The organism is Pseudomonas sp. VI4.1 (assembly GCF_002029345.1).
Taxonomy (GTDB): domain Bacteria; phylum Pseudomonadota; class Gammaproteobacteria; order Pseudomonadales; family Pseudomonadaceae; genus Aquipseudomonas.
Genome location: NZ_MULM01000143.1, coordinates 1 through 56,734, shown reverse-complemented (window position 1 = coordinate 56,734; position 56,734 = coordinate 1). Strand labels below are relative to the sequence as shown.

Sequence of the window (56,734 nt, the reverse complement as noted above, 5' to 3'; positions counted from 1 at the left end):
ACGTTAACGTCCAGCATCCAGCACGGTAGTAGCGGTAAATGGGGGGAGATCCCCATGCCGCCGTTCGCGCAGTTAAGCCCGCAAGATCTGCAAACCCTGGCGACGTTCATTCTGCACCAGTAAGCCCAGACCAGGCTAACTAGCATTCATGTCGAGGCTGCTGCCAAAAGCCCCGGCAACGAATCCCAGATCAAGCTGACGCCCGCGAGCGCCATCAGTACGAAGACCAGCCAACGTACCGTGCGCGACGACAACTTCGGCGGATAACGGCGCACCAACCAACTGACCAGCACCACCAACGGCAATGCTTCGGCACTCAACCACAACGTGGACAGTTGCATCTGTCCTTGCGCTGCGACCAGGCCAAGGCGCGCCGCCGCGTTGGCGGAAAACACCGTGATCAGGGTATTGCGGATGATTTCGTAACCCAAGGGCTGGCGGTACAGGTGATAAACGATCGGCGGCCCGCCGCTGGAGAACAAGCCGTTGAGCAGTCCGCACAAGCCCCCGGCCAGCCAGAACGAAGGCTGCCGGGACAGTTGCGTTTTCGCTTTGTTTTGCACCACAAGCATGAGGCTGGCCGCGACGATCAGTATGCCGAGCAGCAGGCGAAGCCAGGTCAGCTGGCTACCACTCAACGCACCGAGCCCCCACACGCCCAGGCTGACGCCAAGCAGACTGCTGAGCAACACGGGCATCAGCACCGCGCGGTCCAGCTGCGGTTTCGGCCCGCCCAGGGTACCCATGGCATTACCCAGGGTGAGGATACTGATCACCACCGCCACCTCGGACAGCGGCACCATGTGCAGGGACGCAACCAGGCCCATCAGGATCAGGCCGAAGGCAAAGCCGGTGAGGCTTTGGGCAACGGTGGCCAGGGCCACACAACACAGGAAAATCAGATGCACTTGCAGGCTCATGGCGCCTCTTTTGCGGCAGGTTAAGCCAGCCTGCCGCCACACGGTGAGCGTGTCGGCGGCAGCCTGGTGATCGGGCGGGGTCGATGCATGTCTCAATGACGCGGGCTCATCCCAGCCACTTCACCGCCACCAAAATAATCGTCGCGAGAAATACGGTTTCACTGACGAGCAGGGTCGCCGGACGCCAGCCCACTTCCAGCAGCGCCTTCAGTGAAGTCTTCATGCCCAGGGCGGCGATAGCGGTCACCAGGCACCAGCGCGACACATCGCCGGCTAACTCCTGCACCTGCGTCGACGCGATGCCACTGCTGTTAATCGCGACAAACAGCACAAAGAAGATGATGAACAAGGGCAATGGCAGTGCCGGGCGCGGACCACCATCACCGCGCTTGCGCAGCAGCAACGACAGACTGAAGACGATCGGCACCAGCATGGCCACGCGCAACAGCTTGACCACGGTCGCGGTGTCGCCGGTTTCCTCCGACATGCTGTAGCCGGCACCGACCACCTGGGCCACATCGTGAATGGTTGCGCCGAGGAATATCCCGGCCTGATGGGCGTCCAGGCCGAGCCATTGGGCGATCGGCGGATAGGCAATCATCGCGATGGTGCTCAGCGCAGTCACGCTGATCACCGTGAAGATGATGTTGCGCTCGCTGTCCTTGTCCTGCGGCAGTACTGCGCAAATGGCCAGCGCCGCCGACGCGCCGCAGATGCCCACGCTGCCGCCGCTGAGAATGCCGAAATCCCGTGACTGGCCGAGTAGCCGGGAAAGGATGATGCCGAAGCTGATGGTCAGGAACACTGCACCGATCACCACCGCCATCAGCGTCCCCCCCAGCGAGAGAATCTGCTCGACGGTGATGCGCATGCCCAGCAACGCCACGCCGCCGCGCAGGATGGTGCTGGAGGTGAAACGGATACCTGCGACCGCCCGCCCCTCCTCGGAAAGAAAGCCCAGCGCCATGCCCAGCAACAGGGCCATTAACATCACCGGCGCACCGTAGTGCTCGGACAGGAACGAGGCACTGGCGGCGACTACCATCGCGGCGATGATGCCCGGCAGCAGCAGGTTGAGTTTCTGCTGACGGCGTATCAACCAGGACGATGATGGCTGAGCCGTGTCCGGCAACTGGCTGTGGACGGGGGGGATTGTGTGGTGCTGTTTTATTGTCATGTGGTCACCTACACCCTTTGGTTATGAATCACTGGGTTTCGATGCTAGAGAAAACTCCGCCCCCTCATTAGGACCACCTCAAGGCGGTCTTAGGGGCCAGCCGACACCTGCGTGTTTGGCCTGTAGGAGCCGGCTTGCTGGCGATGGCGGAGTGTCAGGTGAAAGTGATGGTGGATGTGCGGGCCTTTTCGCCAGCAAGCCGGCTCCTACAGTGGCCAGGCGCTGGCCTGGCTCAGTCGGACAACTGCTGCAGGCGCTGCCGGGTTTCAGGACTGTAGTGCACGGCGGCCACTGGAATCCGATCGTCGATGGCGTTGCGGATCTGCTCGGCGTCGGCCTCGGTGAAGGCGCCGCACAGTTCGATCAATTGCACATGCCGGGTCAACAACTCCTGCGCCACCAGCACCGCTTCCTCGACGCTCGCAACGCCGCACAGGGTCGCGGCGAAGGTGTCGGACTCGAGGCGTCCGTTGTGGGTGAGGAATTGCATGCCTGGCGCCTTGAAGATAAAGCCATAACGTTGCACCGCCATCGTGGTTCTCCTTGGGTCTTGGGTTGCTTAGCCGGTCGCCAGCAAGCGGCTGCGCGACTGCCGACGGTAATCGATAAAAATCGAAGCCAGCGCGCAGGACGCCAGGCGCGCCTCCAACGGGTCGCACGCGAGGTGAGAATGATCGGCACCCGCGCGCCCAGCACCAGGCCGGCGGCCGTGGCGCTCATGAAATACACCATCTGTTTGAACAGAAAATTACCGGCTTCCAGGTTCGGCACCAGCAGGATATCGGCATGGCCCGCGACCTCGCCGCGAATGCCTTTGATCCGCGCCGCTTCCAGCGACACCGCGTTGTCGAAGGCCAATGGACCCTCGACGCAGGCATCGCCCAAGGCACCGATCGCCGCCAGTTTGGCCAGCTCGGCGGCATCCTGGCTGGACGGCATGCTGCGCGTCACTTCCTCGGTACCGGACAGCACCGCCATGCGCGGCTTTTCATAGCCCAAGGCGTGCATCAGCTCGATGGCGTTGCGGGCGATATGGATCTTGTCGATGATCGTAGGCTGCACGTTGATCACCGCGTCGGTGATCGACAAGGCTTTGTCGCTGCCCGGCAGTGTCATATGAAACACGTGACTGAGACGGCTGGCGCCACGCAGTCCGACTTCACGCTTGAGTACCGCACGCAGCAGGGTATCCGTGTGCAGATGCCCCTTCATGAGCGCCTGCGCGTTACCGGCACCCGCCAGGATGCAGGCGACTTCGGCGCACTGTGCATCGTCACTGACGTGCATCAGGCGCAGGTCGTGCAGGTCCCAGTCGAGTTCTTCGGCCAGGGCACGGATCTGCGCCTGATCCCCGACCAGCACCGGCTCGATAAGCCCTTCATCGCAAGCCCGCCTGGCACTGCTCAGGCTCAGTAGATTGACCGGATTGACCACCGCCGTGACCACGCGCGGCAAGGCCTTGGCCCGATCAAGCAGGAACGCCGGGCATTCCCGTGGAATAGTGCTCAACATGCTTGGATTCCTGTTTGTTCACGGTAGAAACCGCGATCCCCTGTGGCGAGGGAGTTCATCTAATGCAGGTGACCGGCGCCAACCGGTCACCTCGGCGACTCAGATGTAGTCTTTGTACTTCTCGAGGAAGCGCACCGGCTTGGACAGCGCATCGCGGCGGAACGGATCGCCCAGTTCGCGGGTACACATGATCTCGATCACCGTGGTCTTGCCGGCCTTTTGTGCCTCGCAAGCCGCTTTGAGCGCCGGGCCGACGTCTTCCAGACGGTCAACGGTGACGCCTTCGGCACCCATCGAGCGGGCAATGCCGGCGAAGCTCTGGTTTTCCAGTTCGCCTGCGACAAAGCGACGGTTGTAGAAGTCCACCTGGTTCTTCTTCTCCGCGCCCCACTGACGGTTGTGGAACACGATCGAGGTGACCGGGATGTTCTCGCGCACACAGGTCATGATTTCCATCATCGACATGCCCCAGGCGCCGTCACCGGCATAGGAGATGGCGGTGCGGTGCGGTGCGGCGACCTTGGCGCCGATGATGGTCGGCAGCGCGTAGCCGCAGTTGCCAAAGCTCATGGCGGCGAAGAACGAGCGCGGCTTCTCGAAGCGCAGGTAGCTGTTGGAGACCGAGTTGATATTGCCAATGTCCGTGGAGACCATGGCATCGGCCGGCATGGCTTTTTCCAGTTCACGCAGGACCTGGCGCGGGTGCAGGTAGTTGCCGTCCTCACCGCTCTGCTCCTTGATCATGTCCAGCGAGAATTCGTCCTTCTCGTGGATCCAGGCGCTCAACTCGGTTTCCCAATCGAATTTTTCCTTGGCGATTTCCTCGGCACGTGCGCCCTTGTTTTCCAGGCACTGCACGTCGAGGTTCTCCAGACGACCAAGCAGGTTGACCGCCGCGGCCTTGGCGTCGCCGCAGATACCGACGGTGATTTTTTTCACCAGGCCGAGCATTTTCGAGTCGCAGTCGATCTGGATCACCTTCGCCTGCTTCGGCCAGTAATCGAGGCCGTGCTGCGGCAGGGTGCCGAATGGGCCCAGGCGAGTCCCCAGGGCCAGGACCACGTCGGCGCGCGACAGCAGTTTCATGGCGGCCTTGGAGCCTTGGTAGCCAAGCGGGCCGCACCACAGCTGGTGACTGGCCGGGAAGGAGTCGTTGTGCAGGTAGCTGTTGACCACCGGCGCGCCGAGGTATTCGGCCAGCGCCTGACAGGCTTCGACGGCGTCGCCCATGACCACACCGCCACCGGAGATGATCACCGGGTTCTTCGCCGCCGCCAGTATCTTTGCAGCTTCGGCCAGGCTCTGCTCGCCACCGGCGCTGCGCTCGATACGGATCGGCGTGGGGATCTCGACGTTGATATCGCCGTAGAAGAAGTCACGCGGAATGTTCAGCTGGGTCGGACCGTTTTCTTGCATCGCCCGATCGAAGCAACGGCCGGTCAGTTCCGCCATTCGCGCAGGGTTAGGCACATGGGCCTGGTACTTGGTGATGGTTTCGAAGAACGGCAGTTGCTGGGCTTCCTGGAAGCCACCGAGGCCCTGGCTCAACGAGCCCGTTTCGGGCGTGATCACCACCACCGGGCTGTGCGCCCAATAAGCGGCGGCGATAGCAGTGACGAAGTTGGTGATGCCGGGGCCGTTCTGCGCGATGCACACGCCGTGTCGACCACTGACCCGCGAGAAGCCGTCGGCCATGTGACCGGCGCCCTGCTCGTGGACCACAGGGATAAAACGGATGCCGGCCGGAGCGAAGATATCCATCGCATCCATAAAGGCCGAACCCATGATGCCAAAGATGTCGGTGACGCCGTTGGCAACCAGTGTTTCAACCATTGCTTCGCTGGGGGTCATGCGTGGCATATCGATAATCCTCTCGTTGCTTAAGGTAAGGCGGCTGTGGCGCCAATGACTTGGGGCTAGAGTAGGAGTCGGCGGAAATGGCAGATAGGACCAGTTGAAGACCAACTGTTAAGCCAGCTGGGTCCAGATTCGCCAGCAGGCACAGACGACCCGGGCAGGTGCACGACAGGCGTCGCACACGCCAAAAACCCGCGCCATTACTGGCGCGGGGCAGCGTCTGGAAAAGGGTCGGTCAGCTTATTTGCTGGATGAGCTCGGCAAGCAGTTTGATCCCCGGGCGGATGCGCTCGGCGGGAATCGAGGAGTATCCGAGACGGAAGTAGTTGAGTGGCGGTTGCTCACCGAAGAAATGAATATCGCCGGGCTCGATCAGGATGCCGTGCTCGGCGGCTTCCTTCTGCAGGCGTCGCGCATCCAGGCTGTCGGGCCCCTTGACCCAGTAGCAGGAGCCGCCGAAGCTCGGCTCCTTGGAGGATTCCGGCAGGTACTCACGCAGGGCCGCGCCCATTTGCTGATGACGCTCCTCGTACGCCCGCATCAGGCTCATGATCAACGCGTCGTGGTACCCGCGCTCGAGGAACAGCGCCACCGAGCGCTGATTGTTCGCCGCCGGATGACGCACCATCAATCGACGCAACGCCCGCGCCTCGCGGATCAGGGCTTCGGGCCCCACCAGATAACCAACCCGCAGGCCGGGCGCCAGGGTCTTTGACAGGCTGCCGACGTAAAGCACCCGGTCATGCTTGTCCAGACTCTTGAGCGCCGGGATCGGGCTGCCCTTGAAGTTGGTCTCGCTTTCGTAGTCGTCCTCGATGATCAGAAAATCGTGCTCGTTGGCCCGCTGCAACAGTTCGTATCGGCGCTCCAGGGGCATGGTCACGGTGCTCGGGCACTGATGGCTGGGCGTGGTGTAGATAAGATCGCAGCCATTGAGCTCATCGGTCAGCATCAGGCCCTGGTTGTCCACCGCCAGCGGCTGGATTCTCGAGGGGTTGAGCGTGGCGATATTGCGGATGTCCATGTAGCCCGGCTCTTCAATGCCCATCAGGCTGTCGGGGCGCAACAACAGACGCGCCAGCATATACAGCGCGTGCTGCGCGCCCACCGTGACCAGGATCTGCTCAGGCGACGCCCAGACGCCACGACGCGGCAACAGGCGGGTCCTGATCTGCTCCATCAGCAGGGGATCGTCGTTATCGAAGCGGTCCGAGGCCCAGTCACGGATCGCCGGGATGCTGACCGCGTCGCGGCAGCATTCACGCCAGTTGGCGGTCGGAAACAAGGCCGGGTCAAACTGCCCGTAGATAAACGGGTATTTGTAATTCTGCCAATCCCGTGGCTTGCACATGTTGCGTTGCTGCGAGGGTTGCATGACGAGCCGTTGCGACCAGTCCAGCTGGGTGGTGGCGGCCTCGCCCTGGTCCGCACGCGGCGACTCGACCTTGTGACCCAAGATAGCCGGATTGACGTAGTAGCCGCTGCGCTCACGGGCTATCAAGTAGCCATCGTCGAGCAGGTGTTCGTAGGCCAGCACCACCGTGTTGCGCGCAATGTTCAGCTGTTTGGCCAGCTTGCGACTGGAGGGTAACGGGCTATCGAGCGGAATATTGCCGTTGAGAATCACTTGGGCGATCTGCTCGCGCAGTTGCTGTTGCAGGTGGGTGGATTTTTCGGCGGACAAATGGAACAACTGGAACATAGCGGCCTCGACTAAACGAACGACAAGCGCTGGCACCGCACACCACTCGGCCAGTCACTTCAAAATGCGCTTGCCGGCACAGCGCTAACGCGGCGATTGCCAGGCAGACTAGCAACAACGCCTCGGCAAGACTATCCAGCGCTCGACTTATAACGCTGCAGACACAGCAAGACCGGCCCCTCGACAAAACCAAGGGGCGGTCCGCTCAGGGCGCAAGCGTTATGGCTGAGTGGCAAGGCGGCCAAAGGCGTTGTCCAGGGCGGTGATGATCACATCCAGCTCCTTTTGTGTGGCGATCAACGCCGGGGCGAAGCACAGCGTATTGTTGAGCTGCTCGAAGCTGCGGTTGGTACGCCCGATCATCACCCCCTGGCGCATGCAGTCGGCGGCGATGGCAATCGGCACGCTCTCCGGCACCGGCTCCTTCGTCTTGCGGTCCTTGACCAGTTCCAGGCCACAGAACAGGCCCTTGCCGCGCACATCACCAATGATCGGGTACTTGTCCTGCAGCTCACGCAGGCGACCCATGAAGTACTCGCCCATATGGGTGACGTTCGCCAACAAGCCCTCGTCCTCGATAATTCGCATATTCTCCAGCGCCGCCGCCGGGCCTGCGGTGCAGCCGCCGAAGGTGCTGATGTCACGGAAGTAGCCCATCCGGTCATCGGCCTCGCCCTTGAACGCTTCGAACACTTCCTCGGTGGTCACTGTGCAGGAGATCGCCGCGTAACCGCTGGCCACACCCTTGGCCATGGTGACGATGTCCGGCTTGATGCCGTAGTGCTGATAGCCAAACCACTTGCCGGTACGGCCCAGACCGCAGACCACTTCGTCAATGTGCAGGAGGATGTCGTACTTCTTGCAGATCGCCTGAATGGTCTCCCAGTAACCTTCCGGCGGCGTGATGACGCCCCCGCCGGCGGTGATCGGCTCGAGCACCACGGCCCCCACGGTATCCGGCCCTTCGGCAAGGATGACGCGCTCCATCAGCATGGCGGCGCGCACGCCATAGTCGGCGATTTCACCGAACTGCGAGCGGTATTCGCAGCAGTGTGGAAACTCAACGAAACCCGGGGTGAAGGGACCGTACTGGTTCTTGCGCTCGAACTGGCCGGTTGAACTCAGCGCCGTAATGGTCGTGCCGTGGTAGTCCCGCTCGCGGAACAGAATCTTGTGCTTTTTCCCACCGTACTTCTTGTGCGCGATCTGCCGCACGATCTTGTAGGCCTTCTCGTTGGCCTCGGAACCGGAGTTGGAGTAGTACACCCGGCTCAGGCCAGGCATCTTCTCGATCAGTTTCTTGGCGAACCGGGCGCCAGGAATGTTGCCCGCGGAGCCGGCGAAAAAATTCATCTGCACCAACTGATCGCGCACGGCGTCGGCAATACTCTCGCGGCCATAACCGACGTTGACGGTCCAGACACCGCCAGACACCGCATCCAGGAACTCGTTGCCCTTGATGTCCCAGACCTGCATGCCCTTGCCCTTGACGATCATCAGCGGGTCGTTCTGCTCCAGCGGTTTGTGCTGGGACAGGTGATGCCAGACGTGAGCGCGGTCACTGGCCAATGCCTCGACTGCGTCGTACTCGTGAGCTGTTGTTTTCATGCTGACCTCTCGACTGGTGCATTTTTATTGTGGGTCACCGGGCAGCAGACAAGCGCCAGGCACCGACATACGAAGGAGCAGTACTCGGCATCGCAACGCAGCACTGCCCGATCCACCCCTGGGGACGAAATTAAGAACAAGCAGCGCGCGCAGTTAGAACCAGTTATTGCCCACGCGTGATGCCAGCCATCAATCACCGCACTGGACCAGCGCCGCAGCCGCGACTGGCTCTTTCAAGCGCTGCGCCAGTCCCCTCACCCTGCGAGCACGACAGCCGTCACCTGCAGGAGAACCTGAATGATTGAAGTGGAGATCAACGGGGTGCTGATGAACACCGCGATTGCCGCGCGCTCTCCCCCCCATGGACGCCAGGCAGACCGGGCCCTTCGAACGGATATATCCATTTGATCCCGGACCACCTTGTCATTTGCCAAGGCTTGAGGCAGGGTCGATAACATTGACACTTCTGCCACAGGAGTCACCTATGTCAAAGCTATATCCCAGTATCGATCCCGACGGACTGATCGAGTACTCGGTGGTCTACACCGACCGCTCGCTCAACCACATGTCGCAGGCGTTCCAGGGGGTGATGAAGAACATTTCCAGCACCCTGAAACAGGTCTACAACGCCCAGGCTGTTGCGGTGGTCCCCGGCAGCGGCACCTTCGGCATGGAAGCGGTGGCGCGGCAGTTTGCCGGCGGCCAGCAATGCCTGGTGATCCGCAATGGCTGGTTCAGTTATCGCTGGAGCCAGATCCTCGAGATGGGCAACATCCCGGCGGCGACCACGGTACTCAAAGCCCGACCGGTCGAGCCCGGCCGCCAGGCGGCCTTCGCACCTCCCCCTCTGGACGAAGTGCTGGCAACCATTCAGGCGCAGAAGCCGCAGATCGTGTTCGCCCCCCACGTTGAAACCTCATCGGGGATCATCCTTCCCGATGATTACCTGCGCGCCGTCGGCGACGCCGTGCATGCCGTGGGTGGCCTGTTCGTGCTGGACTGCATCGCCTCGGGCGCGCTGTGGGTCGACATGCAAAAGTGCGCGATCGACCTGCTGATCAGTGCGCCGCAGAAGGGCTGGAGCGCGTCCCCTTGCTGCGCCCTGGTGATGTTCAGTCCGTTGGCCCTGGAGCGCATCGAGCAGACCCAGAGCAGCAGCTTCGCCTGCGACCTGAAAAAATGGCTGCAGATCATGCAGGCCTACGAACAGGGCGGGCATGCCTACCACGCGACCATGCCCAGCGACGCGCTGGCGCGTTTCAGCGAAATAATGAAAGAGACCCAAGCCTATGGCTTCGACAAGGTTCGCGACGAACAGCAGGCGCTGGGCGACCGGGTGCGCGCCCTGTTGACCGGCAAAGGCATCAAAAGCGTGGCCGCAGCCGGCTTTGAGGCCCCTGGCGTCGTAGTCAGCTATACCGACGATGCCGAGATCAAGAGCGGCAAGAAATTTGCCGCGCACGGCCTGCAGATCGCCGCCGGCGTGCCGTTGCAATGCGACGAGCCGGCCGACTTCCAGACCTTTCGCATCGGTCTGTTCGGACTCGAAAAGCTGCACAATATCGAACGCACGGTCAGCACACTCGAACAGGCGCTGGACGAGGTATTGGGTAACTGAGCCATCCACAACCTGTGGCCAGCCCACGAATCGCTATCCCTTTAAACAGGTCGCCAGCCGCCACGACTGGCCGTATCGGGTGCCGGTAACTGGCCCCTCCCCAACACGGGCCACCTCCCTAGAATCAAGACTTCCTTTCCGGCCCCAAAGGCGATATTCATGACCGACCTGAACTTCGAACCTGCCAGCCGCCTCGTCCCTGTCCGGGAGTTGTTCGGTATCGACTCCAGCATGCGCGTCCCGGTATTCCTCACCCCGGACGAACATGTGCCGGAAGTCGACGCGGCTTATCGCTTCAACCCGGAAGTCACCCTGGCGATTCTCGCGGGCTTCACCCGCAATCGCCGGGTGATGCTGCAAGGCCTGCACGGCAGCGGCAAGTCGACCCATATCGAACAGGTCGCGGCGCGGCTCAACTGGCCTTGCACGCGCGTCAACCTGGACGGTCATATCAGCCGCCTGGACCTGATCGGCAAGGACGGCATCGTCTTGCGTGAGGGTAAGCAGGTCACCGAATTCCAGGAAGGCGTCTTGCCCTGGGCACTGCGCCGGCCCATGGCGCTGATCTTCGACGAATACGACGCTGGCCGCCCGGACGTCATGTTCGTGATTCAGCGCATCCTCGAACGCGACGGCAAGCTCAACTTGCTCGACCAGAATCTGGTGATCCATCCGCACCCCGCGTTCCGCCTGTTCGCCACCGCCAACACCGTGGGCCTGGGCAACCTGAACGGGCTGTACAACGGCACCCAGGTGCTCAATCAGGCGCAGCTGGATCGCTGGAACATCGTCGCCACCCTGAACTACCTGCCCCAGGCCGAAGAAGTCGCGATAGTTGCCGCGCGGGTGCCGCACCTGCTCGCCCGCCACGGCGAACGGTTGCCGACACAGATGGTGGCGGTGGCCGACCTGACTCGCCAGGGCTTCGCCAGCGGAGACCTGTCGACCCTGATGTCGCCGCGCTGCGTGATCTCCTGGGCGGAAAACATGGAGATTTTCAGCGACCCGGCGCTGGCCTTCCGCCTGTCGTTCCTCAACAAATGCGACGAAGCCGAACGGCCAATCGTCGCCGAATACTACCAACGCTGTTTCGACGACGAGCTGGCCGAATCGGCGTTCCCCCTGCTGGCACTTGCTTGAACCCGTAAAGGAAGACCCCCATGACCCCACCGCCTCGCCGCGAGAAACGCCAGCAACAACTCGAGGAACTCTGCGCAGCGACACTGCGGGCACTGTCCGGTGAGCCACGCGTACGCTACCGCGGCGGCCGCCTGGAAGTGCAGGAACGGCACTTCCCGGTGCGCGCCCCGCACCTGCACCCAGACCCCGAGCACGATGAGCGTCAGGCCTGGCGCGGGGTGGCGGATAGCCTGGCGCTGCGCTTGAAGCACAGCGATCAGGCACTGGTCCGCCAGGTGCTCCCGGCGCAGCCCATCGCGCGCCTGGTGTTCGAACTGCTCGAGCAACTGCGGGTCGAGTCGTTGGTGGCCGACTGTCATCCCGGCGTGCGGCGCAATCTGTTGCAGCGCTTCGAGCAGTGGAGCCAGCAGTTTCTCGACGCCGGACAAGCCGAGGGACACGTCGGCCTGCTGCTCTTCACCCTGGCGCAGATGAGCTGGATGCTGCTGTGTGGCGGCCGCGCCGGGGAACAGACGGAAATGCTCATCGAAGCGCCACGCCTGAGCCTGCTCGGTCATTTCGGCGCGGCCTTCGGGCTGATGCGCCGCTGTCGCCATGACCAGCTGGCGTTTACCGGGCATGCCCTGCTGATTGCCGCCAAGGCACAGGAATTGATCGAGCACCTGGATGCCGAACTGCTTGGAAACGACGAGCGCAAGGTTTCGGACATCGCCGAGAAGACTCACCTGGCCTTCGCCCTGTTACTGGACGTGGATCAGGATGGCGAGGGTGAGGTCAACAGCAGCGGTACTGCCCAAGGCAATCCAAGGGGCAGCAGCAACGCCTTTACGTATCAAGTATTCAGCCGCGACTACGACTGCGAGCGTAACGCCACCCGCCTGGTACGGCCCGAGTTGTTGCGCGAACTGCGTCAGCGCCTGGACCGTCGCTGCCGGCCAGGGCCTTAATCTGCCGCGCCTGGCCAAGCGCCTGGGTGCCCTGTTGGCAGCGCCTCGTCGAGATGGCTGGGCCTTCGCCCAGACCGACGGACAGATCGATGCCGGCCGCCTCAGTCGCCTGATCATCAGCCCCGAGCAACGCGAGATTTTTCGCCACGAGCTCGAGCGTCCGCACAGTGATTGCCTGGTCAGTCTGCTGATCGACAACTCCGGCTCCATGCGCAACCACATCGAGAGTGTCGCCTTGCTGGCTGACGCCTTCAGTCGTGCCCTGGAACTGGCCGGCGCGCGCAGTGAAATCCTCGGGTTCACCACCGGCCAATGGAATGGCGGGCGCCCGTTGAAGCGCTGGCGCGCCCTGGGCCAGCCAGCCGATCCGGGACGACTCAACGAGCTTAGCCATCTGGTCTACAAGGATGCCGAAACGTCCTGGCGCCGCGCCCGGCCGACCATTGCCGCGTTGCTCAAGTCCGATCTGTTTCGCGAGGGCATCGACGGCGAGGCGCTGCTCTGGGCGCGTCAGCGGCTGCTGCAGCGCGACGCACGACGGCGCATCCTGATCATCATCTCCGACGGCTGCCCGATGGACAGCGCCACCCACCAGACCAACCGGCAGGACATCCTCGACCTGCACCTCAAGCAAGTGACACGACAGATCGAGCAGGAGGGCAGCATCGAGTTGTACGCCCTCGGCGTCGGTCTGGACCTGAGCCCCTACTATCGCCGGAGCCTGGAGCTCGATTTGTCGCGCAGCCTGGACAATGCGGTATTCGACGAAATCCTGCGCCTGCTCAACGGCCGCCACTGACCCCCGATGATGCCTCCCCAGCAGGGAGGCTCGGTGCGGTCCTGCTAATCCTCAACATTGGTGTACTGCATTGCTCGCGGTTGGCGGGTGCCCGGCGACAATAAAAAAGTCGCCAATCGGCGACTTTTCTTGAAACCCTGACGAGTCAAAACGGCTAGCTGTTCGCCGGTACAACTTCCGGCAGGCCCTTGATCCGCCGCCAGATGCTGCGACTGATGAACGCCAACAGCAGAATCGCCAGGCTGGCGACGCCCAACGCCAGCGGCATGCGTTGCTCGGGGATGAAGGCCATGCCGGTCACGATGCCGAGCATGCCAAAGATGGCGACGTAGGTCAGGTAGGGATAACACCACATCCGGACCTTGAGTTTCTCCGGCGCCTCGCGTTCCAGCTTCGCCCGCAAGCGCAGCTGAGACAGGGCGATCAGCACATAGACGAAGATCGCCACGGTGCCATAAGAGTTGACCAGGAAGGCGAAGATGGTCTCCGGCGATATGTACGACATGATCACCGACAGATAGCCGAACAGCGTGCCGAAAAAGATCGCCCGGCGCGGTACGCCGCTCGGGGACAGCTTGGCCAGGCTGCGCGGTGCGTCACCGCGTTTGGTCAGTGCGAACAGCATGCGCGAGGACGCGTAGATGCCCGAATTGAGACAGGACAGCACGGCCGTCAGCACGATGGCGTTCATCACGTGCGCAGCCCAGTCAAAGCCCATGGCTGCCAGAGCGCTGGAATAAGGCGTGAGCATGGCGGGCGAGTCCCAGGGGACCAGGGTGACCACCAGCAGGATCGAGCCGACATAGAAGAACAGCACGCGGGTGATCACCGAGTTGGTGGCCCGCGCGACCGAGCGTACCGGATCGGCAGATTCGGCGGCGGCCACGGTGACGATCTCCGCGCCGAAATAGAATCCGGTCGCCGCCACCGCGCCCGTCAGCACCGGGCCGATGCCGTTGGGCATGAAGCCGCCGTGACTGAGCATCGAACTCAGCCCGTGGTGGGTTTCGGTCGGCCACATGCCTAGCAGATACAGCCCGCCCAGCAGCAGGAAAACCAGGATCGCCGCGACCTTGATCGAGGAGAACCAGAACTCGAACTCGCCGAAGGAGGCGACCGAGCACAAGTTAGTGAGGGTCAGAATGATCATCAGCGTCAGGCTGATGCCCCAGGCCGGTACGTCCGGCAACCAGAACTGAATGAGCGAAGCGCCGGCCACGGCCTCAACCGCGACGACGATCACCCAGAAATACCAGTACATCCAGCCCGTGAGGAAGCCGGCCAGTTGGCTCGACTGTGGATGATCGGCCCAGGCCATGCGTGCATATTCATAGAAGGAGCCGACGGTCGGTATGGCGCAGGCCATTTCGCCGAGCATGCGCATGATCAGAATGACCAGTACGCCGGTGACCAGAAAGGAAATCAGGGCCGCGGGCCCCGCAGACTGGATGACCACACCGCTGCCGACGAACAGGCCGGCGCCGATGACACCACCGAGGGCGATCATGGCCATGTGGCGTTGCTTGAGTCCCGATTGCAGGCCTCCGTTGGAGCTTTCCGATCGGGTTTGTTGAGGTACGGACATGCTGCTCACCCCATTCGTTATTGTTTTAGGTTGAAAGGCAGTTCAGAAGCAGTCGGTCATCGATCCTTCATGGGGAGCGAATCTGGCTGCCTTCGCAGTGTCTTCTGGGCGTGCAGAACTTTTTAGGACCAATTGCGGCGCGCTGCTGGAGCCACGTCGGGAGGTTTGGCATTGAACCTTCATTGCAAACCGTGATCGCACAATGACTACGATCTGTCTCTGCGGTTCAAGGAAGAACAGGTCCATGAAGTCAAGCCAGGGAAAAGGAACGCATAGATGATTGTCGGAATCGACCTGGGTACCACCAACAGCCTGGTGGCTGTCTGGCATAACGACGCCAGTGTGCTGGTGCCTAACGCCCTGGGTCAGGTGCTGACCCCTTCAGTGGTGGGGCTGGACGACGAAGGCCGGATTCTGGTCGGCCAGGCTGCCCGCGAGCGCTTGCACACCCATTCCACCCTGACCGCCGCATTGTTCAAGCGTCATATGGGCAGTGCGCACACCGTGCAACTGGGTACCCAGTCGCTGCGCCCGGAAGAACTGTCGGCGCTGGTGCTCAGGAGCCTGAAGGAAGACGTCGAGCGTGCCTACGGCGAACCGGTGACCGAGGCAGTGATCAGCGTGCCCGCGTATTTCAGTGATGCGCAGCGCAAGGCCACCCGTATCGCTGGCGAACTGGCCGGGCTGAAAGTCGACAAACTCATCAACGAACCGACCGCTGCCGCGCTGGCCTACGGCTTGCCTCAGCACGGCAAGGAAACCTCGTTCCTGGTCTTCGACCTGGGCGGCGGCACCTTCGACGTGTCAGTCCTGGAACTGTTCGACGGCGTCATGGAGGTACGGGCCAGCGCCGGCGACAACTATCTGGGCGGCGAGGATTTCGACCAGGTGCTGGCCGAACGCTTTATCCAGACCCAGCGCGACCAGCCAGGATTTCCGCCGACACCCTCCATTGCCCACGCGCTGCGCCGCGAAGCCGAGCGAGTCCGCCAGGCGCTGGGGCAGGAAACGACGAGCGAGTTTGTATTGCGGGTGGACGGGCAGCAATGGAAGCATGTCTTTTCCCAGGACGAGATGGCGACCTTGTTCGCGCCTTTGCTCGAACGCCTGCGCAATCCGATTGAACGGGCCCTGCGCGATGCCAGAATCCGCATCAACGAGCTCGACGAAGTGCTGCTGGTGGGCGGCACCACCCGCATGCCGCTGGTGCGCAAACTGGCCGCGGGGCTGTTTGGCCGCTTCCCCTCCTTCCACATCAACCCTGACGAAGCCGTGGCTCACGGCGCAGCGATACAAGCCGCGCTGAAGTCCCGCAGTGCCGCGCTGGAAGAGGTGGTATTGACCGACGTCTGCTCCTACACCCTGGGTATTTCAACCTCGGTCCGGGTGGGCCAACACTATGAGGACGGGCACTACCTGCCGATCATCGAGCGCAACAGTACGGTCCCCGTCAGCCGGGTAAAGACCGTGTGTACCGTCCATGAACTGCAGGAAAGCGTATTGGTGAAGATCTACCAGGGTGAGAGTCGCCTGGTGCGTGACAACATCGCCTTGGGTGAACTGGAGATTCCGGTCCCGGCGAACACCGGTGGCGTCGTCGACCTGGACGTGCGCTTCACCTACGACATCAACGGCATTCTCGAGTGTCAGGTGCGCATTCCCATGACCGGTGAACAGCATGCACTGGTCATCGAGAACAACCCGGGGGTGCTCGGCAGCGAAGAAATTGCCCAGCGCCTGCTCGCGCTGGCCGAGCTCAAGGTGCACCCCCGCGAACAGCAGATCAATACGGTGCTGGTGGCCCGCCTGGAGCGTTTGTACCAGGAAAGCCTGGGCGAGCTGCGTGAGCAGATCGCCCATTGGGCCAACCTGTTTCAACAAGCACTGGCAAGCCAGGACGAGCGCCTGATCCGCCAGGCTCGCCATGATCTGAGCGGGCGCATCAGCCTGCTCGAAACCGGTGGCGGATACTGAGCATGGCGGCTGATTTCGATTGCTGGGAGGTCCTTGACCTGCCCGCCCGGTCCGACGAGCGCAGCATCAAGCGCCAATACGCCAAACTGCTCAAGGTCAGACGTCCGGACGAGGACCCCGGCGCCTTCCAGCAGCTGCGGGAAGCCTACGAGCAAGCCTTGCACAGCCTGCGCGAGGGTTGGGACGAGGTCGATCGGGATCCCGCTGACGTACCAGCTCGGCCCGCTGCAGAGAACCGGACACACCCGAGCCTGACGCCGACGCTGTCCCTGTACGAGCAGGCCGTCGGGCTCCTGGACGGATTTGAGGACCTGGCGGTTGATCGATACTGGACCGAGGCATCGGCCAGAGGCTGCGGCGCCGAGTTCGAACGGCTGCTGTTCCAACGTTGCGTGAACGATCCTGAAGCGCATTGGCACCTTCTGACATGGGGCATTGAACAGCGCCAATGGCTGACGCCCTGGCAACGGATCCCCGCCAGTGAATTTGAGCAGCACTGTCTGGCCCGCGCCCTCACGGCAGCGCTGTACCGCACGCTTGACCAGCAGTTGGCAACCGGCGAGGAACAGCACTTCTTCGACTGCCTGGAACACCACAGCCAACAAGCCTGGCTCGGTGATTTCGCTCGTCGCCAGGCGTTGCAGGTGCACGTCCTCACGCTGTTGGTGAATACCGAGGACTGGTCACCGTCCCTGTTTCAACGGGTGTGTCGATTGTTCGCCTGGGACGTTGAAGCGGCGGTGGTGCCCATTGCCCAAGAGCAGTGGCAAGCGCTGCACCGGCGCTGCGAGCAGCAAACCTGGCTTGGCGAACTGCGCTCCTTGATGCAGCAACGTCAGCAACCTCCCAGTGCGCACGCCAACGCCGCCACGCTGTTCCTGCTGGCGACCCAACCGGCGCAGCAGGCGGAGCTGGCCGCAGGTTTCGTCGAGGCTGACTGGCAGGCCTGTGAAGAACTGGCAGCGACCTTCGCCACGCGTTTCCCCGACTTGCTGGGGATGTTCCCCAACCGTGATCCCTGGTTCTGGAAAGCACTCATCGGTCACAAGGACCCGCCCCATGGCGTGAAACGTGCGGCCTGCGTCTTGACCCTGAGCCTTGCACTGAACAACCTGCCCGGTTCCGGCCCCCTGCTGACGCTGCTCATGCTGCCACTCTATGCACTGGGTGGCCTGTTGGCGGCGCAGGTCGGCAAATGGCTGCTCAGCCATTGGACCTCCTTGACGGACAACCTGCAGGACCTCGACCAGCGCGCCAGCGCCTGGTGTGTACAACACAAACTGACCGCGGATCGTGGTTACCGGGTGATCCGCAATGGCGGCCCGTTACTGGCACTCGCCGTTGTCATCTGGCACTGGCTTGGGGCATTGGGGCTGGCGACTTATCTGCTCAACGGGGCGATCGGCCTGCTGCAGCCCGCCAGCGCAGTCCCGGCGGACCGCCAATACCGCTGGCGAAAGCCACTGCAGGCGATCTATCGGATCGCCGGGCTCAGCCGGCTGCAATGGGTGTTCTGCGTGACGATGGTGATTGTCATTGGCTACGTGCAACTGCATATGCCCGGCACCCTGCTCACTCAAGGTCGATTGCGCTGAATATCGTGCGGCCGATTCATCAACTCAGGAGACATGGAATGTTCGAAAACATCAACGTAATGAGCGAACCAAGGGTGCTGTCGACAGACGCCGAAGTCGATCAAGCGCAACATGCGCTGGGTAGTCGATTCCCCACCGGTTACCGTGAATACGTGACGCAATTTGGCGAAGGCATTCTCGGTGGCGTGTACATCCGGATCTACCCGCCACATCAGATATTGCACGGTGAAAACAGCCAGGCCAACTGGCTGGAACGCATTAACCAATACTGGTTCTGGGATGACGACAAAGCGCTGATGCCCAAGGAAAAGGCCCTGCAGTGCATCATCATTGGTGACACCTACGACGGTGACGAACTCATCATTCACCCCGGCGATCCTGAGCGTATCTATGTGTTGCCGCGCCATAGCGAAGCCGCTCTGGTTGCCGGCCACGGGCTGGTGGCAGCCATTGAATGGCTGTGCAGTTCAAACGTTCTGACGGAAGCCTTTATTGAGCGGGATTTCGAACCGTTTGATAGTCGTGTGCCTCAGTAAGGGGCAAAAGCGCAGGGTATTTTTTCGTTGGCAAGGTGTGCGCCCTGCCCCGAGGTTGTAGAAATTCTTCATCTGGTGGATCCGAATGAGCTTGCGTTACACAGAAAAAAACCCGCCTGCAGGCGTTGAAAAGATCACCCGAACAGAGCAGCAACTATCCCTCAACTCAGGTTCATGGATAAGCAGATTCTGGTCGCTCTGCGACGGAGCAATGATCGAGGACCTCGTGAAAATTTATTCGACGGATGAAATAGCCGAGCGACAACAGACATACGAAATAGCCGAGTACTTCCCAGGCTATCTGATGATCGGTGATGACTCGGGCGGCCGGCTGATACTGGTGGGCAGATCCGCAATAGAACGGTTTTATCTGCTGGGCTCGGGGTGCCCGTCCATCACCGATGGGCTGGCCTTTTCATCCATGGATGCCTTGATCAAGGACGTTGTTGGCTAATCCCCCGTTCATCGCACTCAAACCTGGCAACGACTCATGACCCTTACAGCGAGAAGCCCGATGTTGACCTTGAGTAGCGAACAGCTTCAACGAGAGATTCAGGCAGCGGCCCTCAAGGCCACCGAACAATTTCGCAAGGACTTCCCGAACGTCGAGGTCTGCGGATTCGCCTTGTATTCAGACGCCGATGCGCGAAGCCTGGCGCCGGCCTTCAATACCAAGGACCACCTGGCACGGGTGCAGGCTGAAAACCCCGAAGACCGGCTGTACTTCAAGTGGTCCCCCGCCGAATGGAGCCACGAAGCCTTCGGCGGACACTACTTCGCGGACCTGTCGAAAACACTGTGGAGCATGGCCGACGCAACTTCCCGGGACCATTTCGAACAGCATCGCCGGCAGGTTTTTGAGATATGTGTCGCGGCCATGCAAACGCTCACAGGCTCGACTTTCGAGCACGCTATCCAGGTGTTTTCAGTTGCTGGTTTTGAAAGCACACATGAGGAAATCGCCTGGATTTGTGCATTGAACACCCCTGAGCAGGCCGGCGAATTCAAGTCCTGGCTGGAGCAACACGCGGACGGGTGAGGTATCGATGTAGATCAAGGGCATTTTGAACCATAACCCCCATTCGCAATCTGACTGTTGTTACCCCATTGCCCTCAAGTTCAAGGAAGAATACTGCGATGTACGCTAACGCTTCCGGCTCAGGGCATGACTTTGGATCAAGGACCTTCCAATGAATCTGCCACCGTTCACCTACCACCCGGACCCTGTTGCCAGCGGCTCGGTACAACCCTCCACAAACACCTGCGTCAGCTGCGAACAAGCTCGCGGCTACGTCTATGTGGGGCCGGTATACGCCATCGAAGATTACGAAGCCTGCATCTGCCCCTGGTGCATTGCCGATGGCAGCGCTCACCAACGCCTCGGCGCAACTTTTATCGATGAAGACAGCATTGGCCTGGACGCTGAAGAAGAACTCGATGAAGCGCTGGTCGCCGAGCTGAGCCAGCGCACGCCCGGTTTTAATGGCTGGCAGCAGGAGCGATGGTTCACCCACTGCAATGACGCAGGCGAGTTCATCGGCAAGGCAGGCCATGCCGAGCTGCTTGCACTAGGGGCTGCAGCAATGACTGCCGTACAGGACTCGACGGGGCTGGAGGACGGGCCTCAATGGAACAGGTTCTTCAGTGCACTGGACAAGGACCACGGCCCTACCGCCTACCTCTTCAGATGCCGCCATTGCTGCGCATTGGGTGCCTATCAAGACAACCATTGAACGAACAACCAAGCGCATCGAGTCCGAATCCACCGCTATCGCAGGGCCCCTCTCATGTCACTCGTAGATACCTACCTTGCCGGTCTACGCCAAGTATTGCCGGCCGAAAACCTCGATCAACTGAAACTGGCCCATGGCGCTTCGGCGACAGACTTGCAGCAGCTCACGGAGCGTTATCCGTTGTGCCCGGCAAGCCTGCTGCAACTGCTCGGCCAGATCGACGGCACGCACTTCAGGGATTACCCCGACGGCACCGTCATGGTGCTGATGCTCGGCTCGGATGTGTTCGAGTACCCCTATTACCTCCGTTCCGTAGAGCAGATATTTGAGGACGCCCACGCTGACACCGAGAGCATTGCGCAGATATATGAGGGCTACCTGGATGAGGAACCCGACCTGATCGGCCCCGGCATCGACAGCACATTGCCCATGAACAAACGGCTGTGCTTCTCCCATTGCATGAACAATGGGGGAACCTCAAGGCTGTATATCGACTTCAACCCAGCGCCCGGTGGAACAGTAGGTCAAGTCATGCGTTTTCTGCACGACCCTGACAGCTACAAGGTCATTGCGCAAAGCTTCGATCACTACCTGCAACAGCTGATCGATGACAACTACTCGTTTATTTATGAGGATGAATAAGGTCAGCGTTGGCCAGCGCGTTGTTGCATCGTTGGCTCAATCGAACACTCAAGCACCTCTAACAACGCCAGCGTCACCGGCAGCTTGCATCTCTACCGCCCCGCACCGACGCAATCCTACGACAGCAGTAGTGTCTCTCGATCGATTAATGTTATGTTATTACATATCTAACGGAGAACCGATTTTGAAACACTACGCGCCGCTGCTGGCAGGACTCACCCTCGGACTACTCGAACAGCCGCTATCTGCGGCCGAAACCCTGGTGCTGGATGAGCTCTCGATCACCGATTCATTTGTCGAGGAGCGCGCCGACGGGCCGGTGCGTGGCTATCGCGCCACTCGCTCGGCCACGGCCACCCGCACCGACACGGACATCCGTGACACCCCGCAGAGCATCGACGTCGTTTCCGCCCAGGTGATTGAGGACCTTAATACCTCCCGCATCGACCGCGCCCTGGATTTCGCCGGTGGCGTAGCGCGACAGAACAACTTCGGCGGCCTGACCTTTCTCAACTACAGCGTACGTGGCTTCACCACGGGCGAGCTGTACAAGAACGGCTTCGCCATCAACCGTGGCAGCTACAGCTCGCCGGATACCTCCAACATCGAGCGCATTGAAGTACTCAAGGGGCCGGCTGCCAGCCTCTACGGTCGTGGCGACCCCGGTGGCCTGGTCAACATCGTCACCAAGCGCCCCCAGCCCGAAGCCTTCAGCACCCTGAGTTTCAGCGCTGGCACCTGGGATCGCTATCGGAGCAACCTGGACGTCAACACCCCGCTCGACAGCGAGGGCAACCTGTTGGCGCGGGTCAACCTGGCGGTCGAGGACAACGGCAGCTTCCGCGACCACGTCGGCAATGAACGACGCATCGTCAGCCCGTCGCTGAGCTGGCAGATTTCGCCGGACACCCGGCTGATGCTCGACACCGAGTTTTCCCGCACCGAATCGGTGTTCGACCGCGGTATTCCTGCGGTCAATGGTGAGCTGGGTTCGGTCAAGCGCTCGACCTTCGTTGGCGAGCCCAACGATGGTGAGATCCGCAACGACAACCAGACCATCGACCTGGCGCTGGAGCACTACCTGAGCGACGACTGGAAACTGCGCCTGGCCAACCACTACACCCAAGGCACGCTCCAGGGCGCGAGCTCCGAGCCCCAAGCCCTGGTCGGCACGACCATCAGCCGTTTCTACCGCGAGCGTGATTTCGAGTGGAACGACTCCATCACCCAGGCCGAGCTGCACGGACACTTCGAACTCGGCGGTTGGCAGCATCAGACGCTGACAGGGCTGGAATACGAGAACTACCGCAACAGCCAGAAGTATCCCCAGAGTGCCACGCTGCTGAGCTATGGCCTGGACATCTATAATCCGGTGTACGGCCAGCCCAAGCCGGCGCTGACCCGTGCCAACGACTTCTTCGAGCACACCGAGAGCTACGCCCTCAACCTCCAGGACCAGATCGCTTTCACCGAACGCCTGCGTGGGCTGATCGGGGTGCGCCTGGAGCGCATCGAGCAGACCTCGCTGAACCGGACCACGGGCGTGAGCAACAGCCAGGAAAAGGACGTCGCCACTGCACGCATCGGCTTGCTCTATCAACTGACGCCGCAGGTCGGCGTGTTTGCCAACGCCTCCACTTCGTTCAAGCCCAACACCGTAGGTACCCAGGGTCAGGTGTACAAGCCTGAGAAGGGCCTGGGCTATGAGAGCGGCCTGAAACTCGATCTCTTTGACAGTCGCATCGGAGCGACTATCGCCCTGTTCCACATCGACAAGGAAAACGTCATCACCACCGATGCCCTGGGTGACAGCGTTGCCGCAGGTAAAGCCCGCAGCCAGGGTCTGGACCTGCAGTTCAGCGGCCAAGTCACCGATGCCCTGCGTGTCATCGGCGCCTACGCCTACATCGACGCCGAAGTGACCAAGGGCGACGCGGCCATCCCCCAAGGCAGCGACCTGCTCGGTATCGCCCGAAACAGCGGCAGCCTGATGGCCGTGCACGAGTTCCAGAACGGCCTCCTGCGGGGCTCGGATATCGGCGCAGCCATGAGCTACGTGGGCGAGCGCTCGGGCCAGACCGGCAGCGCTTTCACCCTCCCCTCCTACAGCACCCTCGACCTGCTCGCCCATTACAAAGCCAGCGAGGAAGTCACCCTCGGCCTGAACCTCAACAACCTGTTCAACCGCAAATACTACGAACGCGCCTATAACAGCGCCTGGGTCACACCGGGCGATCCGCGCAACCTCAGCGTCAGCCTGACCCTCAACCTCTGATCGAAGGTGGGTCAATCAAGATCGTACTGGCACGACTACGCGGCGTGTGACCTTCCTGATTGGGACGCTCTGTAGGTGCCAGGACGCCGTATGACGAAACGAGTTTCCTGAATGCCTTACCGAGACCCAGCTCACCACTACTCAAGAACCTTTGACTAGCGCTCCTTTTGATGTAACAAAATATTTCAGCGAGGTTTACCTATAGACTAGCCCCTTATACGATGAAAGCCGCATTTACTACGCTCCATTAGGTTTGAGTCAACGATGATTAGACACTGAACGTGAACGGTGTAACAAAGCTATGATTTCTGGCCACGCAACGTTTGCGCGTGAAATAATAAACAGCAGCTGGATACAGGCGCAATTGTTTCTTGCACCTATCTCCAAGCTATTATTGAGTGTCTCAACGATGGGCGACACTGGTTTTCTGGCTGACAAAACTAAAATTTTCAGCATTGTTGTAGTTAACTACAAAACACCCGAAATAACCAAAATATGCTTAGACCTATTGCATCAGCATGTGGGCAACAGCGGCGTCCCCATATGGGTGGTTGACAACTATTCCGCCGATGAAAGCACAGAGTACTTGCGGACACTTGACTGGATCAACCTAATCGAGCGAACCACTCCCGAACCGGAACAGGGCCATATCGCGCATGGCAAAGCACTAGACATGGCGTTGGCACGTATTGATACCGACTACGTATTTCTGCTGCACACCGATACGTTCATTTTCGATAAAAATGTGTTTCCGATGATGCTCAACAAATGCATGAAGAACCCGAAGGTCGTAGCCGTCGGTTGCGTAGAACAATTAAACCGCGGCACCACCAGAACCCTTTGGCGCTTCAGCTCACGACTATTCAAACACCACTTCAGACGCATGAAACTTTCCCTTGGACTACGCTCCAGAGAGCCAAAACCGTACAGGGAAGTTCACCTGAAGAGCTTCTGTACATTATGGAACTGCAAACTGATCAAACAGCACGACATGCACTTTTTGATGGATGATCGTGTACCTGGCTATACCCTCCAAGACCGCATGACCGAGCTTGGTTATGTCGTTGAACTTTTGTCGCCGCGTAAAATATTCAGTTATCTCGATCACATTCAGTCCGGCACTGTAGCTGCAGCCGGAGGCTATGAAACGACGCATAGACGAACCAAGATGTACAACGACCTCCTGGAGCGCCTGAACAAGGGCGACAGCAAAGGTCAAACATCGCAGACACGCAACAAGTAGTGTGGGCAACACTACTAAACGTCATCCATAGGTCTTTATGTTCAGGTTATTGGAGCGGTAATGACAGCCATCACTCAAACACTACCTATCACCCTCTCCCCGGAGCTTGATTTCGACCAGAACGCCGCCAGCACTTTCGGCCACTCGCTAGCCAGTAGCTATGTCCAGGCCACGCCATTTCCACACATCGTCATCGATAATTTTTTACCGAAAGACCTGATTGCGAGTATCTGCGCGCACTTTCCAGTCGAGCCAACCAACAACGAAATGCTCTACGAGCGTGGCTATAAAGGTCAGCACAAACGACAAATCAGCCCCAACGAATGCGATCCCTATCTGAAGACGGTTTTCAACGCCTTTAATTCGGCACCCATGTTGCAGTTTCTTGAAAAGCTGACGGGCATCGAAGGTTTGATACCCGACCCATACTTTACCGGTGGCGGACTGCATGAAACAAAAAATGGTGGTTTCCTGGGTGTGCACTCGGACTTCAGACTCAACAAAAAACTTAACATTGAACGCAGACTGAATGCCATTATCTATCTTAACGAAGACTGGCAAGAGGAATACGGAGGCAACTTGGAGCTGTGGGATGTCGACATGAAGACTTGTCTTAAAAAAGTCCTGCCAGTTTATAACCGCTGCGTTATTTTCAACACAGACAAAGACAGCAATCATGGGCACCCAGAGCCTTTAACGACTCCGCAGCACATCACGCGCAGATCTATAGCGCTTTATTACTACACCGCAGCAACCGTGGCGGCCGATCCCGCGCAAAGAAACAAAACCCATTACAAGCCAAGACCCAAAGATCGTTTAAGCCTCAAGTACTATATGAGCAAGCTGATCAAGAAGAAAAACTAAACATATCGCCAGACGATTGTTTTATTTTTTTGATTTTTCACCTACTCCAGAGTCTAGACACTCCGACTGTCGGCTTTGGGTCGATCCTGTTGAAAAAGCCAGACTTTCAGCTCGCCTGAACTCAAGCACGCCAACACTGGAGAACCGCAACCAACCGCCGCAAGCTTGATGCGCTGAGCGCATTGGTAGCGCGCGGTCAGCTGCGGCCACACGTTGGCGCCGTCTATTCACTTGCCCCCCGTTCACAAAGAACGCATTGAAATGTTCCGACGTGCATTTGCCGAGGTCGCTCCTTTGCTCAGCCGCGCGAAAGGTACCAGCAGTCCAGCTGTAAAGCCCATGAAACAACAGCTTACAGTCGAGAAACTAAATACTGGATATTTAGCAATTCGTACCTACGCTCTTCGCGGGGGATCCCGTTTTCAGGACGGTCGGGGGCTCGTCTCAGGGTACTCACGCAAGTGCGCAGGAGCTCGACATGAACCGGACAAAGTCATCAACGGCGTTCGCTGTATCAGTACTGTTGTCTGCAATGGTGTTCCCCGTCCTCTCTCAAGCAGCCGACAAAACAGTCCCCAACATTGTGGTCATCATGGGTGACGATATTGGCTGGTCCAACATCGGTGTGTACAACCAGGGCATGATGGCCGGTCGAACACCCAACCTCGACCAGCTCGCGGCCGAAGGCATGCGTTTCACCGACTACTACGCCGAGGCCAGTTGCACCGCAGGGCGGGCCAACTTCATTACCGGCGAACTGCCGATCCGTACCGGGATGACCACTGTCGGGCAGGCCGGTTCTCCCATTGGTATTCCCGCCGAAGCTGTCACCATCGCCACCACACTCAAGTCCATGGGTTACGCCACCGGTCAGTTCGGCAAGAACCACTTGGGTGACTTGAACGAATTCCTGCCGACCGTGCATGGTTTCGATGAGTTCTTCGGTTATCTCTATCACCTCGACGCCATGGAAGATCCGGCGCACCCCAATTATCCGCAAGATCTTCTACCCACCGTCGGCCCGCGGAACATGGTTCACAGCTGGGCCACGACGACTGACGATACGACCGTGATGCCGCGCTGGGGCAAGGTCGGCAAACAGAAAATCGAAGACGCCGGAACACTCTATCCGGAGCGGATGAAAACCGTCGACGACGAGATTCGCGACAAAGCTTTCACCTTCATCGACAAGGCCAAGCAGGACAACAAACCGTTCTTCCTGTGGCTCAATCCGACCCGCATGCACATCGTCACGCACCTGTCCGACAAGTACGAAGCCATGCGCAACGCGCAAAATGGCTGGTCGGAGCAGGAAGCCGGCATGGCGCAGCTCGACGACATCGTCGGCGACGTGATGGCCAAGCTGAAAAAAGACGGCATGGATGACAACACCATTGTGTTGTTCACCACTGACAATGGCGCGGAAAACTTCACCTGGCCGGATGGCGGCACCACGCCATTTGCCATGGGTAAAGGTACGGTAATGGAAGGTGGTTTCCGGGTGCCGGCGATCGTTCGTTGGCCGGGCAAAGTACCGGCAAACACGGTGGCCAATGGCATCATGTCCGGAATGGACTGGTTCCCGACCTTCGTCGCGGCGGCCGGCAACCCGAACATCAGCGCCGAACTGCTCAAGGGTAAACAACTGGGCGATACCACTTACAAAGTGCACCTGGACGGCTATGACCAAACACCGATGATCACTGGCAAAGGTCCGTCGAATCGCCATGAGATCTTCTACTTCGGCGAGAGCACGCTGGGCGCAATCCGTATCGATGACTTCAAGTACCGCTTCATTGACCAGCCTGGTGGCTGGCTAGGGGCGAAAACCACGCTGGACATGCCGATCCTGACCAACCTGCGCCTCGACCCGTTCGAACGCGCCGGATGGCCGCAAAACATGGCGGCCAATGGCTCGCTGGAGTATTTCGAGTGGTTCAAATTCCAGTTCTGGCGATTTGTGTTTGTGCAGCAGCAGGTGGTCAAACTGGCTGAAACAGCGGTTGAGTTCCCGCCCATGCAAAAAGGCGCGAGCTTCAACCTCGAAGCAGTCAAAGCCAGGATCGAAGCGGCCCGGGCGGCCATGGGCAAGTAAGCAGTTGAATTCGCGGGTGGCTAGCGCTCGCCACCCGCATTCATGACGGACATTTGCTGAGGTGACCCATGCAAATAAAAACATCCGCCCTGCCCGCCATTGCCCTGTGTGCACTGTGCAGTCAGCAAGCTTACGCCGGCGGCATCATGCTCTATGAAATCGGCACCGATAACGCCGGTTTGGCCAATGCCGGTGCCGCCGCCCGTGCTCAAGGCCCCTCGACCATTGCCAGTAACCCGGCGGGCATGAGTTATCTGCCCGGCACACAGATCACCGGTGGTTTGCAGATTCTCTACGGCGACCTGAGTTTCGATCGTGACTCAAATACCAACGGCACCGGCACTGGCAGCGGTAACGCCCTCGACCCGATTCCCGGGGGTGGCTTCTTCGTCAGCCATCAATTCGACGACTACTGGAGCATTGGTTTCGGCCAGTACGCTGACTTTGGCCTGGCGGCCAATTACGACAACGACTGGTCCGGGCGCTACTTCGCCCAAAACGCCAGCCTCGCCGGTTTGTCGTTTGTGCCCAGCGTGGCTTACCGCGTCAACGAGCAATGGTCGCTGGGCTTCGGCGTGAAAGCCATGTACGGCATGCTGCAAGCCCAAACCGCGATAGACCGCGAGCCTTTCGGCTTCACCGACCGCAGCGACGGCCAGTTCAAGTACAAAGACAACGATTGGGGTTTTGGCGCGAACGTGGGGGTGATCTATGCCCCGCAACCTGGCACCCGGATAGGCCTGGCCTACACCAGCAAGGTCGATCTGGACTTCGAGGACGGGCTTGACGTCAAAGGCAACGGACCCGTGCTGGAGCGCCTGGACGGCCTGAACACCCAACTCGACATGACGGTGCCGCAAACTGCAACGCTAAGTCTGTTCCAGCAACTCGACCCGCAATGGGCCTTGCTGGCCTCGGTCAACTGGCAGGACTGGTCAGAGTTTGGCGATATCTCGGTGCAAGTCGACACGACAGCGTTGGGCGCAAAAGCGACTACAGTCGACGCCCATTTCAAAGACACTTGGCAACTGGCACTCGGCGCGCAGTATCAGGCCACACCGCACCTGCTGTGGAACGTCGGTGTGGCGTATGACAGCAGCGCCGTTTCGGATGGCAACCGAACGTTTACCGTGCCCATGGGCGAATCCTGGCGCGTTGCAACGGGAGCCACCTATGCGCTGAACAAAGTCACCGACATCAACGTGAGCTGGGCCATGGTCTGGCTCGGCGACATGCCGGTGGACCAGACCAAATCCACGTCAGGCACGAGAACTTCCGGTCAGTTCGACAATGCCTGGATTCAAGCAGTGACCGGCAACATGACCTGGCGTTTCTGATGCCCTACGACCGAAAAACCGACTTGATCCATGGAGCACACACCACAATGAACCTGTCCCGAAAACTGTTTATCGGCGCTGCGCTGTCCAGCCTGCTGCTCGGCGGTTGCACCTCGAAAGTCACCGAGCGTGAGCAGTACTCCGGCTATCTGTCCAACTACAACAACTTGCAGCAGGTCACCACCACCAGCGGCGACACAGCCATGCGCTGGGTGAGCCCGTCCTGGAATCCAGATGCCTATAACACCGTGGCCTTCAACAAGCTGGAGCTCTACCCGGCGCCACAGCCCAACGAGCGGGTCAATCGGCAAACCCTGGACGAGTTGCAAAACTACATGACCAGCAAGGCCCAAGGTGTACTGGGCCAGAAATACCGGGTGGTGCCGAGCGCAAAATCAGCGCCGGCCGGTTCAAAAACGCTGATCATGCGCGCGGCGATCACCGGGGTGAATGCCGAGAACGAAGGTATGAAGTGGTATGAAGTGATTCCGGTCGCCGCCGTCGTGGGCGGTGTTTCCGCCGCCACTGGCCACCGCGATCAAGACACCACACTGTTCATCGAGGCCGAGTTCATCGACGCGAGCAACAATCAGACGGTAGCCAAAGTCGTGCGCAAGGTATTCGGCAGCACACTGGAAAACGCTAGCCAGAAAATCACCGCTAACGATTTCAAATCGGCAATCAATAAACTGACCAGCGATTTGCAGGCGTTCATCCGGTAAGAACAAACAGACTGTGCTACTCCGATAATGCTGCGCAACATTTGTAGAGGTCACCCGAGCGAACCAATGCCAGTACCACTCAGTGATGACCAACCTCTAATGGTGCAAACTGGCCTTACAGCTTGAACTGCGCGACCAGGTCCTTGAAGGAGATGGCCAGCCGTGCCAGTTCCTGGCTGGAAGCGCTGGTCTGGTTGGCACCTGCTGCACTCTGGGTCGAGTGGTCCTGGATGTTCAGCAGGTTGCGGTCCACTTCGCGGGCAACCTGAGCCTGCTCTTCGGACGCCGAGGCGATCACCCGATTGCGCTCGTTGATGGTGACGACCATGTCGGTAATCTTCTCCAGCGCCGTCCCGGCACGCCGGGCCTGTTCCTGGGTGCTGGTGGCCAGCGACAGGCTCTTGCCCATGGCGATGACGGCCCCGTTGGCGCCCGATTGCACAGTATTGATCATGCCTTCGATTTCGACAGTCGAGGCCTGGGTGCGATGGGCCAGTGCGCGCACTTCATCGGCCACCACGCAAACCCGCGCCCCTGCTCGCCGGCACGGGCGGCTTCGATGGCCGCGTTGAGCGCCAACAGGTTGGTCTGTTCGGCGATGCTGCGGATCACGTCCAGTACCTTGCTGACTTTCCGGATGTGCCCGGCCAGTTCGGTCACTGTCTCGGTCGACCCGGTAATCTGTTGCACCATGGTGCTGATGCCCTTGAGCGTATGGTCGACCTGAGCACGTCCATCGACCGCGTCTTCGGTCGCGGTTTTAGAGGCATCGGAGGTCGAGACCGCGTTACGTGCCACTTCCTCGACCACCGCGGTCATTTGATTGACCGCGGTCGCCGCCTGCTGGATTTCGTCATTCTGTCGTGTCAGGCCACGGGTGCTTTCCTCGGTGACCGCGTTCAGCTCTTCGGCGGCCGAGGCCAACTGATCCGAGGCCTTGGCGATCTCCTCGATAGTCTGTTTCAAACCGCCTTGCATATCCGCCAAGGCATTGAGCAGTTGCCCCGCTTCATCGCCACGGGCAGTGGAAATACGCTGAGTCAGATCGCCCGCGGCAATGCGCTGGGCACTCGCGACCGCCACTGCCAATGGGCGAGTGATCATGCGGGTAACCAGCATGCCCAGGACAGCGGCCACCACAAAGGCGATCACGATCCCGACCGACAGCATCAGCGTTGAGCTGACGTTGAGTGCTTGCGCACCCTCGGCACCCTGTTTGATCTGCCGATCGATCGACTGGAGCATGCCGTGCAGGCACTCGCGGGCCTCTCTGAATTCATCCAGGGATAGCGCGTTCAAGCGAGTGCGTGCCCGGGCAATATCGCCAGCGTTCAACAGTTCCAGGATCTGCCGGGTCGCGGCCACATAAGCAGGCCACAGGGCTTCGTACCGGTCCCCCGCCACCCGCTCGTCCTCCTCCAGCGGCGTGCCGCGGTAGGTTGCGAAGGCTTGTTCCGCCCGTGCCTGCTCCGTCGCCAGAGTCTGCTGAATACGTGCCTTGTCCGCTTCAGACATGCCACTGGCCTCAGAGTCGAGCAACCGGTACAGCAGGCGGTTATGCGCGGTCAGACTGGCCAGGGTCTCGTTGGTGTTGCCCACCGAGACCAGACTGTTGGAAAAGGTCAACGACAGCGCAGTGGCCAAACGGCTGATCCCGACCATTCCCAACCCACCCACGGCCAAGGTGATCAGGGCGCAGATGACGAACGCGGTCAGCAGCTTGGTCGAAAACTTGGACGTGTTCAGAATGTTCATGCGACGAACTCGATGGGTTAGCCATTATTATTGTTTGAGGTGTACAGCTGACAGCCCCCACCAAGCTGCGCAGGCATCGGGCTTGACGGGATTGCGCTGCACGACTTCGGTGAGACAGCCAGTATCGTCAAGCACCAGTCGACTGCGTCTCATTGAACGTCAGCGAGGTGGCATTTGATGACAAAGGGCTGGGCTTTCTCGAGAAGTTCACAGGGTGCACTGCCGGTCCTGACTTCCAGTGAGTACTGCGTCGTCGTGCGCAGTACCCCGGACAGGCAACAGCCCTACGGGGCTGCTGCCTGCTCGCCAGCCTGGTGAAGCAGGATTGCGAAGTTGCGATGAGGCTTAGGCGGCCTTGAAGCAGTACGCGGCCAGCTTGTTACCGTCCAGATCCCGGGCATAGGCGGCATACGCATCAGGTGCCCAGCCTCGAGGCCCGGGTGTGCCTTCGCAGGTGCCGCCGCAGGCCAGAGCCGCCGCGTGAAAGGCATCGATTGCAGCGCGATCCGGCGCTTCAAAGCTGACAGTGACCCCGTTGCCGACGCTGGCTGGAGCGCCGTTTGCCGGTTTCAATACGAAGAAGGACGGGGCACTCTCACCCCAGATCGATCCATTCTCATTCAGATCCGCGATGCGTTTGAGGCCGAGTGCGCCGAGTACATTGTCGTAAAAACTGCGGGCCTTTTGCAGATCGTTGGTACCGACGGTGACGTGAGTGAAGATGCTCATATTGATGCTCTCTTGGATACAAGGATGGGTATTGCAATTGGACCGTACGCTGCTCGATTGACGATGTACGCCGGGGCGGTTCTATCAGTGTTAAAAGTGAATGACGGTGCGTATGCTCTTGCCTTCATGCATCAAATCGAAGGCCTTGTTGATGTCTTCAAGCCCCATGGTATGGGTGATGAAGGTGCTTAGCGGGATTTCACCGGTTTTAGCCTTCTCGACATAAGAAGGTAATTCGCTGCGACCTTTGACTCCGCCGAAAGCGGAGCCGCGCCAGACACGGCCGGTCACCAGCTGGAACGGTCGGGTACTGATTTCCTGGCCGGCACCCGCGACTCCGATGATCACCGACTCGCCCCACCCCTTATGGCAACACTCCAAAGCTGCACGCATGAGATTGACGTTACCGATGCATTCGAAGGAGTAGTCCACGCCACCCTCGGTCATCTCGACGATCACCTCCTGGATGGGCTGTCGTAATCCTTGGGGTTGATGCAGTCAGTGGCGCCCAATTGCCGGGCGATCTCGAACTTGGCCGGGTTGATATCGATCGCGATGATTCGACCCGCCTTGGCCATGGTGGCGCCGATGATCGCGGCCAGGCCGATACCGCCCAGGCCGAAAATGGCCACGGTGGCGCCCTCCTCCACCTTGGCCGTGTTGAGTACCGCACCAATGCCGGTGGTCACGCCGCAACCGAGCAGGCAGACCTTGTCCAGCGGCGCATCCTTGGGGATTTTCGCCAGGGAAATGTCCGGCAGCACGGTGTACTCGGAAAAGGTCGAGGTGCCCATGTAATGGAATATGGGTTGGCCCTTGTAGGAAAAGCGACTGGTGCCATCCGGCATCAGGCCCTTGCCTTGAGTGGCACGGATCTTCTGACAAAGGTTGGTCTTGCCGGATGTACAGAATTTGCATTCGCCGCATTCAGGGGTGTACAGCGGGATCACATGATCGCCCACTGCGAGGGAAGTCACCCCCTCGCCGATAGCCACGACGATACCGCCGCCTTCATGACCGAGAATGACCGGAAAGATACCTTCCGGGTCGGCACCGGACAGCGTAAAGGCATCGGTATGGCAGACACCGGTTGCGATGATCCGCACCAGCACTTCCCCGGCCTGTGGGGGTGCCACATCGACTTCGACAATTTGCAGGGGCTGATTGGCCGCGAACGCGACAGCCGCCCGTGATTTGATCTTATTCATAAAATTCCGCACGCAAAAAAGGCTGCCTCTAGATAGAAGCAAAGAAAAATCAGGAGTGATTTCTGTGTTGAGAAGGCGTTACCGCTGTTGGGCGTCCTTGCCCCGATTGCCGATTAAAGCGCTGCCTGGATTTTGTTGGCGACGGCTTCATCCACCCAGTTGCGCCACACCTCCGGGTGTTCCTTGAGGAAAATCCTGGCCAGCTTGGGCGATTCGATGCGTTCCCTGGTCATCCTCGCCAGGTTCTGATTCAACAGCTCGATGGGAATATTGACCTTCTCCAGCACTGCACTCAGCTCGGGGGCCTGCTCATGGAAGGCTTTGGAAATACCGACTTTGGTCACCACGGTTTTGTCGACACCCGGTTTTTCTTCCAGCCGTATCGCATCGATCTGTCCCATCAGCGGCGTCGGTGACCAGTAGTAGAACAGCACCGGTTCACCGCGCTTGTAGCTGGACAGTACCGCGGCATCCAATGCAGCGCCTGTTCCCGGGCGGAAGTTGGTGAAGGTGTTTTCCAGACCGTAGTCTTTCAACATCTCAGTGTTTTCCTGTTCACAAATCCAACCCGCAGGACAGTTGTAGAAGCGGCCCTTGGACGGCTCTTCCGCGTCTCGAAAGACCTCAGGGTATTTGCTCAGGTCAGCGACCGTTTTGAGGTCCGGCGCCCGGGCCGGCTTGTTACGTTTTGCGTCCCCCTCGACCACATAACGCGGCACGTACCAGCCCTGGACGGCACCCATGATCGGTGAGCCAATCGCAACGACCTTTCCGGCTGCCGCAGCCTTTTTCCAGACTTCGCTACGCTCCATCCACTCTTCGCCGAATACCTGGATGTCGTTGCTGGCCAGAGCGGTCTCGAGAATGATGGTATTGCCGACCAACTGGTCGGTTGCACAGCCGTATCCTTCCTTGAGCACAATCATCATGATGTCGGTGAGCAGCATCCCGCTTTCCCAGTTCAGGCCGGCAAACTTTACCGGCTTGCCCGAATCACACCACCCTGAAGCCTGGCTTGAAGCACTGGCAGCGAGTACGCCAAGTGTGAGTAACGAGGCCAGCAAGTTCTTCCTGTATTTCATGATCAGACGCTCCGAAATTATTGTTGGGGGCAGCGAGCTGTCGCGTGCTGCACAGGCGGCAAACGAAACCCACGGATCGAACGTGGACAAGTGCCTGTGCAAACACGTGGAGCGAAGAAGTGTCGAGTGCTTTTATTGTGAGTGGCGCTGATCCTGAACCAAATGCTCTACCGATGTACGTCCGTAAAACAATTTACGCGCATAGTCGCTGAATTCGACATTGGGCTGATCCACGTAAGCCAATACCGCGTTGAGCCTGAGCGTGTCCCCTGCCACCGGCGTCACCCGATGCAGTGAATAGCGGCCACGAAACAAAGTCAGGGTGCCGGGCACCTGAGGCAGCACCTCTATCTTCTGAGTGGCGGGGTTATCGAGGAATTGCCTGACCGCGTCATGGCAATCGTCGTGCTCGTTACGCAGCATGCGTACATACTCGAAATCCCCACCGGCACTCGCGGCCTGAAGTGACAGCGTCACGCTGAAGTCGGATCGATCGAAGTGCCACCCCAACTGTTGCCCTGCCGTAAAGCCCTGCAGGTTAAGCGCCGCCAACGGATCTGCATGGCGATAGAGCACGTCCAGATTCAATACATCTCGAATGAAAGACAGTACTTCGTCCGATTGGTAAATCTGCCTGATCAGATTGTCCGCCGGGATATCGGCGTAAGCGACCGTGTCTTTCTCGGTGTTCATCAACCGGCGCAGTGGATGCTCTGGATCGACGCTTTCGTCCTGAGGCTTGAAGTACACCGTGTGGTTTTCGCGGAAATGGAACATGCGTGGGTGCAGTGCAAGGGTTTGATCCGCCATCGTGCCGACCACTTCATCGCGGACGAACCCCGGGAAGATCGCAACGCCTTCCTCGCCGAGCAACGATTGACTTCGAGTGACCAGGTCCAGATACGCCGGGTCGGTTCGATCGGTGATGGGATAACGCTCAAGGTCGACGATATCGCCCAGAGTGACTGCAGGTGTGAAGGCAAGCTTTGTCATGTTTGTTGTTCTCCGATGGCGGTTGCTGAAACCAGATTGCACCGGAGCAAAAAACAAGTCACGCTCATAATATTACGCAAATTTGTGAATTATTTTCAGGTCGCTCCCCCTATGAGACTCACTCTGGATCACCTTGTGATGCTGAAAACCCTGTCGGAAGTCGATTCAGTGACAGCCGTTGCCGAGCGCTTATGGCTGACCCCCTCTGCCGTCAGTCACCGCATACGCGAGGCGGAACGGCGGCTAGGTGTGAGCCTGACCGAAAGATCGGCAGGAAAATTAAGACTCAGCCCTGCTGGCGTGCGCCTGGAACGAGCCGCCAAGGACATCATCGCGATACTCAATGAAGCCGAGTCTGAAGCGAGGTCCATGGCCGGAGGCGTTACGGCTTTTGTTCGTATGGGGGTCACCTCCTACGGCCCGTTTCGCTGGATTCCAAAATTCATCAAGCATTACTCAAGCCTGCGGCCGGATATTGAGATCACCCTGGTGACCGTGCCTCGCGATGACGTCTACGCGAGCCTGATGCAAGGACGGATTGACGTGTCCATCATTGATGACGGCATGGTGCCGAGTGGTGTAGCAAAACTGCCCCTTTTTCGGGACGATTTGATTGCGATCATGGCCACCGACCATCCCCTTGCGGGAAGGAAAAATATTTACGCCGAAGACTTCAAGACCTACAACCTGGTGACGTACTCGACCGATCGCGCGAGTGGCTGGGAATACGATCGGTTCTTCGCCCCCGCCAGCATCTTGCCGCGCCGCATGATCACGGTGGAATTGATCGAAGCCATCGTCGAACTCGTGCGCTCGGGCTACGGAATCAGCATATTGCAACGCGACCTGGTGACCCCCAGCCTCGAGCGCGGGGAGCTTGCGTGGGCCGCCCTGAATGACGGCCTCGACATCGCCTGGAACGCCATTGTTCGTCCCTCGGAACGGGAGGACAGTGAGGTCAATAAAATGGTTACCGAGCTGAGTGCCTGGATCAAGACACATCAGCCCAACCGGGACGGCTGACGCCTACCAGAGCGAATAGGTGTAATTGACGTAAAAACGGGTCTGGTCCTGATCCTGGGCCGTCGTTGTGGGGAGCTGGGTGCGATAGTTTGCGCGCCGCAGAGAAACGCCCAAGCCTTTGAGTGAACCGTTCTGGATGGCGTAGTCCAATCGATAGTCGCTCTCCCATTCGCTGTAGCGTCCGGTCGTTGCATTGCCGATGCCACGGATATCCTGACCTTTGACGTAGGTCCATTGAGCTTTAAGCCCAGGCACACCCAGACCGGCAAAGTCGTATCGATAGAGCCCAAAACTGGAGTTTTCACCCGCACGGGTAAAGTTGTTGATCATGATATCCGTGTAAAGGTAGACGCTGGCGCCTCCTTCGCCTTCCGGGCGCCCACGACCATCAACCAGGCTGCCGTTGGTGACATAGGGCATCCCCCCGCTATCACTGACACGTTGATGACCGAGGGTCAGTGAATGGCCGCCCAGTGAGTAAGTAAAAGCAGCCGACCACGTGTTGTTATTGACCTCACCTAGAGCGCCAGCGTTATAGCCATTTTTGTACTGGTAATCAGTGTTACTCCCGTTTTCCCCATCTGAATGGCTGTTGAAGTAGCGCAGATCAGTTTTCAAGGACTGTTCAGGTGATATCTGAACATCATGGGTCAATCCCAGAAAAGTCTGGCCGTAGTAATCTTCCAGTTGCGCATAATAATACTGAAGCGTCAGGTCCTTCGTGGCTTTCCAGTCAGCCCCCACGAAACGGAACGCGTCGGCCCCCTTGCGCCCACCTGCGGAAATGCCGGCCCAGTTACTTGAGGCTCGACCGATGGCGCGGTTCAGTTGACCTGCCGTGTAAGTGACGCTTTCAAACTCTCTGGAAGTCAGTACTGCACCTTGAAAGGATTGTGGAAGCAGGCGCGAATCATTTGCTACCAGGATCGGCAGGTTGGGTGCTAACGCAGTGCCTGCCTTCAATTCGGTTTTGGACAGCTTGATTTTGCCATTGGCACCCAGGCGGCTCCAGTTATCAACCGGTGTGCCGTCTGTATCAACGGGGGTGATGGTATTGCTGGTCGATGCGCTGTGAGGAGAAATCCCACCGCCCAGGTTCACGCCCAACAACCCTTGGGTGTCGAGCCCGAACCCAATCAAACCTTGCGTGTAACCAGAGGTGAAATCAAATTTCAGACCAGTTGCCGACTGCCGTTGATCCACCCCGTTTGGCCCGCGCTGATCCCCTTCAAAATATAACGAGCGTGAACTGACAGAGGCTTTGCTGTCCTCTGAAAAACTGGAGGAATAGGCCTGCTGGTAGAATGTGGCCACGGCCAGGCCGAGCGCTAATTTGCCCTTATTCATCGATGCTCTTCCAATGTTGAAGTCAGGCAGCCGTGCAAGTCCGCGAAACTCGCGAACGCCCGCCCAACTCAAATAACAGGAACACTTCGCACATAGCGCAGTGACGTTTTTATTTTTATAGTGTTGCCCATGAATGGCTCAGGACAGTCGAGCAAGATCTTTTGATAGATGATTGCAGATCTTTTTATTGCTGATTACATAATGGCCGACGTCGCAACAAAATGGCCAGGAGCCACTTCCAGGTAACTCATCTGTGGCGCTTGATAATTGATATCGTAAATTCGGCTAGGCACGGTTTCCTCCATCAGACTGAATGGCTTCCTGGGCACGTCCAGATCAGCCGAGGGCACTGCGCTCAATAACTTTTGCGTGTAGGCGTGGTGCGGGTTTTCGAAGACCGAACGCCGTGGGCCGATTTCAACGATGCGACCATGGTACATCACACCCACCCGGTGGCTGACGCGCTCGACCACTGCCAGGTCATGGGAGATAAACAGGAATGAGATGCCCATATCCCGCTGCAGATCTTGCAGCAGATTGATCACTTGAGCCTGAATGGAGACGTCCAGCGCAGAGACCGCTTCATCCGCAATGATAAGTTTTGGCGAGAGTGTCAGTGCACGGGCGATACAGATTCGTTGCCGCTGTCCTCCTGAAAACTCATGTGGATAGCGTTGTGCATGTTCCGCAGAAAGCCCCACTCGCTCCAACAGGTTACGCACTTGCTTGCGCGCTTCGGCGCCCCGGGCAATGTTATGCACATACAGCGGTTCTAACAGGCTGTCCTCGATGGTGAGGCGCGGGTTCAGAGACGCATAGGGGTCTTGAAAGACCATTTGGATGTCTCGGCGCAAGCGCTTCAAACCGCTCTTGTTCAACGTTCCCAGGTGCTTGCCGCCAAAGACGATATCCCCTCCCTGGATTGGCATAAGGCCGGCAATCGCCCGAGCGCTGGTTGATTTACCGCAGCCTGACTCACCGACCAGCGCCAGTGTTTCACCCGGATAGATGTCAAAGTCGATGGCCTCGACGGCATGCACACGACGCCTGACTTTGCCGAAAATGCCGCCCTTGAGGTCGTACCGGATCGATAACGACTTGACGCTGAGGATCGGCGAATTTTCGTAGTCGGGAACAACGCCCCGGGCGAGCCCGGATTGCGAAGAAGGCTCATCAGCCTTATCGTCGATCAGCGGAAATTTTGCCGGCAGGCACGTGCCGCGCATCGAGCCGATCTTGGGCACTGCGGCAAGCAGTGCACGTGTATAGGGTTGTTGGGGCGCCTGTAACACAGCCTTCACAGTACCCTGCTCGACGGTCTCGCCTTTTTTCATCACCATCACGTGGTCGGCTACCTCGGCCACGACCCCCATATCGTGGGTGATGAAGATCACGCCCATGGCCAGGCTGCTTTGCAACTCTTTGATGATGCGCAGGATCTGCGCCTGGACAGTGACGTCCAGCGCGGTCGTCGGCTCGTCGGCGATGAGCAATGTAGGCTCACAGACCAGCGACATGGCGATCATGATGCGTTGGCGCATCCCACCGGAAAGCTCGTGGGGGTATCGGTTCATGATCTGCTGCGCATCGGGAATGCGCACCAGGTCCAGCATGCGCAACGCCTGGGCTTGCGCTGCAGCACCATTGCAGCGCTTATGCAGAATAATGGCCTCGGTGAGTTGCGAGCTGATCTTGAACACCGGATTCAGCGAGGTCATGGGTTCCTGGAAGATCATCGACATCGACGACCCTCTGAGATTACGCATGACCGACTCGGGCGCTGCTACCAGATCGACAATCTCGTTGCTCCTGGTTTGCAGCTGCATCGACCCGGAGACAATGCGTCCGCCGGCTCGTTTGATCAGGCCCATCATCGCCATCGAGGTCACGGATTTTCCAGAGCCGGACTCGCCAACGATCGCCAGCGTCTGACCGCGCATGACCTCGAAGGAAACATCCCGCACCACGGTCGATTCGCTCTCTCTGGCGCCGAACGCCACACTCAGGTTTTGAACCCGGGCTACCAAATTCTCGTTCATGGAAAGCTCCTTCAGTCGACGATCTTGGCGACGGCGGCGTCGAGGTCAGTGCGGGACTCGGCGACTTTCAGCCTGTGTTGAGTCACCCACTCGCAGTCCTGCTGCAGTTCATTGCGGGCTATCGACAACAACCTCTGGACTTCGTCCGGGCCCACTCCACCCGCAGAGATACGGGTTTCAACAAACCGCCGCGGGTTCAAGGCGTCGCGGACCTGCGCATCCGAATACCCGAGCGGTGAACCTATGGTTTCCACCGCCGCTTGATCCAGTGCCGCACCGGTGACCATTCCCGGCGAGACGCCGGCGAGCAAGCAGTTACGGACCAGGCGTGCCACGACGTGGTGGACCTGGCGGAACGAGATGCCACGATCGCGAACGACAACGTCGGCGAGGTTGCTGGCGGTACACCAGCTTCCGGACAGCAGGGCCGCCATCCGGTCTTCATGCACCACCAGCGTTTCGATGATGCCGGTAAAGAGGTCCAGCATCCCCTCTGTGATCTCGAGCGCCTCATGAATCAACGGCAGGTCGCGCATGGCCTGATCGCCGGTCCCTTCGGACCTGAACGTCGCCAGTGCCGTGCTGAGCCAGGTAACGGAGCCCCCCGCGGCCTTTTTAATGGTTTCCAGGCCACTGGGGTTTTTCTTCTGCGGGAAGATGCTGCTGGTACCGCAATAGCCATCGTGGCTCTCTACGGTCGCGAATTCGACACTCGACCAGATGTGCAAGTCGGTCGCGAGATCGTTCAGGTCAGCCATGACGAATGACAACGCGCCGATAGTCTCTGCGGCGTACCACGCTTCCCGGCCCAGCTTGGAGTTTTCCACCAGACTGTCGAAACCCAGCAAATGGGCGGTGCGACCGCGGTCCAACGGCCAGGACGTACCCGCCAGGCCGACTGCGCCAAGAGGATTACGATTGACCCTGCCGTAGGCATGCGTCAGGCGGCTGAAGCTGTCGTGCAACCTCGAGGTAAAGCTCAGCAGGTAGTGGCCAAAGACCCAGGGCTGAGCATGCTGCATATGGGTATAGCCCGGCATGATGGTGCCCGAATGCTGTGCGGCTTTCTGGATCAGCGCAACCTGGAATTCATTGATACGATCCAGGACGGCCAGAATGCGCTTGCGGTCGTACAGGCGACGCACCGTTGCACCCTGGTCGATACGACTGCGGCCTGTATGCATTTGGCCCGCTGAATCTTCACCAATTCTAGAGAACAGGTAGGATTCGACTTGCAGCAGAAAGCTGCCTTTCCTTACATCAAATGGAAAGTCCGAGGGAGACATATCGCGTATCCGTCGCAGCTCCGCCAGGATGGCCTGGCCGACTGATTCAGACAGGATCTGCTGCTCGACGAGCATCACCGTATGCGCTAAATCAACTTCCACGAATTCATGAAACTGGCGCTTCTCGGTTTCAAGCGCCGGAATATCATGATATTTGACCATGCGCTCAGCAGCGGGTGCACTCAGGCGAGCATCGGTCAATAGGATTTCGTTGGCATGTGCATGGGCATTCGACATTTTAAATCACCGCTCGATAAGTTCTACATTCTTGAAATCGATGGTCCCTTCGTAATCAACATCCAGGCCATTCAAATCTTTACGCACGCCGATAATCTGCTCTTGGTCAAACAGCGGCAGATTGTCTGGATCCTGTTCCCACAGGATCTGTTGTATCTGACCGTAATAAGCCATGCGTTGTTTTTGATCCAGTTCACGCGAGGCAAGCTGGAGGAGTTTGTCTACATCGGGGTTGCTATATCCGGTCAGATTCTGCGGATCACCGGTGGACAACTTGCGTCGCAGGCGAATGTCGGCATCCGAGATACCAGTACCCAGTAACCACATGTTCGCATCGTTGGTACCTTTGCCCGTGCCCTTCCCCGGGTCGGGACGATACAAACTTTTTTGATACGTGGCCCATTCCCATACTTTGAACTCGGTTTTCAATCCAACGGCATTGAGATAGCCTTGAACAACCTCGGCGACTTGGCGATCCTTGGTATAACGACCCGCCGGGGTCCACATGACAATGGTTCCCGGGTAGCCACCCGGATAGACTTCGTTAATGATTTTCTTCGCCGCATCAGGGTCGTACTTCACCGGTGTAAATGCACGTCGCGCTTGCGTTCCTTCTGGAAATGGCCCCGTAGGAACTTTGCCATAGCCAAGCAGTACCTTGTTGACCAAGGCCTGGCGATCAATGGCCATGCTGACCGCGCGGCGTATACGCGCATCGTCGAATGGCGGCTTGGTCAGGTTCATTTCGAAAAACACCTGAAATGTACTGGGCACCCGGAGCAATGTTGACTTGTTAAGTTCCTTCAACTCGATAGCGGCTTCTGGCGACAAGTTAGCGGCGACATCAGCATTTTTGGTCCGAAGTTCGATGACTCTTGAAGAATCTTCCCTGACCGGACGGAACACTATTTTTGATGGTTTGCCACCGACGCCATGAAACAAGGTATTTTTTTCAATAACGGCCTGGTCATTGGGTATCCAGCTATCAAAAATATAGGGACCGGTACCGACTGGATGATGCCCATAGGCCCGCCCGTATTTTGCAACGGCTGCCGGGCTATTGATCGACGAGGATTCTTTCGCCAGAAGTTCCAGCATGGTGGGGGAAGGATTTTTTGTCGTGACCCTGACCTGATACGGCGATAAGGCATCCACCGACAGGATATCCGCATAATAGGAACGATGCGGAGAACCCAGCTTGGGGTCGCGAATTCTGTCTAAATTAAACTTCACCGCCTCGGCGTTGAAATCGGTACCGTCATGAAACTTTATTCCCTGCCTCAGCACAAATGTCCATTGTTTGCCATCTTCAGACCTGGACCATGATTCTGCCAGATCAGCTACAAAGTTAGAGCGGTCGCGACGTCCCAGGCGATTAATCTGTTGAACAGGTGATCGATCACATTATAGGACGGGACACTACGGGAAATGGCGGGGTCCAAAGTATCAATATCAGAACCTTGAACGAAGGTTAATTGTTCCATCTGTTTAGCGTTGGCGACAGACAACAAACCTGCCGACAACCCGATGATGCCTGGAACAGCAAAACAACGTATGAGCACTGCCAGGATATTTACGCGCCTCATAATCTTTCTCGCTCGATAACTCTCGTGGAAACTCATGGCGACTACGCCACACCAATCTCAATCAAGCGTTGCGCGATTTCGGATCGATGTAGTCCCGCAGTGCATCGCCAACAATGTTGAAGCTCAATATGGTCAAGACGAGGGCGCATCCAGGCGCGATCAAGACATAGGGGTGTGTGGTCAACAAAGGCCGCGACTCGGAAATCATCGAACCCCACTCCGGCGTTGGTGGAGGTGGGCCAAGACCCAGGAAGCTAAGCCCGGAACCAATGAGGATTGCTTCGGCCAGCGATACGGTTGCCTGAATGATGACCAACGAGCCAATGTTGGGCAGGATATGCACCAGCAACAACCGTAGATCGCCGACACCGATAGATTTGGAGGCCAGTACAAATTCCCTGTTTCTCAATGCCATGACAGGCCCGGCAAAGAAACGGACATAAATCGGAATGCTCGAAATGGCAATGGCCAGCGTCAGACTTAATATGCTATTGCCCGCAACGGTAATGACCAGGATAGCGACCAGCGTCCTGGGGAATGCGATCATGGAGTCCATGACTCGCATCACCAGACTGGCGATGGCACCGTTGTAATACCCGCAAGCAGCACCCACCGAGACGCCGACAAGCATTGCAATGCCCACACTGGAGACCGCGACAGTGAGCGTAATGCGCGCGCCCCACAAGACGCGTCCCAACAAGTCTCTGCCCAGTTGATCAGTTCCGAGCAAGGATTCGGTTCCAGGCCCGATAAGCGACTTGGACAAGTTGATTTTGGTTACCGAATCCCAGTCGAACAGAAAAGGCGCGCAGAGTGCAGCCGCCACCATGACCAGGATAACCACAAAGGCACTCAGTGCGAACCAGCGTTTATTGGATATAAGGAAGCTGATAAAGCCCAACCGACGTTTTTTCGGCAGTAGCATGTCAGCCTCAGTTGTAACTGATGCGAGGGTCGAGGATGCCATATACGAGGTCCACCATTAAATTGATAATAACGACTAAGGCCGCAAACACAAGGACGGTGCCTTGGACTACATAAATGTCTCGAGCCATAATTGCATCAATCAGGAATCGCCCCATGCCCGGCCAGGCAAATACGGTTTCGACAATAACGGCGCCGCCCAGCAGTCGACCGAAGTCCATCCCAAAGACCGTAACAAGCGGGATCGACGCGTTGGAAAGCGCATGTTTGAGGACAACTTTGTAAGCGGGTACACCTTTCGCATAGGCGGTACGGATATAATCTTCTTTCAGCACATCCATCATCGTGGATCGCGCCAACCGCGAAAACGTTGCAACATAAGGCAGGCCAAGCGTCAAGGCCGGTAATATCAAATGCTGCCACCCGCCTCTACCGGTTGGCGGGAGCCACCCCAGGTTCGCCGAAAATATCGACATCAATATAAGCCCGAGCAGGAAGCCGGGCATTGATATACCGAGCACTGCAACCGTAGTCAGCGAACTGTCAAGAAATCCCCTGGGCCTTAGAGCGGCGATAATACCGAGTGGCACGCCAATGATAACAGCGAGCAACATGCCCGCTGCCGTTAGTTCAATAGTGGCTGGGAGTGTTCGTGCAATGCCTTCCAGTACCGGAGTAAACGTCTGGAACGATTCTCCAAAGTCACCGGTGGCAATTTTCTTTACATAAATGATGTACTGGGTTACGAGTGGTTGATCCAACCCGTAGTTTTGCCGTATTTGCGCAACGTCCTCTTCAGTCGCATCAGGTCCAGCCGCTAATTGAGCCGGATCGCCCGGAATGAAATGCATGACCAGGAATACCACAATGGATACTCCCACTAGCATCGGTAGCAGGAGTAATAACCTGCGGATGGTATAATTCAGCACGAGCTGCCCTCTTTTTATTTTACATCAGCGGTACTCGGCACTTATTGCCGGGCTATGCTGTTTGCTAAAACTACGCGAGTAAAATCATCGCTCTGTACCCTCGCCATATCAAACCTGTAACGTGTTGGACGCACATAACAAAATGTTATACCTTCAGCGGCTGGTACCCCCCCACGACCGGCCGAGCGCTACGATGAAGCTGAATCCCCGCCAACTGGAAGCCTTTCGAACAGTCATGCTCACGGGTAGCATGACCATTGCCGCTGAAGCGCTACAGATAACCCAACCCGCTGTCAGCAGACTCATACGCGACCTTGAAACCGTACTTTCTCTTCGGCTGTTTCGCCGAGAGGGCAACCGCCTCATTCCTGGCGCTGAAGCTCAGTTCTTATACGCAGAAGTCGATAAGTTCTATCAGGGTATCGAGCGAATCGAGCGCATTGCCGAGGACCTGGTATCGCTCCGTACAGGCACATTGCGGATTGGTTCGATGAGTACACTGGGGCTCAGTGTCGTGGCCGAAGGTGTTTGTCGCTTCGCACGAAAACACCCCGAGGTCAGAACGTCTCTGGACGTGCGAAACTCTCTGGGTATCCTGGAACTGACATCGGCAAACCAGATAGATATTGGTTTTGTGCAGATCCCCTCGGGGGACTATCCCGGGATCCAGGCGATCCCCCTGCCCCCCATCAGTGCAGTGTGCGTGATGCCGGTTGACGATGTACTGGCCGCTAAAGAGGTCGTCTCATTGGACGATTTACATGAGCGTCGATTGATTTCACTGAATACCAATAACCCGCTACAGCGCCGGATTACGTCTGCAATGGAGGCTCGCGGTATTGTTGGTTTATCTTGCGTGGAAACCACTGCAGCCCACTCCGCCTGCGGCATGGTGTCCGGCGGGCTGGGAATCGCGGTATGCGATCCCTTCACGGCGTCCTACTCGAAATACCCGGGGATCACGTTCAGAAAACTTGATCAAGACATTCCATTCGAAGTGTCCATGGTGTTTCCCAGTCATCAGCAACGCTCCAAGTTGGCGTCGGACTTTATGCGGGTAATGGAAGGCATCTTCAAATCGGAATTCATTTCCATGATTCCCCGGGAGGCGTATTAAGCCAAACCATTCACGTGATCATCACGGCGGCGAGTATTCCTTTCTAATTGGAATAGTGTTCAGCGTGGCGGCTCACCGAGAGGGTGTCACTGCTCGACTCCCTAACATTCCTAAGGCGAATGTTAGACTTTTCGTTGCCGGTCTTACGCAGGTGACGGTGTGACTTCGGCGGACGGGGCGTCCCGCGTGGGTGCCTCGGAACTGTCCCGCGGGATGACCTGAACCGGCTCCTCCAGGTCATAGGCCGCCATGTCCAGATAGCGTTTTACCCAAGCCCTCTCATAGGCCGGACTGTGAATGCCGTCCAAAATCAGCCCGGAAATGACCAGCAAGACGATACCCATCATCACAAATACCCAGCCCTTACCCAACGTAAAAAATGGCGTGGCTTTAATGACCTCGGTGCAAAGGGCGACCATAAAAGCGACGAGCGAGGCAAAGCCCAGGTTTTGCGACAATGCCGGCCTCGCTGGTTTACCGGTCAGGTCAGCATAGGCCGATAACTCCCGGAGCTTCGCGGCCGTGTAGCCCTCATCACGCAGCGCTTCCAGAAAGAAGGCATAGCAAAGGATGTTTTCCTTACCTAGCGAGGACTGACGGTCGATGGCATGTTCGGCGAACTCCCGTGGATAAACCGTTTGAAGCGCTTTGAGACGGGTGAGATAGAGCGTAAGCGCCCAGGGAAAGAGGACTATGTAGGCGTAGGGAATCAGCGCCGGGTTCTTTATGCCCAGGCCCGCGAACACAACAAGCGGTATTGTTGAAGCCACGGCCGCCCACATGGGCCATAACCTCCGGGCATTTTCGCGCTTGAACAATAGTTTATTAGGTTGTTTTCGACTGCGTTTGTAGAGGACCTTGAGGTCAGCCCATTCCATGAGTTTCATGACCAATCCGTATCTTCAGGGTCGACAGCTGAGCAATAGTTCGTCAGTCACGCTAAGGGAATCACACCAAGATTGCAGCCGTCTACGGTGTTTTCGATTTTGCCATCAGGGGCGGGAGTGCTGCTCGTGGATGAGTTGAGAAAATAGTGGAAAGCGCATGGCCGACTATCGCCAACGTTATGAGCATTACTTGATGCTCAAGGTATCAGCCGCTTCGATTGCGCCGGCCCAGGCGTATCTGAGTCAATTGTTCGAGGGTCGCGAGGGCGATTTCTTTCGCTGTACCGCCGAGGAAGGCAGCAAGGCATTCCTGCATCGATTCGCCGCGGCCGGGGCGGCGATTCGGTATCGGGCGATCCATGACAAAGCGGTCGAGGATATCGTGGCGCTGGATATCGCCCTGGCGCGCAACGACCGTGACTGGTTCGAGACACTGCCGGCGTCCATCGAGCAGCAGCTGATCCTGAAGCTGTATTACGGGCATTTCTTCTGTCACGTCTTCCACCAGGATTACATCGTGCGCAAGGGCCGCGATTGCCAAGCGGTGGAGCATGCAATGTGGGCGCTACTGGATGAACGTGGCGCCGAATACCCGGCAGAGCATAACGTCGGCCATCTCTATCCTGCGAAGGCCGATTTGAAGGCGTTCTATCAAAAGCTGGACCCGTGTAATGCATTCAATCCTGGCGTGGGAAAGACCTCGAAGTGTCGACATTGGCAGGGTGAGGCCTGAACTGACCAGACAAAAAAGCGGCGTGGCTATCGCGCCAGGATGTGTTCGACGAGGGCTTTGTCGTGCAGACCCCTTTGATCCGCTGGTTGAGAAATACCCTTACCAGATCGCAATGTCGTAGGTGAAATAAATCCGATTACTATCGCGGCCACGTGCGAAGTCCGCGCGATAGACATAATTACGCACTTTCACCCCCAGGCCTTTGAATGCACCGCTCTGGATGACGTAAGCCAGTTCAGTGTCACGTTCGGACTCTTTGATCTGGGTGTCGGACTTGCCATCGTTGCCCTTCAGGTAACGGGTCATGAACGTCAGGCCTGGTACACCCAAGGGCGCAAAGTCATAACCGTAGCTGAGCATCCAGGTTTTTTCGTCCTCTTCGATGAACTTGCCGATACCGACGTTACTGAACGAGTACACCGTTGCACCACTGATGTAAGGCAGTCCTGCGGTACCGCTGAGTCTTTGATAACCGCCTCCAAAGGTATGCCCGGCAACCGCGTAAGACAGCTGACCGCTGAGCATCTCGTTATCGATTGTCGAGGCGTAGGCGCGTCCGTCGTCGTGGCTGTTGAAGTAGCGCAGGTCGCCCGTCAACATCCCGGGGCCTAACGGAAAATCGTGCTGGATGCCTGCAAAGTCCTGACGATAAAAGTTTTCCAGCTCGCCATGGAAGTAGCTCAAGCGCGTGTGCTTGCCGAGTTTGTAGTCGCCACCGGCGTAGGTGAAATTCCCGCCTTTGTCGCCGGTGTAACCATCGGCAACGATCGGTACGCTATCGGTGGAATCGCGCAGCTTGAAACGGTCCAGATGGCCCGCTGTCAGGGTCAGGTTATCGATGTCGGTGCTGATGACTTGTCCCCCCTGATAGGTCTGCGGCAGCAAGCGCGCGTCGTTGTAGATCAAAACAGGCGTCTTGGGCAGCAGCGTGCCGTACTTGAGCGTGGTCTTGGCCAGCTTGACCTTGGCCGCGGCCCCGGCACTGGCAAATTCGTCCGCAGCCCGGCCGTCGTCATGCACCGGAAGAAGCCCGGTGCCGCTGCGGCCACGCCCGGAATCGAGCCTGACTCCCAGCAAACCCAAGGCGTCGGCCCCGAAACCCACGACGCCGGGCGTGAAGCCTGACTGAAAATCCAGCAGGAAGCCCTGCGCCCACTCGGTGCGCTCACTTTTAGCCGTGCTGGCCGAACGGGCACTCAAGCCATGCTCATCACGAAAGTTTTCGTTGAAGTAGACATTGCGCAGCTGCAACTTCAGTTTGCTGTCTTCGATGAAATCGCTCGCATCAACACCTGCAATCGGCAACATCCCCAGAAGAGGTAAAAGCGCCCTGCGAGTCAGGAAATGGGTCATATCGAACTACTCTTGTTGTTGTTTTTCAGGATGCAGATATCCGCGCGCCGACGGTCGGGCGCGTGAAATGATCCAGTGGTGAGTCAGGGGTGAATCAGGCGAACAGCGTCAAGGCCCCGGTCAGCAAAGCCAACGCAGTGATCACCAGGGAAGTGAGTACCGCCCATTTCACGGTGGCACGCTGGAAGTCGCCGATATCGCGATCGACCATGCCCACCAGCAGCAGGGTCGAAGCGACAAGCGGGCTCATCAAGTGCACCGGCTGGCCCAGGACCGACGCCCGGGCAATTTCCACCGGGTCGATGCCGTAGGCCGCAGCTGCATTGGCGAGGATTGGTACCACGCCGAAGTAATAGGCGTCGTTGGACAGCACGAACGTCAGCGGCATGCTGGTAATCGCCACCACCAGCGGAAACAGGTGCCCCCAGGACGGTGGAATCCACTCCACCAGCGTCTGTGCCAAGGCATCGACCATTTTAGTGCCAGAGAAAATCCCGGCGAAAACGCCGGCGGCGAACACCAGCAGCACCACGGTCATGGCGTTGCCGGAATGGGCGAGGATGCGTTCCTTTTGAATGTCCAGTTGCGGGTAGTTGATCATCAGCGCCAGGACGAAACCGATCAGGAACAAAATCGCCGAATGGGCCAGGCCCATCACCAGCGCAATCATGACCCCGATCACTAGCAGCAGGTTCACGTAGGCCAGCTTCGGGCGTTTGTGCGGAGTGTCTTCCAGAATGGCCTTGATGTAGCAATCACCACCGCCGCTCTGAAGCAGGGTATTGCCGATCCGCTTGCGTTCGGCGCGCCCCAGCAGAAATGCCGTGAACACCACCCAGGCGGCGCCGCCGATCATGGTCGGCAACAACGGAATGAAATAGTCTCCGGCATCCACGCCCAGCGCAGCAATTGCCCGGGTCGCCGGGCCACCCCAAGGGCTCAAGCCGCTCATGATGCTCAGCGACAGCATGGCAATCGTGGCCAGGATCATCGGGTTCATGCCGATGCGCTTATACAGCGGCAGCATCGCCGCACAGGTGATCATGTAGGTGGTGGTGCCATCCCCATCCAACGCCACAGTCAACGACAGCAGCGCGGTGCCGATGGCGATTTTCATCGGGTCGCCGTTGACCCGCTTGAGAATTTTGCGGATCAGCGGGTCGAACAATCCCGAGTCGATCATCAACCCGAAAAACAGAATCGCGAACAACAGCAGCGCGGCCGACGGTGCGACCATTTTCAGGCCGTCGAGCATCATTTTCCCGGTGGTCCCGCCAAAACCGCCAATCAGGGCAAAGACGATCGGCACCACGGTCAACGCAACGATCGGCGACAAACGCTTGGACATGATCAGGTAGGTGAACACTACCACCATGGCCAGGCCGAGTAAGGCGAGCATAGGGCATCTCTCTTGTTGTTATTGATGGCGAGACCGACGCACAGACGAACGATCCCGAGACTACCAGACGACGCACTCGGTGACGTCTGGTAGCGGGTTGTGACGAGCAGGTTTATGGGTAGCGGTATTAACCCTGTCTGGCGATTTCGGCAGGTTCCCAGGCCTGATCGTCTGCCAGTGGCGTCGGCGCTTTTCCGTCCAGGGTGGCGAGCAGGACCTGACGGTCACAGGCGTTCTCGGAAATCGAGATCACCACGGTCGCCACGGCGTTGCTTGCCAGGCTGGTTAGCGCACGTGCTTCGGACATGAAGCGGTCGATACCGATCAGCAAGGCCAGGCCTGCCAGCGGAATGTCATGGATCACCGTCAGCGTGGAGGCCAATGCCACAAAGCCGCTACCGGTGACCCCTGCTGCGCCCTTGGAGGACAGCAGCATGATTGCCAGCATGGTGAGGGTCTGCGTGAAGGTCAGGTCGATATTGCAGGCCTGTGCAATAAAGATTGCCGCCAGCGACAGGTAGATCGCCGTGCCATCGAGGTTGAACGAATACCCCGTCGGCAACACCAGCCCCACGACGCCTTTCTTGCAACCCAGCGCCTGGAGTTTTTCCAGCATGCGCGGCATCACCGGTTCGGTAGAGGACGTCCCCAGCACCACCAAAAACTCTTCACGCAGGTAGCGCAGCAACTTCCACAGGCTGAAACCATGGGCGCGGCAAATGCTGCCAAGCACCACAAAGACAAAGAAACCGCAGGCGATGTACAACGTCATGATCAACTTCGCCAACGAACCCAGCGAGGTGATGCCGTACTGCCCGACTGTGAACGCCAGCGCCCCGAAGGCACCGATCGGCGCAAAGCGCATCAGGTAGGAAAAGATCTTGAAAACCATCTGCGATGCGGCTTCGAGCACATCGAGTACAGGCTTGCCGCGCTCACCCAGCGATGACAGGGCGAAACCGCAGAGCACGGCGATAAACAAGATGGGCAGCACTTCACCTTTGCTGAACGCACCGATGAAGGTGTCGGGGATGATGTGCATGAAAAACTCGACGACCCCAAGCTTGGCTGCCGACTCCGTGTATTGCGACAACCCTGCGGTGCTCAATTGGCTCGGATCGATATTCATGCCCGCGCCCGGCTTGAACAGGTAGACCGCCACCAGGCCGATGATCAGGCTGATCACCGTCAACCCGAGAAACAGCAGCATGGTCTTGCTCAGCAAGCGACCCAGGGAGCGCTTATCACTCATCCCGGCGATGCCCGTGACGATAGTGCAGAACACCACGGGGGCGATCATCATCTTGATCAGCTTGATGAAGGCATCACCCAGCGGCTTGAGGGCAATGGCCTGTTGAGCCCAGAAATGGCCAACAACGACACCCAGCAGTACCGCGCAGAGGATCTGGAAGTAGAGCGATTTTACGACTTTCATGGCATCACCCATTTTTGGAATTGTTCTGATGCAGGACGACAGTGACTACGCGGGACGACTACCCGGCGAGTCGTTGAGAAACCGGGGCGTAGACAAAGCCGGAAAACAACCTTCGCGCGGTACGAACCACCGAGGCACGGATCGTTTTACCGTCATTCCCGGTGTATGACAGTACGACGTCGATACCACCGCTCGGATGCTCGATTCGCACCTGTTGCAACCGCGGCTCAGCGGTGGAACCGAGCATCTGCGCGACCACACTGCCCTCGCTGACACAGGCCGTGGCCAGACCGATGGAACCGGTAATGGCCAGCGCTCGATGGCAGTTGTGCGGCATGAAGTAACGAACCTGCAACGTGCCTCCCGCCTTGGCTGGCGACACCAGTACAGGCTTGGGGATAACCTTGTCGCTGACATCACCCAGCCCCATGGCCCTGCCCGCCTGCAAACGCAGGGATTCGAGGCGCTGCAGAAAGTCTTTGTCGGCGTCCAGTTCGGCCGGTGTTTCATCACCACGCTTGCCCAGGTGGCACGCCTCGATAATGAGCATCGGCATCGCCATGTCGATGCAGGTCACCGCGATGCCGTCGAAGCAATCCTGGGTGTTGCCGGTAGGAAACAGCTTGCCGGTCTTGCTGCCCGCCGCATCGAGAAATGTCAGTTGAACCGGCGCTGCGCTGCCCGGTACGCCATCGATGACGGTATCGCCTTCATAGCTGACTTTGCCGCCAGGGGTGTGCACTTCAGACGTGACGAAGGTGCCCGTGTTGAGATTGCGGATCCGCACGCGAGTGGAGTTGCCGCCTGCCTTGACCAGGCCCTGCTCGATGGCAAACGGCCCGACCGCGCAAAGCATGTTGCCGCAATTCGGCGCGGTATCCACCCGGCGCTGGGAAACCATGACCTGCACGAACAGGTAATCCACATCGGCATCCGGGTGCAGTGAAGGGCTGACGATGGCCACCTTGCTGGTCTGCGGGCTGCCGCCGCCGATGCCGTCGATCTCCAGCTCGTGACCGGAACCCATGACCGAGAGCAACAGCTCATCGCGTTGCTCAATGGACACCGGAAGATCCCAAGCGAGAAAAACCGGCCCCTTTGAGGTACCGCCGCGCATTAACACACAAGGAATACGTTGCATGGCCCACTCACTCTTGTTGATCAATCGGAGCAATTGATGTCTTGCAAACAAGAGTGACAGGGATGTAATGGTGTTTCCAATGCAAAGATCGGAGCGATTATTGCGTTTCACAAAAGAAATAACTAAGGTTGAACCACTCGATCAGTCCCCTTCCACGGCGAGACGACTAATGGAATATGAGCTTCAGGACATCCGATCTTTCGTGAAAATCGCCGAACTCGGCAGCTTCCACGAAGCGGCCGATGCGCTTCACCTTTCGCAACCCGCGTTGAGTCGGCGGATAAAAAAACTGGAAGAGGGATTGGGCACTGCCCTGCTCGATCGGACCACGCGCAAAGTCAGCCTGACCAGCGTCGGACGTGATTTCTTGCCCAAGGCGCGCAGGTTGCTGGACGATTTCGACGATTCCATTCTGAATATTCGCGAACTGGCAGAACGCCAGATCGGCCGTGTAACCCTGGCCTGCATACCCACCGCGGCGTTTTACTTTCTGCCTTCGGTGATTCGGATCTACAACGAACGCTACCCGAAAATCCGGATCCGCCTTCTCGACCTGAGCGCTAATGAAGGCTTGGAGTCGGTGCTCCGCGGTGAAGCCGACTTCGGTATCAACATGATGAGTGGCCAGCACCCCGACATAGAATTCGTTCCGCTGGTAAACGAGCCGTTCGTATTGGCATGCCGACGCGATCATGAGCTGGCGAAACGCGCCTCGGTAAGCTGGTCCGAGTTGAGCGACTACCGACTGATCGGAGTCGGGCGTCTGAGCGGCAACCGTATGCTCCTGGACCATGCGCTATCAGGGCTGAGCTGGCGTCCCCAATGGTTCTACGAAGTGCAGCATCTTTCTACATCGCTAGGATTGGTCGAAGCGGGTCTCGGGGTGTCAGCGATGCCGAGCCTGGCAATGCCCGCGGGCGATCATCCGACGTTGGTGAGCGTTCCGCTGATCGAACCTGTGGTCAATCGGTCGTTAGGGCTTGTCTATCGACGAGGCGCTTCACTCTCCCCGGCGGCAGAAAAATTCGTCTCGATACTGCTTGAACAGTGGCCGCAGTAACGTCCCCTTACGTAGCCTGATTTTGCAGAAGACGATGCAGCGGGGGGCGGTGCGGCGGTTCCTTTTTGGTTGGGGACCGAATTTCAGCGAATGGTCATTCCAATAACGAAATCAGCCGCGGTTCAATCGAGCCCTCAAGCACCTCAAGCAGCGCCAGCGTCACCGGCAGCTTGAACCTGCGCCGCCCCGCGCTGCCTGGGTTGAGGTACAGCCGTTCGCCGCGCCAGTCTATGCGCGGCTTATGCGAATGGCCGGTGATCACCAGCTTTATCCCGGCATCCAGCTCCGCCGGCACGTCGGCAATGTCATGCACCAGCAAGGTCTGCTTTCATGTGCAGCTCCAGGGCAGGCTCATGATGATGAATACGGATTACCTGAGCCAGCGCGCTCGGGTCGCCACACTAAGCCTGGCCGTCACTTGACCAGGCGCTTTTCCTTGGAAGGCCTGTAGCCAAAATACGAGCTGTAGCACTTGCTGAAATGGCTGGGCGAAACGAACCCGCAGGCCACCAGCACGTCGACCTGGGACAGCTCGGTGTGCTGCAGCAGTCGACCGGGCTTCGGTGATCCGCAGCTCCATGTAATAGCGCTGCGGCGTGGTGCCCAGTTGCTCCTTGAACAGGCGCTCGAGTTGGCGACGCGAGCGGCCGGCGTAGACGGCCAGTTGCTCCAGCTCCAGCGGCTCCTCGAGGTTGGCGTCCATCAGCTTCACCACTTCGCGCAAGGGCGCGCTGACGCAGATGTTTTCAGTGGGTTTGATGCGCCGGTAGCGCGACTCCTCGAACGCCAGGATGTCTTCGATGCCCTCGACCAGGGCTTTGTCGTGCAGGCCCTTGATCCAGTCCAGTGCCATATGGAATGCACCGGAGGGGCTGGACGCCGTGAGCCGGTCGCGATCGATGACATAGGGTTCGCTGCTGACCTGGGTCGCCTTGGCGATTTCGGCGAGCGCGGGGCGATGTTCGGGGTGGATTGCACAGCGATAACCGTCGAGCAGGCCTGCCCTGCCGAGGAACCATGCACCGTTCCACAATCCGGCCAGCGTGACGCCCTGGTCTGTCGCCGCTCGCAACAGGTTGATGAACTCCTCGTTCGCCTTCAGTTCTGTCCTGTAGCCGCCGCAGATGACCAGCAGATCCAGGTCGTGGATCGCAGCAGAATCGAGGCGTGCATCCGGGCGGATCACCAGCCCCAGGTCGCTGACGACTTCTGCGTCGTTCAGGCCGAACGTGCGCGATGAGAACAACCCGGGGCGCAGCAGATTGGCGGTGACAATGGTATCCAGTGCCTGGGTGAACGCAGGCAGCGAGAAGTGCTCGAGCAGCAAAAAGCCCGCTCGAGTCATCTGCGCAGGCTGGCCAGGGCTTTCATTCAGGTAGCGGAGGTTTTTACCCTTCATGCCTCCGCTGAATTGACGTCGTTCGATCAATGTTCGACCCACTCGTTTACGTTAACCAGCCTGTCGCTTGGCGCGCCGGTAATGCGTTCATGCTACCTGCACCAGCGCAAAAAGCCCTAGCGCGATTATGCAACTGACTGCGCAAGTGAATCAGCCACCTTAACGGCCCTGCCACACCTGTGTTACACATCACCTGCCTGTGAATCCCGCGTCCAATGAGGTTGCCAATGCTCCATTCCCCACGCTTACCGCAGCTGCTGACCTGCGCCCTGCTCGGCTTGTTCGCTGGCGGCGCACAGGCCGCCACGCCCGGACCGGCGCCCGAGAGCCTGCAGCCGCTGCTGGCGACGATGAACGAGCGCCTGAACATTGCCGATCTGGTGGCGCTGACCAAGTGGGACAGTGGCAAACCGATCCAGGACAGTGCCCGGGAAGCGCAGGTCATCGCCGACGCGAGGAAGCTGGCCGTGGCGCGCAAGCTGGACCCGAACGACGTCGCCGAATTGGTCAGTGCACAGATGGAGGCCAACAAGTTGGTGCAGTACGGCCTGATCGCGCAATGGCATGCGGCGGGCAAGGCGCCTGACACGCCACGGCCGGATCTCGCCAGGCAGATCAGGCCTCAACTGGATGAGCTGCAGAACCGCCTGTTGCAGCAATACGCCAGGTTCGTGCCCTATCGCACCGACCCCAACTGCCAGGACTGGCTGGCCACGGCGCGATCCGGCCTGATCAAGGACGGTTTGCATGGCCAGGCACTGATACGGGCTACTGGCGAACTGTGTGTTGCTGATCGGTGAGAGTTCCTGGTTGATGCAGCCATTGACGGAGTTAATAGTCACCATTAACTCAATGAAGTTCTCTTAAAAACTCCGGGGCGTAACATCGCCTCCATACCAGACACCTACACCCCGGAGCACACAATCATGAAACGCCAAATCCTTCTCAGCCTCGCTTTCTCGGTTTTTGCAGTGAACGCTTTCGCCGCTACCTCCGCTCACCCGGTTGTCGCTGAGGGCGGCTCGGATCGGTTGATTGAGAGTCGTGTGGCTGAGGGGGGTTCGGATCGGTTGATCGAGAATCGTGTAGCTGCTGATGGTTCGGATCGGTTGATCGAGAATCGTGTAGCTGCTGATGGTTCGGATCGGTTGATCGAGAATCGCGTGGCTGCTGATGGTTCGGATCGGTTGA

Annotated in this window: 45 protein-coding genes and 8 pseudogenes; 26 read left to right on the top strand and 27 right to left on the bottom strand. The window is 58.6% G+C overall.

What is annotated here, in order from left to right; translation table 11 throughout:
* Positions 1–123, top strand: a pseudogene (locus BZ163_RS35590) (cytochrome C552); the annotation flags it as partial.
* 23 nt (positions 124–146) lie between these two features.
* On the opposite strand, the gene BZ163_RS12785 reads toward BZ163_RS35590, so the two are convergent.
* From BZ163_RS12785 to BZ163_RS12755, 7 genes are all read right to left on the bottom strand, one after another.
* Complete coding sequence (locus tag BZ163_RS12785; protein ID WP_128871212.1) at positions 147–920, bottom strand: TSUP family transporter; 774 nt, start codon at positions 918–920, stop codon at positions 147–149.
* A gap of 106 nt (positions 921–1,026) precedes the next feature.
* Complete coding sequence (locus BZ163_RS12780) at positions 1,027–2,097, bottom strand: YeiH family protein (protein WP_128871211.1); 1,071 nt, start codon at positions 2,095–2,097, stop codon at positions 1,027–1,029.
* A gap of 232 nt (positions 2,098–2,329) precedes the next feature.
* On the bottom strand, positions 2,330–2,587 hold the full coding sequence (locus BZ163_RS12775) for a DUF6506 family protein (protein WP_256578995.1): 258 nt from the start codon (positions 2,585–2,587) through the stop codon (positions 2,330–2,332).
* The gene (locus BZ163_RS35585; RefSeq protein WP_256578994.1) at positions 2,479–3,609 is read right to left on the bottom strand and encodes a bifunctional enoyl-CoA hydratase/phosphate acetyltransferase; all 1,131 of its coding nucleotides are present in this window, start codon (positions 3,607–3,609) and stop codon (positions 2,479–2,481) included. Before BZ163_RS35585 ends, BZ163_RS12775 begins: the two co-directional genes overlap by 109 nt.
* Before the next feature lie 99 nt (positions 3,610–3,708).
* Positions 3,709–5,469 (bottom strand): sulfoacetaldehyde acetyltransferase, encoded by a 1,761-nt coding sequence (xsc, locus tag BZ163_RS12765; RefSeq protein WP_128871209.1) that lies wholly within the window; start codon positions 5,467–5,469, stop codon positions 3,709–3,711.
* A 232-nt stretch (positions 5,470–5,701) separates the two neighbouring features.
* Positions 5,702–7,168 (bottom strand): PLP-dependent aminotransferase family protein, encoded by a 1,467-nt coding sequence (locus BZ163_RS12760; protein ID WP_128871208.1) that lies wholly within the window; start codon positions 7,166–7,168, stop codon positions 5,702–5,704.
* A gap of 219 nt (positions 7,169–7,387) precedes the next feature.
* The gene (locus BZ163_RS12755; RefSeq protein ID WP_128871207.1) at positions 7,388–8,776 is read right to left on the bottom strand and encodes an aspartate aminotransferase family protein; all 1,389 of its coding nucleotides are present in this window, start codon (positions 8,774–8,776) and stop codon (positions 7,388–7,390) included.
* Between the two features lie 484 nt (positions 8,777–9,260).
* On the opposite strand from BZ163_RS12755, the gene BZ163_RS12750 reads away from it, so the two are divergent.
* The 4 genes from BZ163_RS12750 to BZ163_RS35135 all read left to right on the top strand — a co-directional run bounded on the left by BZ163_RS12750 (position 9,261) and on the right by BZ163_RS35135 (position 13,280).
* Positions 9,261–10,394 carry an aminotransferase class V-fold PLP-dependent enzyme gene (locus tag BZ163_RS12750; protein ID WP_128871206.1) on the top strand — a complete coding sequence of 378 codons (1,134 nt, stop codon included), beginning with the start codon at positions 9,261–9,263 and terminating at the stop codon, positions 10,392–10,394.
* Between the two features lie 159 nt (positions 10,395–10,553).
* Positions 10,554–11,534 carry a MoxR family ATPase gene (locus tag BZ163_RS12745; RefSeq protein WP_128871205.1) on the top strand — a complete coding sequence of 327 codons (981 nt, stop codon included), beginning with the start codon at positions 10,554–10,556 and terminating at the stop codon, positions 11,532–11,534.
* A 20-nt stretch (positions 11,535–11,554) separates the two neighbouring features.
* The gene (locus BZ163_RS35140) at positions 11,555–12,481 is read left to right on the top strand and encodes a hypothetical protein (protein WP_218190510.1); all 927 of its coding nucleotides are present in this window, start codon (positions 11,555–11,557) and stop codon (positions 12,479–12,481) included.
* Positions 12,482–12,515: 34 nt separating this feature from the next.
* On the top strand, positions 12,516–13,280 hold the full coding sequence (locus BZ163_RS35135; RefSeq protein ID WP_218190509.1) for a hypothetical protein: 765 nt from the start codon (positions 12,516–12,518) through the stop codon (positions 13,278–13,280).
* Between the two features lie 154 nt (positions 13,281–13,434).
* On the opposite strand, the gene BZ163_RS12735 is transcribed toward BZ163_RS35135, so the two are convergent.
* Entirely contained in the window at positions 13,435–14,865 is a 1,431-nt protein-coding gene (locus BZ163_RS12735; RefSeq protein WP_218190508.1) for an amino acid permease, read from the bottom strand.
* 276 nt (positions 14,866–15,141) lie between these two features.
* On the opposite strand from BZ163_RS12735, the gene BZ163_RS12730 reads away from it, so the two are divergent.
* The 15 genes and pseudogenes from BZ163_RS12730 (at position 15,142) to BZ163_RS12665 (ending at position 29,881) form a co-directional block, all read left to right on the top strand.
* Positions 15,142–16,839, top strand: a complete 1,698-nt coding sequence (locus tag BZ163_RS12730) for a molecular chaperone HscC (protein ID WP_128871204.1) — start codon at positions 15,142–15,144, stop codon at positions 16,837–16,839.
* A gap of 2 nt (positions 16,840–16,841) precedes the next feature.
* On the top strand, positions 16,842–18,434 hold the full coding sequence (locus BZ163_RS12725; protein ID WP_128871203.1) for a J domain-containing protein: 1,593 nt from the start codon (positions 16,842–16,844) through the stop codon (positions 18,432–18,434).
* Positions 18,435–18,472: 38 nt separating this feature from the next.
* Complete coding sequence (locus BZ163_RS12720; protein ID WP_128871202.1) at positions 18,473–18,970, top strand: SMI1/KNR4 family protein; 498 nt, start codon at positions 18,473–18,475, stop codon at positions 18,968–18,970.
* Between the two features lie 85 nt (positions 18,971–19,055).
* Complete coding sequence (locus BZ163_RS12715) at positions 19,056–19,424, top strand: hypothetical protein (RefSeq protein WP_128871201.1); 369 nt, start codon at positions 19,056–19,058, stop codon at positions 19,422–19,424.
* A 60-nt stretch (positions 19,425–19,484) separates the two neighbouring features.
* The gene (locus BZ163_RS12710) at positions 19,485–20,009 is read left to right on the top strand and encodes a DUF4303 domain-containing protein (RefSeq protein ID WP_168187354.1); all 525 of its coding nucleotides are present in this window, start codon (positions 19,485–19,487) and stop codon (positions 20,007–20,009) included.
* Positions 20,010–20,160: 151 nt separating this feature from the next.
* Complete coding sequence (locus BZ163_RS12705; protein ID WP_128871199.1) at positions 20,161–20,703, top strand: CbrC family protein; 543 nt, start codon at positions 20,161–20,163, stop codon at positions 20,701–20,703.
* A 54-nt stretch (positions 20,704–20,757) separates the two neighbouring features.
* A complete protein-coding gene (locus BZ163_RS12700; RefSeq protein ID WP_128871198.1) occupies positions 20,758–21,345 on the top strand; it encodes an SMI1/KNR4 family protein in 588 nt (195 codons plus the stop codon).
* Between the two features lie 184 nt (positions 21,346–21,529).
* Complete coding sequence (locus BZ163_RS12695) at positions 21,530–23,620, top strand: TonB-dependent siderophore receptor (RefSeq protein WP_178110474.1); 2,091 nt, start codon at positions 21,530–21,532, stop codon at positions 23,618–23,620.
* 409 nt (positions 23,621–24,029) lie between these two features.
* Positions 24,030–24,863, top strand: coding sequence for a glycosyltransferase (locus BZ163_RS12690; protein ID WP_128871213.1), 834 nt, complete (start codon positions 24,030–24,032; stop codon positions 24,861–24,863).
* Positions 24,864–24,923: 60 nt separating this feature from the next.
* Complete coding sequence (locus BZ163_RS12685; protein WP_128871196.1) at positions 24,924–25,727, top strand: 2OG-Fe(II) oxygenase; 804 nt, start codon at positions 24,924–24,926, stop codon at positions 25,725–25,727.
* 143 nt (positions 25,728–25,870) lie between these two features.
* A pseudogene (locus tag BZ163_RS36385) lies at positions 25,871–25,963 on the top strand (NADPH:quinone oxidoreductase); the annotation flags it as partial.
* Positions 25,941–26,042, top strand: a pseudogene (locus BZ163_RS35580) (antibiotic biosynthesis monooxygenase); the annotation flags it as partial. The pseudogenes BZ163_RS36385 and BZ163_RS35580, both read left to right, overlap by 23 nt.
* Positions 26,043–26,205: 163 nt before the next feature.
* Positions 26,206–27,822, top strand: coding sequence for an arylsulfatase (locus BZ163_RS12675; protein WP_128871195.1), 1,617 nt, complete (start codon positions 26,206–26,208; stop codon positions 27,820–27,822).
* Positions 27,823–27,890: 68 nt separating this feature from the next.
* Positions 27,891–29,159, top strand: coding sequence for an OmpP1/FadL family transporter (locus BZ163_RS12670; RefSeq protein ID WP_128871194.1), 1,269 nt, complete (start codon positions 27,891–27,893; stop codon positions 29,157–29,159).
* A 47-nt stretch (positions 29,160–29,206) separates the two neighbouring features.
* The gene (locus BZ163_RS12665) at positions 29,207–29,881 is read left to right on the top strand and encodes a DUF3313 domain-containing protein (RefSeq protein WP_128871193.1); all 675 of its coding nucleotides are present in this window, start codon (positions 29,207–29,209) and stop codon (positions 29,879–29,881) included.
* Between the two features lie 115 nt (positions 29,882–29,996).
* On the opposite strand, the pseudogene BZ163_RS36380 reads toward BZ163_RS12665, so the two are convergent.
* From BZ163_RS36380 to BZ163_RS12640, 6 genes and pseudogenes are all read right to left on the bottom strand, one after another.
* Positions 29,997–30,595, bottom strand: a pseudogene (locus BZ163_RS36380) (methyl-accepting chemotaxis protein); the annotation flags it as partial.
* 306 nt (positions 30,596–30,901) lie between these two features.
* A pseudogene (locus tag BZ163_RS36375) lies at positions 30,902–31,636 on the bottom strand (MCP four helix bundle domain-containing protein); the annotation flags it as partial.
* 345 nt (positions 31,637–31,981) lie between these two features.
* Positions 31,982–32,365, bottom strand: coding sequence for a VOC family protein (locus BZ163_RS12655; protein WP_128871192.1), 384 nt, complete (start codon positions 32,363–32,365; stop codon positions 31,982–31,984).
* A gap of 90 nt (positions 32,366–32,455) precedes the next feature.
* Positions 32,456–33,573, bottom strand: a pseudogene (locus BZ163_RS12650) (S-(hydroxymethyl)glutathione dehydrogenase/class III alcohol dehydrogenase).
* A gap of 113 nt (positions 33,574–33,686) precedes the next feature.
* Positions 33,687–34,655 (bottom strand): glycine betaine ABC transporter substrate-binding protein, encoded by a 969-nt coding sequence (locus tag BZ163_RS12645; RefSeq protein ID WP_128871191.1) that lies wholly within the window; start codon positions 34,653–34,655, stop codon positions 33,687–33,689.
* Between the two features lie 132 nt (positions 34,656–34,787).
* Positions 34,788–35,648: a hypothetical protein gene (locus BZ163_RS12640; RefSeq protein ID WP_128871190.1), complete on the bottom strand. Its 861-nt coding sequence runs from the start codon at positions 35,646–35,648 to the stop codon at positions 34,788–34,790.
* A 111-nt stretch (positions 35,649–35,759) separates the two neighbouring features.
* Here BZ163_RS12640 and BZ163_RS12635 point away from each other — a divergent pair, with 111 nt between their 5' ends.
* Positions 35,760–36,671, top strand: coding sequence for a LysR family transcriptional regulator (locus BZ163_RS12635; RefSeq protein WP_128871189.1), 912 nt, complete (start codon positions 35,760–35,762; stop codon positions 36,669–36,671).
* Between the two features lie 3 nt (positions 36,672–36,674).
* Here BZ163_RS12635 and BZ163_RS12630 read toward each other — a convergent pair whose 3' ends face one another.
* The 6 genes from BZ163_RS12630 to BZ163_RS12605 form a co-directional block, all read right to left on the bottom strand.
* Entirely contained in the window at positions 36,675–38,018 is a 1,344-nt protein-coding gene (locus tag BZ163_RS12630; protein ID WP_128871188.1) for an OprD family outer membrane porin, read from the bottom strand.
* Positions 38,019–38,212: 194 nt separating this feature from the next.
* Positions 38,213–40,057: a dipeptide ABC transporter ATP-binding protein gene (locus BZ163_RS12625; RefSeq protein WP_128871187.1), complete on the bottom strand. Its 1,845-nt coding sequence runs from the start codon at positions 40,055–40,057 to the stop codon at positions 38,213–38,215.
* Positions 40,058–40,068: 11 nt separating this feature from the next.
* Complete coding sequence (gene argH / locus BZ163_RS12620) at positions 40,069–41,580, bottom strand: argininosuccinate lyase (protein ID WP_128871186.1); 1,512 nt, start codon at positions 41,578–41,580, stop codon at positions 40,069–40,071.
* A 6-nt stretch (positions 41,581–41,586) separates the two neighbouring features.
* A complete protein-coding gene (locus BZ163_RS12615) occupies positions 41,587–42,867 on the bottom strand; it encodes an ABC transporter substrate-binding protein (protein WP_256578993.1) in 1,281 nt (426 codons plus the stop codon).
* A gap of 360 nt (positions 42,868–43,227) precedes the next feature.
* Entirely contained in the window at positions 43,228–44,091 is an 864-nt protein-coding gene (locus BZ163_RS12610; protein ID WP_128871185.1) for an ABC transporter permease, read from the bottom strand.
* Positions 44,092–44,098: 7 nt separating this feature from the next.
* Positions 44,099–45,019: an ABC transporter permease gene (locus BZ163_RS12605; protein ID WP_128871184.1), complete on the bottom strand. Its 921-nt coding sequence runs from the start codon at positions 45,017–45,019 to the stop codon at positions 44,099–44,101.
* A 193-nt stretch (positions 45,020–45,212) separates the two neighbouring features.
* On the opposite strand from BZ163_RS12605, the gene BZ163_RS12600 reads away from it, so the two are divergent.
* Positions 45,213–46,136 (top strand): LysR substrate-binding domain-containing protein, encoded by a 924-nt coding sequence (locus BZ163_RS12600; RefSeq protein WP_128871183.1) that lies wholly within the window; start codon positions 45,213–45,215, stop codon positions 46,134–46,136.
* 143 nt (positions 46,137–46,279) lie between these two features.
* Here BZ163_RS12600 and BZ163_RS12595 read toward each other — a convergent pair whose 3' ends face one another.
* On the bottom strand, positions 46,280–47,023 hold the full coding sequence (locus BZ163_RS12595) for a hypothetical protein (protein ID WP_256578992.1): 744 nt from the start codon (positions 47,021–47,023) through the stop codon (positions 46,280–46,282).
* 157 nt (positions 47,024–47,180) lie between these two features.
* Between BZ163_RS12595 and BZ163_RS12590 the strand changes: the two genes are divergently transcribed.
* Positions 47,181–47,756: a hypothetical protein gene (locus tag BZ163_RS12590; protein WP_128871182.1), complete on the top strand. Its 576-nt coding sequence runs from the start codon at positions 47,181–47,183 to the stop codon at positions 47,754–47,756.
* A gap of 99 nt (positions 47,757–47,855) precedes the next feature.
* Here the strand turns inward: BZ163_RS12590 and BZ163_RS12585 are convergent, their stop codons facing one another.
* The 4 genes from BZ163_RS12585 to BZ163_RS12570 all read right to left on the bottom strand — a co-directional run bounded on the left by BZ163_RS12585 (position 47,856) and on the right by BZ163_RS12570 (position 53,084).
* A complete protein-coding gene (locus tag BZ163_RS12585) occupies positions 47,856–49,109 on the bottom strand; it encodes an OprD family porin (RefSeq protein ID WP_128871181.1) in 1,254 nt (417 codons plus the stop codon).
* Positions 49,110–49,203: 94 nt separating this feature from the next.
* Positions 49,204–50,508, bottom strand: a complete 1,305-nt coding sequence (locus BZ163_RS12580; protein WP_128871180.1) for a CitMHS family transporter — start codon at positions 50,506–50,508, stop codon at positions 49,204–49,206.
* A 127-nt stretch (positions 50,509–50,635) separates the two neighbouring features.
* The gene (locus BZ163_RS12575; protein WP_128871179.1) at positions 50,636–51,955 is read right to left on the bottom strand and encodes a dicarboxylate/amino acid:cation symporter; all 1,320 of its coding nucleotides are present in this window, start codon (positions 51,953–51,955) and stop codon (positions 50,636–50,638) included.
* A gap of 46 nt (positions 51,956–52,001) precedes the next feature.
* Entirely contained in the window at positions 52,002–53,084 is a 1,083-nt protein-coding gene (locus BZ163_RS12570; protein WP_128871178.1) for a 4-oxalomesaconate tautomerase, read from the bottom strand.
* Positions 53,085–53,253: 169 nt separating this feature from the next.
* Here BZ163_RS12570 and BZ163_RS12565 point away from each other — a divergent pair, with 169 nt between their 5' ends.
* Complete coding sequence (locus BZ163_RS12565; RefSeq protein ID WP_128871177.1) at positions 53,254–54,144, top strand: LysR family transcriptional regulator; 891 nt, start codon at positions 53,254–53,256, stop codon at positions 54,142–54,144.
* 94 nt (positions 54,145–54,238) lie between these two features.
* On the opposite strand, the pseudogene BZ163_RS12560 reads toward BZ163_RS12565, so the two are convergent.
* Together BZ163_RS12560 and BZ163_RS12555 are read right to left on the bottom strand one after the other, a co-directional pair.
* Positions 54,239–54,469, bottom strand: a pseudogene (locus BZ163_RS12560) (metallophosphoesterase); the annotation flags it as partial.
* An 89-nt stretch (positions 54,470–54,558) separates the two neighbouring features.
* Positions 54,559–55,543, bottom strand: a pseudogene (locus BZ163_RS12555) (GlxA family transcriptional regulator).
* Positions 55,544–55,770: 227 nt separating this feature from the next.
* On the opposite strand from BZ163_RS12555, the gene BZ163_RS12550 reads away from it, so the two are divergent.
* Entirely contained in the window at positions 55,771–56,343 is a 573-nt protein-coding gene (locus BZ163_RS12550) for a chorismate mutase (protein ID WP_128871176.1), read from the top strand.
* A 126-nt stretch (positions 56,344–56,469) separates the two neighbouring features.
* Positions 56,470–56,734, top strand: a 265-nt coding sequence (locus tag BZ163_RS12545; RefSeq protein ID WP_128871175.1) for a hypothetical protein, incomplete at its 3' end; no start/stop codon positions are given.

Bases quoted from the DNA above. Each gene is read 5' to 3' on its own strand.
- BZ163_RS12785 (WP_128871212.1), bottom strand. From the start codon at position 920: ATGAGCCTGCAAGTGCATCTGATTTTCCTGTGTTGTGTGGCCCTGGCC.
- BZ163_RS12780 (WP_128871211.1), bottom strand. From the start codon at position 2,097: ATGACAATAAAACAGCACCACACAATCCCCCCCGTCCACAGCCAGTTG.
- BZ163_RS12775 (WP_256578995.1), bottom strand. From the start codon at position 2,587: ATGCAATTCCTCACCCACAACGGACGCCTCGAGTCCGACACCTTCGCC.
- BZ163_RS35585 (WP_256578994.1), bottom strand. From the start codon at position 3,609: ATGTTGAGCACTATTCCACGGGAATGCCCGGCGTTCCTGCTTGATCGG.
- xsc (WP_128871209.1), bottom strand. From the start codon at position 5,469: ATGCCACGCATGACCCCCAGCGAAGCAATGGTTGAAACACTGGTTGCC.
- BZ163_RS12760 (WP_128871208.1), bottom strand. From the start codon at position 7,168: ATGTTCCAGTTGTTCCATTTGTCCGCCGAAAAATCCACCCACCTGCAA.
- BZ163_RS12755 (WP_128871207.1), bottom strand. From the start codon at position 8,776: ATGAAAACAACAGCTCACGAGTACGACGCAGTCGAGGCATTGGCCAGT.
- BZ163_RS12750 (WP_128871206.1), top strand. From the start codon at position 9,261: ATGTCAAAGCTATATCCCAGTATCGATCCCGACGGACTGATCGAGTAC.
- BZ163_RS12745 (WP_128871205.1), top strand. From the start codon at position 10,554: ATGACCGACCTGAACTTCGAACCTGCCAGCCGCCTCGTCCCTGTCCGG.
- BZ163_RS35140 (WP_218190510.1), top strand. From the start codon at position 11,555: ATGACCCCACCGCCTCGCCGCGAGAAACGCCAGCAACAACTCGAGGAA.
- BZ163_RS12735 (WP_218190508.1), bottom strand. From the start codon at position 14,865: ATGTCCGTACCTCAACAAACCCGATCGGAAAGCTCCAACGGAGGCCTG.
- BZ163_RS12730 (WP_128871204.1), top strand. From the start codon at position 15,142: ATGATTGTCGGAATCGACCTGGGTACCACCAACAGCCTGGTGGCTGTC.
- BZ163_RS12725 (WP_128871203.1), top strand. From the start codon at position 16,842: ATGGCGGCTGATTTCGATTGCTGGGAGGTCCTTGACCTGCCCGCCCGG.
- BZ163_RS12720 (WP_128871202.1), top strand. From the start codon at position 18,473: ATGTTCGAAAACATCAACGTAATGAGCGAACCAAGGGTGCTGTCGACA.
- BZ163_RS12715 (WP_128871201.1), top strand. From the start codon at position 19,056: ATGAGCTTGCGTTACACAGAAAAAAACCCGCCTGCAGGCGTTGAAAAG.
- BZ163_RS12710 (WP_168187354.1), top strand. From the start codon at position 19,485: ATGTTGACCTTGAGTAGCGAACAGCTTCAACGAGAGATTCAGGCAGCG.
- BZ163_RS12705 (WP_128871199.1), top strand. From the start codon at position 20,161: ATGAATCTGCCACCGTTCACCTACCACCCGGACCCTGTTGCCAGCGGC.
- BZ163_RS12700 (WP_128871198.1), top strand. From the start codon at position 20,758: ATGTCACTCGTAGATACCTACCTTGCCGGTCTACGCCAAGTATTGCCG.
- BZ163_RS12690 (WP_128871213.1), top strand. From the start codon at position 24,030: ATGGGCGACACTGGTTTTCTGGCTGACAAAACTAAAATTTTCAGCATT.
- BZ163_RS12685 (WP_128871196.1), top strand. From the start codon at position 24,924: ATGACAGCCATCACTCAAACACTACCTATCACCCTCTCCCCGGAGCTT.
- BZ163_RS12675 (WP_128871195.1), top strand. From the start codon at position 26,206: ATGAACCGGACAAAGTCATCAACGGCGTTCGCTGTATCAGTACTGTTG.
- BZ163_RS12670 (WP_128871194.1), top strand. From the start codon at position 27,891: ATGCAAATAAAAACATCCGCCCTGCCCGCCATTGCCCTGTGTGCACTG.
- BZ163_RS12665 (WP_128871193.1), top strand. From the start codon at position 29,207: ATGAACCTGTCCCGAAAACTGTTTATCGGCGCTGCGCTGTCCAGCCTG.
- BZ163_RS12655 (WP_128871192.1), bottom strand. From the start codon at position 32,365: ATGAGCATCTTCACTCACGTCACCGTCGGTACCAACGATCTGCAAAAG.
- BZ163_RS12645 (WP_128871191.1), bottom strand. From the start codon at position 34,655: ATGAAATACAGGAAGAACTTGCTGGCCTCGTTACTCACACTTGGCGTA.
- BZ163_RS12640 (WP_128871190.1), bottom strand. From the start codon at position 35,648: ATGACAAAGCTTGCCTTCACACCTGCAGTCACTCTGGGCGATATCGTC.
- BZ163_RS12635 (WP_128871189.1), top strand. From the start codon at position 35,760: ATGAGACTCACTCTGGATCACCTTGTGATGCTGAAAACCCTGTCGGAA.
- BZ163_RS12630 (WP_128871188.1), bottom strand. From the start codon at position 38,018: ATGAATAAGGGCAAATTAGCGCTCGGCCTGGCCGTGGCCACATTCTAC.
- BZ163_RS12625 (WP_128871187.1), bottom strand. From the start codon at position 40,057: ATGAACGAGAATTTGGTAGCCCGGGTTCAAAACCTGAGTGTGGCGTTC.
- argH (WP_128871186.1), bottom strand. From the start codon at position 41,580: ATGTCGAATGCCCATGCACATGCCAACGAAATCCTATTGACCGATGCT.
- BZ163_RS12610 (WP_128871185.1), bottom strand. From the start codon at position 44,091: ATGCTACTGCCGAAAAAACGTCGGTTGGGCTTTATCAGCTTCCTTATA.
- BZ163_RS12600 (WP_128871183.1), top strand. From the start codon at position 45,213: ATGAAGCTGAATCCCCGCCAACTGGAAGCCTTTCGAACAGTCATGCTC.
- BZ163_RS12595 (WP_256578992.1), bottom strand. From the start codon at position 47,023: ATGAAACTCATGGAATGGGCTGACCTCAAGGTCCTCTACAAACGCAGT.
- BZ163_RS12590 (WP_128871182.1), top strand. From the start codon at position 47,181: ATGGCCGACTATCGCCAACGTTATGAGCATTACTTGATGCTCAAGGTA.
- BZ163_RS12585 (WP_128871181.1), bottom strand. From the start codon at position 49,109: ATGACCCATTTCCTGACTCGCAGGGCGCTTTTACCTCTTCTGGGGATG.
- BZ163_RS12580 (WP_128871180.1), bottom strand. From the start codon at position 50,508: ATGCTCGCCTTACTCGGCCTGGCCATGGTGGTAGTGTTCACCTACCTG.
- BZ163_RS12575 (WP_128871179.1), bottom strand. From the start codon at position 51,955: ATGGGTGATGCCATGAAAGTCGTAAAATCGCTCTACTTCCAGATCCTC.
- BZ163_RS12570 (WP_128871178.1), bottom strand. From the start codon at position 53,084: ATGCAACGTATTCCTTGTGTGTTAATGCGCGGCGGTACCTCAAAGGGG.
- BZ163_RS12565 (WP_128871177.1), top strand. From the start codon at position 53,254: ATGGAATATGAGCTTCAGGACATCCGATCTTTCGTGAAAATCGCCGAA.
- BZ163_RS12550 (WP_128871176.1), top strand. From the start codon at position 55,771: ATGCTCCATTCCCCACGCTTACCGCAGCTGCTGACCTGCGCCCTGCTC.